Origin of the sequence: Acinetobacter sp. YH01004 (assembly GCF_013420455.1) — a bacterium.
Lineage (GTDB): Bacteria > Pseudomonadota > Gammaproteobacteria > Pseudomonadales > Moraxellaceae > Acinetobacter > Acinetobacter towneri.
Map to the genome: position 1 here is coordinate 115,344 of NZ_VOXZ01000005.1, position 57,186 is coordinate 172,529.

The following is a 57,186-nucleotide window of genomic DNA, read 5'->3' on the forward strand; positions in this document are numbered from 1 at the left end:
TAAAGGATGCGGAATATACGTTGAGCTTAAGCAACGATCAAAAAACTAGTTCTAAATATTTACGTCAAGTTGTTAGTCAAGTTGTAGCTTTTAGAAATACGTTAGGAGAAGCACAATGAGAATGAATCAGCAAGGATCAACTTTAATCATTGTGCTTGTCGTATTGTTATTAATTACAATTATTGGAACAATTGCCGTTAAATCAAGTATTTTAAATCTAAAAATTTCAACAAATGCACAGATTGATGCTTTGTTGTTAGAAAGTAACGATGCTGCATTATTTGCATTAGAGGATCAAACCAAAGTTTCTCGTCAATTGGCTCAAGATGGGATGTTTGGTTATTTCAACTCTGCAGACAGTAATGATGAATTGGTCTTCTGTTATCGTGCAAATGCGAAGAATTTTTTCAGTATGTCAAATGCGAGTGTTATTAGTGCAAATGGCAACTTTACAAAAAATGGTGTTCCTGGTTTTTGTAAGGCTAAAGAATATTCTACACGTAGAGCAGCTGTTCAAACACAATTGTATTTGCGTAAAAATACAAAACCTACAACACCATTAACAACTTTACCGATAGGAACGAGTGTTGGTCAGTCAGGCTTACCTGTTATTTCTAACCATATTGCAGTCACAGCTATTTCTATCTTGCCTAGTTTTTCAAGTGCATCTGATGTTGAGATTCAAAACTGTTTTAAACAAACAAGTATTAAAAAATCGGATACTACTGAAACAGTAATGGAATGCTTTAAACGGTTAAGCATTCCTTATAACCTACAGAACGCTGAATATATGGTTGGTGGACAGCCAAAGTTAACGTCGTAGACGAACATGAATGAAAGAGGTTTATTATGAAAAGTTTTGATAAAAAAATACTTTCGGCAATGGTGTCCATGTCTATGACGATGGCAATTTCCCATTCTGCGAATGTTTATGCAAGTGATATAGAGATTTACTCAAATTCGACTAAGGGCAAAACCACAGTATTTTTAATGTTGGATACATCAGGAAGTATGGGGGTAGGCTATGGATATAATACTAGAGATCGTGCCAATTCAGCGAGTAGTTTAGTTCAAGATTACGGGATTTGTGAATGGACAAATAGTTCTGGATGGTTAAATACTACAAACAACAATATCAAAATTGAAAATTTAACCTATCAAGTTCCTGGTAAATCGACAAAAATTTATAATGTGAATTTTTGTGAAACCACTGTTCCAGCAAATGATACTTCAGAAAAAGCTAAGCGCATTAGAACTGAATGTAAAGATTTAGGAGGTAACAAGTATAAATGTTACGACAGACTATCTCGGTTAAAGATGGCTTTAGTCAATGTATTAACTAGTACAAAGGTAGATGATGAAGTACAAATGGGTATAGGGCAATTTTCTACACCAACAGGTTCGAAGGTTGTAAAAAATACGAATTCGGGAAAAATTGAATATAAACATGATGGTTTTTCAGGTTTTGTCTTAAATCCAGTGGTGGAATTAACGCCTGATAATCGAGATTCACTACTTCTAAAAATTGTTGCACTAGAAGCTTACAATGGAACCCCATCCGCTGCTGCGTATGCTGAAGCTGGTGCATATATGCTTGGTGCAAACACAAGTGGAGAAAATAATAGTGGTTATGATTATTCCCACATTAACTCAAAGAATGGTAATAATGGCTATTTAGCCCCACTAACTGTTGATCAACGTAATAGCAAATGTAATGGCCAGGGAATATACTTTCTAACTGACGGATTTGCAAATAACTCATCTACAGCTACACAAAACTTAATGGCTAAAAGTGTAGGAACTTTATCAGGTTCAGGGTTGATTGGAAGTTCTCCTACTTCTAGAACTTATACTGCAGGTTGGCCAGAAATAGGAAAATATGCAAAAAAATTATATTCTGAAAAGAAAATAAAAACTGCTGTAGTTGGGTTCGGGAGTCTTTTTCCACAAACACATACAGTTAAACTTAAAGATGAACTGAATGAAACTAAAACATACTATGATTGTAGTAAATTACCAAATCCTGATGCTTGGGGGATAAGTAATGATGAAAAGCAAGAGCGTCAGGATTTAAGAAACACATGTAATTGGGGGGCAAAAACCCACAAAGACTTGCCAAGTACGGTTGGTGGTTTTGGTAATGGTGGTTTTTATTCTGCCCAATCAGAACAAGATGTGATCGATAGTATTATACAATTTGTAGATGATAACACTCCTAAATTTGACTCTATTGCTACAGGTTCACCTACTATTCCTGTCGATGCACTTAACCCAATCGAATTACAAGATTATGGTTACTATGCCTCTTTCTTACCTAAACCGCAAGATTCGACAAAATTATGGACAGGTAATTTAAATAAATATGATGTATTTAATGGCCAATTAGGTAAAAAAATTTTAAGTGATAGTGATGGAGACAGTATTAAACCATTGATAAAATCAGATGGTAAATTAGATTCATCTGTACCAGGGTTATGGAATGGTGGGGTTGAAGGAAAATTGCCTTTAGGCACCGGAATAAATAATACATCAAGAAGAACAATTTTTACTAATCGACAAATAGACTCATTCAATCAAGCTATTTCTAGTCAAACTTTGACACAAGTAAATTTAGAAACTTTATTTGATGCTGATGATACAAAAGCAAAATTTAAAAAGGATGAGCAAAAAAACTATTGGTTAAACGCCCTTGGATATAAAGTTGATGTTGGTTCGACCATGACATTAGCGAGTTTGCCAACTGAACAGCGTAGAAAGTTGGGGTCGGTGATGCACTCTAAGCCAATTCTATTAACTCAATCAGGGGAAATTGATCCTACTCAAACTAGTATTACTACTTCCAATCGTGAAGACTATCTGTTGTTTGGCACAACGCAAGGTGCATTACATGTTGTAGATGATAATGGTGTAGAAAAGTTTACCTTCATTCCGCATGAAATGATGAACAAACAGAAAGAAGCTTTTTTAGATGATTCTGCAAGTAAAAAAGACAACACCAATGACATTTTTTATGGGATAGATGGACAATGGACGGCATTTACCCAGTATGTAACAGATGCAAATGGTAAATTTACCGTCAAAAAAACTAAGAGAAAATTGGATGATAAAGAGATTGAATACTCTGGTTTGCAGTGGGTGTATGGTGGTCTAAGAATGGGTGGGCGCAGTTATTATGCGTTAGACTTGTCGGATATAGATAAGCCGACCCTTAAATTTCATATTGATCCAGATAGTGCACTAAATGCGGACAAGACTGATGACGAAAATAATGCTTTAGCTTATATGGGTGAAAGTTGGTCAAAGCCGACGGTAGGATATATCAATTGGGAAGGTAAAAAGACCTTAGTCATGGTTGTGGGTGGTGGTTATCATCGTGGTTATGAAAATCCTGAATACAATGCTGATGATATAGGGGTGAAAAAAGGTGCTGGAGTTTATATATTTAAAGCAAGTAATGGTGATTTATTATGGTGGGGCGGTGTAAATGCAAAAGCAGACAAAGGGAGTGAAACGCACACAACTAACACTGATATGAAATATAGTATCGTTAGCCAAGTCAATGCGATTGACCGTGATAGTGATGGTTTACTTGATAATCTATATGTTGGTGATTTAGGTGGGCAAATATTCCGTATAGATATTAATAATAAAGCTCTAAATAAAAATAATACTGTACATAGAATTGTAAAGCTCTATGGATTTAATGAAACAGGTAAAATTAAGCCAAGATTTTATGAAATGCCTAGTTTCTCTGTAGAAAAGGGTGTCGATGGTTTATATGGTGTTATTGCAGCAGTCTCTGGTGATAGAAGCTCACCATTAGCTGGAACAACAGGAAAAAATGCAAATACAAAAAATACAGCAGAAGATGGTGTATTTGTTATTTTCGACAATGATATTGGTCGTTCTGATTTACTTAAAAATATTACCAATTTTAGAACTCCTATGAATGGTCAACTTATCAATTTAGATTTATCTGTTGGTGTTAAACAAAAAAATGATGCAGGTAATGCCTATAACTTAGGTTGGAAATATGCCTTTGGTGGAAATAATGGGCGATACAAAGGTATGAATGAATTATATGCAATGGATAGTTATTTATTTACCAATGTGTATGATCGTGATGGCGTTGGTGTTAGTAGTGGCTCAGCTTGTGGTGGTGGCGTAAAAGGTGATACATATTTGTACCAATTCTGCTTGCCATCAGGAAAGTGTGACTTTTATAAGTCGGGAGTTTCTGCACCTAATAAAATTAAATTAGGTGCTGGGATATTAGGTGCTGGACTAGGTAAAGGTTATTTAAATAATGATGATGAGGTTGGTATAGTTGTTCCAAGACCTGATGAAACAGATTGTTCAAAAACACCAAATGCACCTGAGTGTCAGTTATTCAAAACCAATGTTAATTTGAAGCAGCTGCGTTGGTACGAGGTAAGATAATATGAAGCTATCTATCTCGGGACAAGGATTTACTCTAATAGAGCTCATGATTGTTGTGGTGATTATTGCGATTACTGCAGCGATCGCTTATCCATCGTATAGAGTTTATATGGAGCGAAAAGATCTGGCTTTGGCTCAAAAAGAAGCTTTGCTGATTGCTTCTGAACTTGAGAAATTTAAGTCCAAGAACTTTAGTTATAAAAACTTTTCTGCTGAATATTTATATCCAAATGACTATGATTCAGATACAGGTATGCTGCTTATTCCAGTTGGAAGCACGGCTGGTCAAGAGAAGTATGTAATAACACTTAGTGACCTAGACTCTAATAAGCCATTACAAGATACGAGTGCTGTTGGATTGAATTGGGTGATGAAGGTTGAAAGAGCTGATTTATCACCTTCGCAAAAGAAACAACCAAGTAATTATGATTTATTACTCTCAAGCAACGGTTTGAAATGTAAATCTAAGACTAATAATGCTTTCAAAGATTATGATAAGACTCAGACCGACTGTAAGGCAATTGATAGTCAAAGTGAGGCTTGGTGATGCATCAAAATAAAGGATTTACCCTAATCGAGTTAATGATTGTTGTGGCAATAATTGCTGTTTTGGCGGCGATTGCTTACCCTTCTTATACTCAATATAAAATTCGTACTAACCGTGCTGATGTACAAAGTGAAATGATGAATATTGCACAGCGCTTACAAAGTTATTACGTGATCAATCATAATTACACGAGTGCAACCCTAGATAACGGCACAATCAGCAAAGATTATCCAATATCTAATCCTGTTTATAGCATTACATTGGTTTCGAATGATCAAACTTATACATTAACTGCAGAACCTAAATCAGGTACTGTTCAGGCAGGTAATGGAAATGTAATTTTGGATAGTCAGGGAAGGAAATGTTGGACTAAAACAACTACAGCTTGTGTTCCTTCAGCCACCTCAAACTGGGACGGTCGCTAAGATAAATTCAAACTGTTGATAACCTAAAATTTGATCTTTCATTCAGGGCAAATTTCGCGTAAAATACTGCCCTCTATGAAAGGGGTTTGAAATGTATCGATGGTCGGTGCAGGGATAATCCGTAAAAACTATAAGGTTGTATCATGGTAGTTATTCGTCTTACTCGTGGTGGTGCTAAAAAGCGTCCATTCTATCAAATCGTTGTAACTGACAGCCGCAATGCGCGTGACGGTCGTTTCATCGAACGTATCGGTTTCTTCAACCCAACAGCGCAAGGTAAAGCAGAAAAACTTCGTTTAGATGCTGACCGTTTTGCACACTGGGTTGCCCAAGGCGCTCAACCGTCTGAACGTGTTGCTTCTTTAGCTGCTCAAGCTAAAAAAGCTGCAGCTGCTGCATAATTTTTACAAATTAAGTCGTAGGTAGCCCATGACACCAACACCGAATGTGCCCGAAGATCGTATTCAGATTGGACAGCTACGTTCAGCTTATGGATTAAATGGGTGGCTCTGGGTCTATTCCAATACAGAACCTATGAGCAACATCTTTGACTACCTGCCTTGGTACATTGAAACCAAAGCAGGTTGGCAAATGGTCGATGTAAAACGTTGGAAACCACATGGCAAAGGCTTGGTGGTCAGCTTAAAAGGTGTGAGTGATCGTACCGCAGCAGACAACTTGGTTGGCGCAAATATCTGGATTTCAAAAGCGCAACTGCCTCAAGCAGGTGTGGACGAGTATTATTGGTCTGATTTAAAAGGTCTAACAGTGTTAGGTCTGGACGATGATGAACAAGAAGTGAACCTCGGTCAAATCCATGAACTGTTTGAAACAGGTGCCAATGACGTGATGGTGGTTCGCGCAACTGCCGATAGCGTCGATGGCGAAGAGCGTATGATTCCATGGCATAAAGATGTGGTACAACGCGTTGATCTCGAAGCGGGTCGCATCTACGTGAATTGGGGCGTAGATTATTAATCCTTTCAGGATTCGCAGAGCAGGAAAATAGAGGAGTCTGCGGTGTTTTTTGCAGTCATTACGCTTTTTCCTGAAATGTTTGAAGCGATTACAGCTTACGGTATTAGCGGACGTGCAGCAAAACGTGACTTGATGCAAATTCATTGTATTAATCCACGTGATTATGCACAGGGCAACTACAAACGGGTGGATGAACGTCCATTTGGTGGTGGTCCAGGTATGGTGATGATGGCAGAGCCTTTGGCGCAAGCAATCCAGCATGCCAAAAATCTTGCACAGCAAGCGGGTGCAGTTCATGTACCTGTGGTGTATATGTCACCACAAGGCAAAACCCTAAATGAGACTGCAGTACAGCAATTCGTTGAATATGATGGATTAATTGTATTGTGTGGTCGTTATGAGGGTGTCGATGAGCGTTTAATTCAGCATTATGTCGATCAGGAATGGTCAATTGGAGATTACGTTTTATCGGGCGGTGAACTACCAGCGATGGTGTTGTTAGACAGTATTATCCGGAGACTTCCGGGTGCAATGTCTGATGAACAATCTCATGTGCAAGACTCATTTGTGGATGGTCTTTTAGATTGCCCACAATATACCAAGCCAGACCATTTTGAAGGGTTGGATGTGCCTGAAGTATTAAAGTCGGGTCATCATGCCAATATTGAAAAATGGCGGTTTTTGCAGCGTTATCAACGGACTTTAGAGCGTCGACCTGAGTTGATTGAAAAAGTGGAGTTGAGCAAGCAGCAAAAAAAATGGCTAAAAGATTCGCAAGGACAGACCAAGTAATCGGTTTGTCTAAGCAAAATTGCTACAGACAGTGTGTTTGTAGTTTTTAAATAGGCTCTTTATGCATTGAAGCGGTCAGGCATAAAGGGAAAGTCAATCGGGTCTATGCGCTTTAGCCTCTATACCCAGTGGAAATCAGACCTCTTCTGACCCACACATATTGGAGATACCCCATGAGTGGTAAGCATCCTTTAGTACAAGCTGTTGAGAATGCACAGCTTAAGCAAGACATCCCAGCTTTTGCACCAGGCGATACAGTTATCGTTCAAGTAAAAGTAAAAGAAGGTGATCGTGAACGTCTTCAAGCATTTGAAGGTGTTGTAATTGCGAAGAAAAACCGTGGTTTGAACTCTGCGTTCACAGTACGTAAAATTTCTAGCGGTGTTGGTGTTGAGCGTGTTTTCCAAACTCACTCTCCAATCGTTGCGAAAATCGAAGTGAAACGTCGTGGTGACGTTCGTCGTGCTAAACTTTACTACCTACGCGAATTGTCTGGTAAAGCTGCACGTATTCGTGAGAAATTACCAGCACGTAAACAAGGTTAATTTTAACCTTGCGTTACAGCTAAAAAATGCGCCATTTAGGCGCATTTTTTTATGTCTGGTATTTGAGTTTATAAACCTTGCATTTTTAAGCGATTGGCATGTTGACGATATACATCAACAGGATCTGGTGCAAAAATATCTTTCATACCCAAGAGTTGATTGACTTCATCTAAGTGGTTCCAATAGTAGTTATCACGAATGGTTTTACCAAATTTGGCGCTGCAGCGTGATACCAAACCATCATTATCACGACCATTATCAATCAACAAACTGGTCGCCAACATGGCTGAGTCTGGATCAAGTAAATTAGTGACAGCCGTATTGCCCGTAAATGAATAGAACTGGATGCCTTTTTCTTGATAAGCGCCCTCACCACAACTTGTCGTTGGCATACCCATTGGGAATTTGCTGTTAAATTGTGCTGAACCTGTGGTGCTCAAACTGTTGGCACCTGCCAATGAGTCATGTGGATAGCTATTTGGATCTAAACCTTGTGCCCAAGTAATGGTTTTGGAAACCAAATTGACCATATCAATTAATGGCTGTTCAAGTGGTGTGCCTTGTACTTTTAAAATAAAGTCTGCCACAGGTGAGCCTTTATTCGGTGCACCGACAGCAGTCAGCGATGCGACTTTAGATGGCATCACGCCTGCAACATAACGAATGGTTGGTCCACCATGTGAGTGACCAATTAAGTTGACCTTGCTTGCGCCTGTAATCGCAAGAATTTCATCGACTTGTTGTGCCAATTGTTCGCCACGAACTTCTGATGAGTTAAATGGAGATACGCGGGTTGCCCAAGCGTTAGCACCGTTACGTGCTAAATTGGGTAAAATTTGGTACCAATAATCGACACCTAACTGATCTCCACCAATATTGATAAAGCCTGCCATACCGTGAGTAAACACAATCGGATATTTGGTTTTGGCATAACTGGAGATCACGAAGTTAGATTTGACCTGTTCTGCATTGGATGCGTGCGCGGTACTGAAGGTACTAGCCGCAATTAAGCCTGCAATGAATAATCCATATTTCATATAACATCCTCTATTTTATTGTGCTTTCCTAGCATGACAATATCTATTGTCAAATATCATTATTCAGGAAATTTGCTAGATTGCAAGTTCTGAATGATTCATGGTTATTGAACTTCTTGCACTTGAGTTTCAAGCACAGGAAGATGGTTTTGCCAAGATTGAAATGAGCTTTACTATTACAAACCTTGTAATTTCAATCGGTTGGCATGTTGTCGATATAGTGCAACTGGGTCAGGTGCAAACAAGCCCGTTAAGCCAAACATCATGTTGGCAAGGTCGGTATGATTTAGTCGGTAGTTGTCACGAATGACGTGTCCAATGTGGGTACTACAACGTGCGACCATGCCATCGTTGTCTAAATTGCCATAAGACAGTGGGCCGAGTTGCATTAAAACAGTGTCAATATCCAGTAAATTGGTGGCTTGTGCTACACCTGTCCATGAATAGTAATGAATCCCGCGATCTACTTTGGCACCGCTGCTGCAATTTGCGGCCAAGGCTGTGGTTGGAAAACGACGGTTAAAATCTGCAGACGCTGTTTCGGTTAAAGAAGCCATCGATGCATCAAAATCGACAGGCATGTCTGGCTGTTGCTGCGCCCAAGTAATGAGAGGCGCCACCATATAGTCGCCTAAAATATTAAACGCGGTGCGTGATAAACGATTATTTTGAATATCATCGGCAACTTTGGAGCCACGGAATGTACCTGCAACGCCCGTAATTGATGCCACATATTCAGGTTTGGTCGCAGCTACATAACGTACTGTTGGGCCACCATGTGAGTGACCAATTAAATTGACTTTGGATTTGCCAGTGATTGCCATGACTTCTTCGACTTGGGCAATCAGTTGCTCACCTCGAAATTCAGTACGATGTGCAGGGGAGAGTTGTGCGGCAAATACGGTTGCGCCATTACGTGCCATATCTGGCAAAATTTGATACCAATAATCCATATTAAAGGTTTCATTGCCAATGCGTGACCATCCGAGCCAGCCGTGTACCATAAGTAATGGATATTTGGTTTTGGCATAGTCAGATTTGGCCTGTTCCTGAATAGGCAACACGCTTGGAGCAGCTTGAGCGACACCCATTGAACCGAGCAAGCAGCCAGTGACAGCCAATGTAATTGCCCGTATGTTAGAGATGATGGTCATAAAACAATCCTGTGTTCTTTATTTTTATTACAAGTGAAGTGGTGGCTTCGCTTCCCTCCTGAAAGCTCAGATATGCAAATTGCCGTTGGTTACGGCACATTATTGTGAGTCATCCTCGACTATTTTTTGTACGCTCAGGTATTTTTTCATGCGTAATTTAGAAAAAACATATCATTTGGGGACAGTTATTGCGCATTGTCTCAGAGATTTGTAAATCTACATGCATATTGATATCTATTTAATATTTATAGACATTTGTATATTAAATCGTTGTGGTGAGTTTGTACTAAAACAGCTTTTCAGGCATAAAAATAGGGCATGTTGAATGCCCCAGTTTCCTATGTAGATATGTTAGTCAGCAAAAGGTAATTTTCCACCTTGATCATGTACCTGTTCAAAGGTTTCTAAACGCAATTGCTCTTGTGGATTTTGAAAATGCTGTCCGCGTAATTGTTTCACGGCTTGTTGCTTGGCTTGATCATTCATTCCACTTTGCATGATTTGATCACGCGTACTTAAATAATCCTCTACTCGTGATTTCCACTGACTGCGTTGCCCATCTAATTGTTCTAAACGTTGGGTTGCTTCAGGACCAACCAGATTTAAACGCATTTGGCGGATTTCAGCAGCAGAACCACCACGTGCTTTAATTGCCGCAGTCAAGCTGCGTAAATCTTGCAAGGTGTTTAGTTGTTCTAAATTTTCCTGCCAATCTTGAGGTAATTGTTTAAATAACTCCTGCAATTGTTGTGCTTTTTCAGCTTCAGATAATTTTTTATCCTGCATAATTGCCATGCGCTTTAAGGTATATTCGTGATAGGCATCTTCCGTACCAAATAAACCTTCAATTTCATAATCTGAAAAAAATTGCTTACGCAGGTTTTGCATATTGCTAAAAATGCTGCGGTAATATTGCGGATCTTCCTGACTCAAGTTCGGTGTTTGCAGTTGCCCCAACGCATTTCTGTAGTCTAAATAACGCTGCCATAAATCTAAAATTTGCGATAAAGCAGGCTCTTTATGGCTTTGCGTAATATAGGCTTTAAAATCTGTACTGATTGCTTCAAGGCTCTTTTCGCCATATTGGGTAATAAAATATTCAAAACAATTGCGGGTTTGTTCATTAACGATCAGGCGGTTGCTTGAATCTAGTCGGAGCTGACAATTGATTTCGGTATCTTGCTGGCTTGGACTTAAAAATGACGCAGCAGCGTTATTGTGCATGGCCTGCTGCATGCGTATCTGTTCAGCACTTTGTGTATCTGCAGTCTGTTCATGAGAAGTAGATTCAGATGTGCTTGACTGCGGCATCAGCCAATACACCAAAGCGGCGATGGCTAGAATCACAACAGCTAAAACAATCCATATTTTATTTTTCTGCATTCCGATGCACCTGTTTCATCCGTTTTATTTTTTTAATCGGGTTTCAATATGCCATAAAAGTTGGTAGCTGTTCTAGAAAAGTTGTCATTTATCTCGGCAGATTGTTACCATGACGCAGTTTTGCTTTGACTTACTTTTTGCTATGAAATCATCTGCGGCTAAAATTCAGCGTCGTGCCATTAGTGGTGTGTTTTTATTAAATAAACCTTTGGGGATTAGTTCCAATGCGGCTTTGCAAAAAGTACGCTGGTTGTATCGGGCGCAAAAAGCAGGGCATACGGGGGCATTAGACCCATTGGCTTCAGGTTTGTTGCCTATTTGTTTAGGTGAGGCCACCAAGTTTTCACATTATTTACTCGATTCTGTAAAACGCTACCAAACCACCATTCAATTGGGACACAGCACCACCACGGGAGATGTCGAGGGTGAAGTGTTGTTGCAGCAGGCTGTACCTGCATTGAGCCAAGAAAGCATTGAACAGGTATTGGCACAATTTCAGGGCGATATTATGCAAGTTCCGCCCATGTATTCTGCCTTAAAAAAAGAAGGTCGTCCGTTATATGAGTTAGCTCGTCAAGGCATAGAAATTGAACGTGAAGCGCGCCCAGTTACCATTTATGCGATTGAGTTACTGTCCTTTACCGAAAACAGTATCACGCTGGATGTTACCTGTTCCAAAGGCACGTATATCCGTGTGTTGGGTGAAGACATTGCCAAAGCCTTGGGTACTTATGGACATTTGACCTATTTGCATCGGATTAAAACGGGGCATTTTGACCTGATTCCGAGCTATAGCATTGAATATTTAGAAAGTTTAAGTGAAGCAGAACGCGAGGCTTTATTGCTGCCTGCTTATGCGCCTGTACAGCATTTTCCACAGGTTCAGGTGCCTGAAGGTCGGGCTGAATATTTTAGCCGAGGCATGGAAAGTAATATCGAGCATCCTGCTGTTGCACAAGTATTGGTGTTTGATGGTGAGCGTTGTTTAGGCTTGGCAGAAATTACCGACAAAAAACGCTTGGTGCCTAAACGAGTGTTAAATCTTTAAAATGCAGTGAGATAGCTTATTTAAACTTGTGCTATGAAGACGTAAAGTTTCTCATACAAATCTTTGCAGGATTTCAGCTTCATGCCCTATACAGTAATTAGAGCTAAAAACTGAAATTAAAAACCGACAATAAAACCGAGCGTTGCGTTAGCCAGTGACATTTGCTTGCCAGCCAGCATCGGTTTAAAACAAGAGGTCTGCATATGAATATTTTTGAAGCTTTGCGCCAAAGTCACGACATTCAACGAAATTTAGCCCACCAACTGACGCAAACTTCAGGTGATAGCCCTGAACGTAGAGCGATATTTGAACAACTTAAAAATGAATTATTTGCGCATGCAGTGGCAGAAGATCGCTATTTTTATATTCCCTTAATGATGACTGATGCGGGTTTAAATATCACTCGCCATGCTTTGGCAGAGCATCATCAAATGGATGAATTACTCGAACAATTAACCGAAACTGAAATGAGCAACACAGGTTGGTTGGCCATTGCAAAGCAACTGTCAGATAAAGTGCATCATCATTTAAAAGAAGAAGAACATGGCTTTTTTCAGCAGGCAGGCAAAATTTTGTCTGAACAGCAAAAACAAAGTCTAGCCAAGCAATATTTGGCAGAGTATGAAAAATACCAACAGATGTCTAAAAACAGTTTGGTTTAAACATTCTGCGGCTGTTTGGATTTTTTTACTGCTCTAAAAGTAACACCGACCGAAGCTAACATAATGCAGCATAAGGCGAGCCATTGCAGTGAAGTAATTTTCTCACCCAACAATACCAAGCCTGTCAGTGCAGCCAAAGCAGGCGACAAACTGGACAGTGTGCCATAACTCATTTTGCTGAGTTGTTTTAAGGCTTGTAAATCCAGCGCATAAGGAATGGCCGTGGCAAGCACTGCAATGGCAAGCGCCTTACCCCAATACTGGGTTTCAAACAGTGCGGGGGCATTGTTATACAGTCCGAAGGGAATCAAAGCCAAAGCCGAAATACTGATAGCGATGGTCAGTGCGTGCATGCCAATATTTTGTTGCACCACTTTTTGTCCAAAATAAATATAAAAAGCCCAGCACAATCCTGCACCTAGGGCACACGCTGCACCAAACAGACTAAAATGATCACCCTGCGCTTGTCCCCAAGGCACCATAAGAATAATGCCTAAAATTGCCAACAATACCCAGACATAATCTTTACGGTTTTGAATGGACAATAAAGCCAAGCCCAAAGGCCCGACAAACTCTAAACCCACCGCAATACCTTGTGGCAATTTACCTAAAGATAGATAAAACAGAATATTCATTAAGCCCAAGGCTGCGCTATAGCACAATAAATCACGCCATTTTAAATGTGCGAGCCGTGACAGAATTTGCCATGAGCGAAACATGATTGCCACAATTACACTGGCAAAGCACAGTCGCAAAATCGTCACAGTAAGCGGGTCAAGCACCTGAAACAATTGTTTGGCAAAAGAAGCACTGATTTGATAGGAGATCATGGATAAAACCATGAACAACACCGCAGTGAGTTGGGCGTTTGGCATGGGGCAGAAAAATACTCAACAGTGTGGAAATGGGAAGGTCAGGCAGATTATAGCAAGTTTAAAAATACAGGGCTGTGGCAACTCAAGGTTACTCATAGATCAGGCATAAAAAACCACAGTGCTAAGACTGTGGTTTTTGTAGCATCAGCGTGTGGTCTTAGAACAAGACACGTACGCGAATTGTGCCTTCAACTTCGTGTAAAGTATCTAGTGCTTCTTTAGATGCAGTCGCATCAACATCCATCACTAAATAACCGACATCACCTTTGGTCATAAGTGACTGACCAGAGATGTTGATGCCGTGTTCAGCAAACAAGTTGTTGATTTTAGACAATACACCTGGAATGTTTTGGTGAATATGCAATAAACGGTGCTTGCCTTCAGTCAATGGCAGTGCAATTTCAGGGAAGTTCACTGCAGACAAAGTCATACCTTTATCTGAATATGCAACAAATTTCTCTGCCACTTCTAAACCAATGTTCGCTTGCGCTTCCATGGTCGAACCACCCACGTGCGGTGTTAAAATCACGTTTGGTAGGTTACGTAGTGGGGAAACAAATTCTTCACCATTGGCTTTTGGTTCTTTCGGGAATACGTCAACTGCAGCACCTGCAATATGACCAGACTTGATGGCATCTGCCAAATCTTCAATCACCACACAAGTACCACGTGCCGCGTTAATGAAAATTGCGCCTTCTTTCATTTGTGCAAATTGTTCTTTTGCCATGAAATTGCGGGTAGAGGGTACATCTGGAACGTGTAAAGAAACCACGTCAGCATTTGCCAATAATTCGCCCATAGAGCCAACTTGACGTGCATTACCTAACGGTAACTTGGTCACAGCATCATAATAAATGACCTGCATACCCAAGCTTTCAGCCAATACTGAAAGTTGAGAACCGATTGAACCGTAACCCACGATACCTAAAGTTTTACCACGTGTTTCAAATGAACCTACAGCAGACTTGTTCCAGCCACCTGCATGTGTATCGGTTGATTTTTCAGGTACGCGACGTAGCAATAAAATTGCTTCAGCCAATACCAATTCTGCAACCGAACGGGTGTTTGAATAAGGGGCATTGAAAACTGGAATACCACGTTCCATTGCTGCAGTTAAGTTCACTTGGTTTGTACCAATACAGAAACAACCTACCGCAATTAGTTTGTTCGCAGCTTCAAAAACTTCTTCAGTTAGCTGTGTACGTGAACGAATTCCGATGAAATGCGCATCTTTAATCGCTTCTTTTAACGCATCGCCCTCAAGCGCTGTTTTACGATAATCGATGTTGGTATAACCCGCTGCATTTAACACGTCGATTGCGTTCTGGTGTACGCCTTCTAACAACAAGAAACGAATTTTATCTTTAGGTAGTGAAAGATGTTGGCTCATTACGGCTCCGCTACAAAGGCCAAATTTAGTGGCGGTATGATAACATAGGAGATGGGTCGATATACATTTCCTTTATGACCAAGAGTGCAGGTATTTTTTGTCAGATATAATCTCTTTCAGAAATATTGCCCAAAATTACCCTGTTCTTACCACGTTATATTATCGGAATTGCCAATATTCACAGGTTTTTCAAAAAAATCGCTTATAATAAGTGGCACACATGAAAGCCAACCCACGCTGTTGCTTTGATGCACATATTTAGTCTGCAGTATCTTCAAATTGATCAAGATATGCAGACAGTCGCTTTTCTTCCTGTTTAATTCTTGCTAGGTCTGCAAACGATGAATGCTCCAGTCGCTTTAACCCCTGAGTTATTGACCCAATTAACGGCAATAGTCGGTGAAAACCGTATTAAAACGGATGCCGATAGCCTCCAAAACTGGGGTCGTGACCATACAAAGCATTTTGATCCGAACCCATCGGTCATCGTTTTCCCATCAAGCACAGAGCAAGTACAAGCCATTGTAAAACTGGCGAATCAGTTTAATGTGGCCATTACTCCATCGGGCGGACGTACAGGTTTATCTGCGGGTGCGGTGGCAGCCAATGGTGAAATTGTCGTCAGCATGGACAAGATGAACCAAATCTTGGAATTTTTCCCTGCAGACCGTATGGTACGTGTGCAAGCGGGTGTGGTGACTGAGCAACTACAAAACTATGCCGAAGAACAAGGCATGTATTATCCAGTCGATTTTGCATCTTCAGGTTCTTCACAAATTGGCGGTAATATTGGTACCAATGCGGGCGGTATTAAAGTCATTAAATACGGCATGACCCGTAACTGGGTGTTGGGTCTGACTGTGGTAACAGGCAAAGGAGATATCCTGCGTCTGAACAAAGGCATGATCAAAAACGCAACAGGTTATGCGCTGCAACATTTATTTATTGGCGGTGAAGGCACACTTGGCTTAGTGACCGAAGCTGAAATTAAGCTAGAACGCCAACCGCAAGATTTGCAAGTGATGGTGTTGGGCGTACCTGATTTTAATTCGGTGATGCCTGTATTACATGCTTTCCAAGCTAAAATTGATCTGACTGCATTTGAATTCTTTGGTGAATTGGCGATGCAAAAAGTCTTGGATCATGGTCATGTGCAACGTCCATTTGAAACCCAATGTCCATTCTACGTGTTACTTGAATTTGAAGCGCCATTTGAGCCAATTATGGACAAGGCGATGGAAATTTTTGAACACTGTATGGAACAAGGCTGGGTGATGGATGGCGTATTGAGCCAAAGCCTAGACCAAGTTGAAAGTTTATGGCGTTTGCGTGAAGACATTTCTGAGTCGATTGCACCGTTTATTCCATATAAAAACGATATTTCAGTATTGATTACTCATGTTCCTGCATTTATTCAGGAAATTGATGCAATTGTGGCAGAAAACTATCCTGACTTTGAAATTTGCTGGTTCGGCCATATTGGTGATGGTAACTTGCACCTGAACATTCTTAAACCTGCCGATTTAAGCAAAGACGAATTCTTTGCCAAATGTCAGGTGGTAAATAAGTATGTATTTGATATTGTGAAGAAATATGATGGTTCTATTTCTGCAGAACACGGTGTAGGCATGACCAAAAAACCATATTTGGAATATTCACGTTCAGCTGAAGAAATTGAATATATGAAAGCGTTGAAAAAAGTGTTTGATCCTCAAGGCATTATGAACCCAGGCAAATTATTTGATTTGTAATTCCTTTCGCCTTTCATTTATTTAAGTGAATTGAAAAACGCATCCTCGTGATGCGTTTTTTTATGCCGCTGTTTTAATTTTACATTTCTGTTCTAGCGTTTCTGCTCGAACAAGGCATCATAGAAGCATAAATAATAATCAACATTTTGGAGGAGTTATGTTGCGTTTAATCACGGTTTCCGCATTGGGTGTTGCGTTATTGTCAGGCTGTGCGACTACACAGAATATTATTTCACAAGTTACGCCTGCAGAAACACCTTTGGCGCAGGTACTCAAACAACGTCCAGATTTGCGTAAAGAATTGGCTACCGTTGAAATTCGTCAATACTTTAACCGTGTCGAAGCACCAACTGCGGCAGAAGTAAAAATTACCGAAACAGGCTTAATGGATGATTCGGTACGTTCAATTCGTAGTATTTATCACTTTAAAAATATTAATGGACAATGGCAGCAGGGTGATGTGCAAACCGCTTACTTATGCGCACGTGGTAAAAATACCAAGACTTTCCAAAGCAAAAAATGTCCTTAAATTGCTGTAGGGCTTAGGTAAATCTTGCATGATGTTCTAAAAATGCAACAAAGCGTCTGTGGATAATACTCGTGTTATCCACAGCTTTTATTTAGGATGACTTCATTCGATTCAAAAACGTGTGAGCGCAGCATGTCCATCAAAACTCTAGCATTTCTACACCGCAATGATAGCCGTTTTGCCGTGGGTGATTTTTATCCTGTGCTTTCGGTATTTTCACATTATGAATTGGGCAATACTGTATCGCCTTAACCCGCTGAAGGAGGTGATGCCTAACTTGGTCTGATGTCACATCAAGTGCCGCAATTTATTTAACGGACTTAAAAAATGCGCCATAAATTTGCCATTCAACTCTGTTAAACTGCAGCTCAATTTTCTATTTTTATGGGCTAAACGCGGCTGACTTGCATCGTTTTGTCCTTTATAACTCATGCCACAGCAGCAAAAAAATACCATTCAACGTGCCACACTCATGTTTCCCTTGGCTTTGGTCTTGTTTGAGTTCGCGGTTTATATTGGCAATGACTTGGTTCAACCCGCGATGTTGGCCGTCACACAAGATTTTGGTGTCAGTAGTGCATGGGCAGCTTCGTCCATGTCATTTTATTTGCTGGGGGGTGCTTGTGTGGCGTGGTTATTGGGGCCACTCTCTGACCGTTTGGGACGCAAAAAAGTATTATTGGGCGGCGTGGCATTTTTTACCCTAACCTGTTTATTGATTTTATTGACTCAGAACATTGAAAGCTTCCTTGTTCTTCGTTTTTTTCAAGGTTTTGGTTTGTCAGTCATTAGTGCAGTCGGTTATGCGGCTATTCAGGAAAACTTTGCAGAACGTGATGCAATTAAAGTCATGGCGCTCATGGCGAACGTCTCTTTACTTGCTCCCTTGCTCGGCCCAGTCTTAGGTGCATTTATGATTGAGCATGTTTCTTGGCATTGGGGTTTTATCGGCATAGCACTGTTGGCATTTTTGAGTTGGTTTGGACTGAAAGCCAAAATGCCTGAAAATCAGCAGCGTATTCCCAAACCTCCATTTCGAGATGTATGGGATGATTTTAAACAAGTTTTTCAAAATACCAGATTCTTAGGTTTGACATTGGCGCTGCCCTTATTGAGCATGCCTTTAATGTTGTGGATTGCGTTATCTCCTGTGATGTTGGTGGAAGAGTTAGGCTTTAGTAGTCTGCAATACGGTTTGGCGCAGTTTCCTGTTTTGGGTGGTTTGATTTTAGGCAATCTGGTACTGATGAAAGTCATTGACCGTTTACCTTTAGGAAAAACAGTCTTGATTGGTTTACCTTTAATGTTGTTGGGTAGTGTGCTGATCGTATTGGGGGCAATTTGGCAAAGCTATTTTGTTTGGTGTTTGGTGATTGGTATGAGCTTGATTAGTTTTGGTGAGGGAATGAGCTTCTCAGTCTTATACCGTTTCGCCTTAATGTCATCGGAAGTGTCTAAAGGTACTGTTGCTGCTAGTGTTTCAATGATATTGATGCTGTGCTTTTTTATTGTGATTGAACTGGTGCGTGTTTTATATATGCGGTTTGATATTTGGGCGTATAGTTTGGCTTGTTTGGTGCTGATAACGCTCTGGTTTAGTTTGCCACGCATGATGCTTAAACAGGTGATGCAGGAGCGAGTTGCTGCAGGGCAGTTTTAAGGGGTTAAATTTTTCAGCTGCATCATAAAACAAGGTGATGTGGCATCACCTTGCAAACATTTGATTTATAAATTAAAGTTGAGAAAATGTGTAATATGATGAAAGCTGAAAAGGACTTGCAGATTAAGCTTGTACTGGTTGTTCCATCTTTTTCAATTTAGCATCAAAAACAAATGGGCCAAAAGGTAAAATTGAAGCAATTAAGCCCAAAATAAACATTTTAAGAGACCATTTTTGTTTTTCACAAACCACAAAAAGCACCACTAAAAATGCGATAAACAATACGCCGTGTCCCATACCTACATATTTCACTAAAATTGGGTTATCGAACATATATTTCATGGGCATAGCAATAAATAACAACAATAAGAATGAAATACCTTCTAGGAACCCAACCCAACGTAATGTTTTAATGTTCATGCCCAAATCTTTTTCATGTCGATAAAACAGCAGTGTAGCGCAAATAGTGACAATCGCAAAGACGAGCTGTTGGGAGCTCTGCACATTGATGAGCTAGATACGATGGCTGCAAAATTGAGCTAATTTTTTGCAAATTAGTAGCAAGTTATTCAAAAACGAGTAAGTGTGGTTATGAAAGACGACCGATATAAAGCAAGAAGACCTGCATTGAGCGTCGTTTGAGAATAATCCTCAAAAAGATAAATTTTACTTTTTGCGGATAAGTCGAAAGGCATGTGTATAACCCTTAACTTATCCACAATTGGTAATAAATGTTTTATTGAAAATGCATCATGCTAGCTTAAATAATCCCACAGGCAATTCGCTCACCGCCGCCGCCCAATGGTTTTGGATGGTCGGCATAGTTATCACCGCCTGCATGAATCATCAAGGCCAATCCTTCAACTTGTGCCAATGTTAAACGGGGTGCAATCACGGTCACTTTGGCTGTTCCGTCGTTTGCAACACTTAAAGCCGGTAAGTCCCCTAAATGTCCTGTCAGCGGTGTACCATGATTCGGGATATTTTGGGGATTAAAATGTCCGCCCGCTGCCAAAGCAGCAACCATTTTTCCATCTTTTTCTGCTGCTGCACATGAACCTTTTTCATGGATATGAAAACCTCGTTCCCCTGCAGGGAGTTGTTGGAGTTGGGTGTGAATGACTAAGCCTGCTGCACTGTCACGCAGTTCAACCGTACCTAATTCCTTGCCAATCCCTTGTGCTGAAACAGCATGCATTTTTAAGATTTTAGATTTTTGTTGTGTGGTCGCGGTGGTGCTGCAACCCATGAGTACTAGGCCACTAAAAGCAGCAAGACTGGCAAATTTGAGTATTGAGCGCATAAAAGACATCCTATTTGTTGTGCATAATATTTAGGGATGTCTTGATTGAAGCAAAGTTAGCTCCGTTACAATACAACGTTTGCGTAGTAGTATGTATGTACTGTGTTGAGCTGATTTATTCAGATCAACACAGCCATGTGAGCAATATGATCAGTAAAACAGCTTAATCAAGCTTTGAATTGGATGATGAATCGTCTTCAGGGAGATCATGCGCAAGCGTGGCTTTGGGCAACATTAAAGCTTCGGGCTGGTTGTTTTCATGCAACCATTCACGCCAAATGGCCAGTAACACGGCCAAAATCACAGGGCCAATAAATAGACCAATTAGACCAAAACTGGCAATTCCACCTAAAACTCCAAACATGATTAACAGGAATGGAATTTGAGTTGCACCTGAAATCACCAAAGGACGAATCACGTTATCGGCAGTGCTGACCACACATACGCCCCATGCCATCACGCCAATCGCTTCCATCGTATGCCCTTGGCTAAATAACCACAGCGAAACCGAACCATAAGCTAAAGGTGGGCCAAACGGAATTAAGGCAAATAAGAAAGTCACAATGGTTAGCACCATTGGGTTAGGTACCCCAGCGACAAAATAGCTCACGCCTGCGAGTAAAGCCTGCGCAATTGCAGTGAGTCCAACGCCATAAACCACAGCACGTGTGGTTTCAGAAATAGTATCTAAATAGTGATGAATACGTGGCCCAATCACCATTTCTAGCGCTTTGCTGACTTGATGCAAGATGGTGTGACCATCGCGGTAGAAAAAGAATAATGACAGCAGGGCAAAACCCAGTTTGATCAGGTTTTTGCTGACTTCATTAATCACCACTTTACCGTAATTCAAATGCCCTTGAATCCATAAGGAAATGGATTGCACAATGCTGTTCGGATCGTGATTAATTTCTTTAAGGGTGCGGGTGACTTCTTTACCAATAATAGGTAAATTGCGAATGAAATCAGGGACATTTAAGTGTCCGGAAAAGACCTGTTTTTGTAATTCGTAATATAAGTTGCGACCTTCATGTTGCAGGATAAAAATGGCAAAAGTGAGTGGAATGCCGACCACCAACGTGACCATCAGCATCATTAAGGCTGCGCTAAGCGTAGGACGATGACCGCATAAACGTAGCACCGACTGATATAGTGGCCAGCTCATATAGGCAATGATTGCTGCCCAAACAACAGGAACAATAAAATATTTGAGTATGTGAAAACCCAAAAAGATCAGGACAAAAAACAGTCCAAACAATAAAATTTTTTGTAATGTTGGCGCGTACTGTTGCACTGAATTCACTGAAACATTCCTAAGGTCATGTGCCATATTAACTGAAAAAAAAGCTCCCGAAAACGAGAGCTTGGTAAGTTCTGGTGAATAAGTTCTAAACGGTGGCGATTCTAGGCTTTAAAACCATTGAGCAGGGTCATCTACAATGGCATTCAGTACAGGCTGCCATTGATCTTGCATTTGCAGATAAGTTTTTTGGGTTTTATCAAAAATACTTAAACCTTGCATTGCCAATTGTCCATAGGCTGCACGTTCTGAAATCCATGCCACAGGCTGTTGCTCGATTTTCTGGAAAAAATCCTGAATATCTTTAGAGCTGGCAGAGTTGGGTTTGACCCGATTGGCCAACAGCAAAATTTGGACTTTGCCTTTACGAATCCGCTTAATGTCTTGTAAGTGTTTTAAGAAGCGACGGGTGGAGTCAATGTCAAAAAATGAAGGCTGTAGAGGTGTGATAATGGCATGTGCTTCGCTAATCAGCTGCTCGGCATGCTCACCCGATAACGCACCAGGTGCATCAATAATTAAATATTCAATGTTTTTGGGTGCATCGCCAATCGACTTTTCATGACGCCAATCTAAACTTTGAATTGGAACGGCTGTTTCTGGTCGTTGTTTTAACCATTGCAGCGCAGATTTTTGATTGTCGGCATCCGCCAAAGCAACTTTATAGCCTTTTTGTGCAAGCGCAGATGCTAAACTAATAGCCGTAATGGTTTTTCCACAGCCACCTTTTTGGTTGGCAATTAATATAGTTTTCATGACCCTCGAATCGATTTTAATCTGCTCATCCCTAGCATATCATTGTTTTGTGCTCGGAATATGACAGTTGACAAAAGTCGTATCGAGTTCTGCAAAAAAGGTTTAGGAAGGTTTTATGTCAATCTGGATGGCGATGCTGATTGGTGCCTGTATAGGCGTGGTGCTGACCACCTTAATTTTAAGCAATAGCCGCAATGGACGGATTAAAGCCGAGTATGAACAATATATTGCAGAAATTGAACTGTCACATCAGCAGGCATTATTGCAGGCACAAAAGCGCAGTGTAAATACCAGTCGTGCGGTACTGAAAGGCAAAATGGCAGAGCAATTAGCACCGATTATGCCTGAATTTCAGTATTTACCGAGCGATGCCAAATTTTTAGGTGATCCTGTTGATTATATCGTGTTTGATGGCTATACCGATTATCGGGATGGCAATGGGCATGCCGAAGATATTGCAATCGTCCTAATTGATATTAAAAGTGGTGGCGCACGTTTGACCAAAGGTCAGCAAGCAATTGCGCAGGCCATTCAGCAGGGCAGACTGCGTTTTGAAACCATTCGGATTGATTTTGAGGATTGTGATTAAAGAGGTTTATGTACTCGCGCCAATAACATGCGCTGTGCAAGACTTGGAATGCCTGCAATATCAATATATTGGACTTCACCCAATTCAAAACCAGTTTCGAGTAGGGCAATTTCAATGTCACGGTTTAAGTGACAGCCATCTGCAACTTTCTTTTGAATTGGTGTGAGCAGATGTTGCAAACGCTGAATATTTAAGTTTTGTCGATTTAAAACGTGTTCTACGAGGTGCAAAGTGCCGCCCGGTTGTAAGACACGATAAATCTCTCGCAAGCTTTGTTCTAGGTCTGGAATACTGCACAACGTCCAAGTGGATACCACATGCTGTAATTGATTATTTGCAAAAGGCAGTTGTTCTGCACTTGCGGTGATCTGCTCAACCACGAACGGTGCTGCATCAATTCGTTCCTGCGCCAATTGGAAAATTGCTGCATTGGATTCTAAGGCATACACGGTATCTACACTTTGATAAAAAGGTAAATTTAAACCCGTACCAAAGCCAATTTCCAAAACCTCGCCCGATACGCCCAATAAAAGCTCACGTCGTAAATCCATTAAGGATGGAGTTTGCATGACCTGATTCAGCAAGTGCGGGAAAATATGTTTTTGATAAAATTTATAGAGCATGTGCAGATCTAATTATTGATTTTTATGCCGATAAGCTTAGCTGAAATTACAGGGTTTTTGCCATGTCAGAATGAGCCAATGACTGCATTTTGTTACCAATTTCAACTATTGTATTCATGATCTGTGATTAAGATAAATATAGATAGATGAATTTAATAGGCAGATTTTAAGATGAACACGCATATTTCGCTAAAACTCACGGCATTGTTACTGACTCTGGCTTTGCCATGTTCCGTCTATGCTGCGGTCGAGCGTAATATTGCCAAAGGCTTGCCTCCTGTCGTGAAAGGTCAGTCGATTGAAGTGTTGCAACCCTTTAAAGGTGATTTTCGGATTTTGGGTTCAAAAATCTATCAAGATGATGCCCAAGCCAAATTTTCTCCGATTGATTATGCGGTGAGTTGGGGCTTGTTTGCTGAGCCTGAAATTGCCCGTCATATCACAGTCAATCAATATGACCGCTATTTAAACTGGAAAATAGACCGTTTACCTGTGCCTGCTGAACAAGCCATGCAAATGGTATCTAATATGCACATCATTCCTGCCAGCCCAAAAATTGCCAAAGACATTCAAAAAGTAAAACGAGGTGATTTGGTACGTTTAAAAGGTGAGTTGGTTGAAGTGAAAGATCACGACTTGGTTTGGACATCCTCTCTTACACCCACCGATACGGGGGATGGTGCTTGTGAAGTATTTCGCGTTAGTTCAATTCAGTGGATTGAAAAAGTCAAAAGCTGAGTGTGATGTTTAGTTTAGAGTTTGAATTGTAGATAGTTGCCGAAACCGCATCTTATACACGGTAAATAGCTTCAGTATTGCTCCACGTGAAACGTACACATCCCTAATAAAAAACCGCATGATTAGGTTTAACTTTCATGCGGTTTTTGCTTGGTTAAAGTTGTTTTTATTTGGCGCTAAGGGCTAGCGTTTCAAACTGAATACCATCCCAACCGTGCTGCATAAACTGGCGGATATTTTGATGATCAATTCCTTCAGGTGTTGCAAGTACTGAAGCATAATGTTCTGCAAATAGGCTGAGGGTTTGCGCCTGATCTAAGCCATTGAGTTTCGCAAATGAAAATATTTTGGCACTGCCCTGATTTTCATTGGCGGCGTTGAGCTGTTGCCCATTTTTGAAAGCAGTTGGCGTGTAGGTGTAACGTGCTTCAATAAATGAGAGCACATCGGTAAATATTGCAGTGCCTGCTTCAAGTTGCACCAATAATTCCTGAGCCATCCTGTCCTCCATTGCGCCTAAAAATAACATGCAGACTAGCGCAATTTTTATGGCAAAGTCTATGTGTTTTTTGAGTGTACATTCGCATTTAAAATCATGATTCTTGTATAGTGTGATCAGGTTTTAATTGTGCGGTGATGGTTCATTCATCTCACTTTTTTTCATTAGGATTCAAAACACAATGAATTGGCTTTTGGTAGCAATGGGCGGTGCAATTGGCGCAAGTTTACGTTATGCCGCAAGCCTGTATTTATTTAAATCGGCACAGCATTTTCCATGGGCAACGTGGTCGGTCAATCTGTTTGGCTGCTTTTTGGCAGGTGTATTTTTTGCATTGAGTCAGAAATATCCTGTGTTGCAGCAGGAAGCCCGCTTATTACTGATGGTAGGTATTTTAGGTGGCTTTACCACTTTTTCCAGTTTTAGTTTGGAAACTTGGCAACTCTTAAGACATGGACAGCAAGGTATGGCGTTTAGTTATGCGCTTTCCAGTGTGGTTTTGGGAGTGATGTTGCTGGGATTGGGTTTTTATGTGATTCAACAGTTTTTAAAACATTAGATTAGGGTCTGTACCAAATCAATCGTTGAGTAGAAAAATCCATTAGATAAAAATTATAAATAAAAAGAAGCCCAAGCTGGAGGAGAGTGCTTGGGCTTTGAAGATAGAGAATATCCCATCGTTTCGATGATCAATCTTGCTATGTTTAAAATATAAAACAGAAAACTTAACTGAATATGAAGTGATTGTGAGATTTTGCAATAAAACTCAAGCTTAGCGTTTGAAACGTGCAAAGCGTTTGTTGAAGCTTGCCACACGTCCTTCATTGCTGGTTTGACGTTGTTCGCCTGTGTAGAACGGATGCGATGCGCTTGAAATATCCAAAGTCACATAAGGATATACTTTGCCTTCATATTCTTTACTTTGGCTGCTTTGTAAGGTGCTGCCAATCACAAAATAGGCATTGGCGTTGGTGTCGTGAAATAAAACTTCACGATATTCTGGGTGGATATTCGGACGCATGAGATTTCTCCAAACTAAGTGTATATTTAAGTAAATGTTATAACATAACATTTGATTTGGCAAATAAAACCCACATGCATTCTTTCTAGTGAGTTTTACATAAAAATTATCCAATCTTTTTCTAAACCCGTTGTATAAGGGCTTTCATTGAGGGAATAGTGTCTGCACAGATTAAATAATTTTTTCTATTTGAAGTGAAAAGGCATCGTAAGAACAAGTTTGACCCGTGCCATTTTAAGGCATAAAATGGCATTTAGTGGTGTAAATGGAGCATATGATGACAACATTGGTAAAAAAACGGGTTCAATACACGGTTGATCAGGCAATTATGGAATCAGCAGAATACATTATGACAAAAGTTGGTCTGACGCCTGCTACTGTAATGAGCATGGTTTATGCTGAAATTGCACGAACTGGCAAAATACCTGTCACGACTCAGGTGAGTGACGAGGATTTGAATACAGCAAGATTAATCGCGATGAGCCATAATGTTCCTAGTGTAAAAGTGTCTAGCGCTGCTGATGTTGCTGCTTTTTTAGAAGATGATGGCGGCTACTAATGACCCAACAACTCTATTGGGCTTATGTTGGCTTTACAGATATTGCCGAGGGTAAGACCAGACCTGTGTTGTATATTCGCCAAACGGACACCGACTATGTTGTATTTCGTTTAAGTAGTCAGTACGAAAATAAGTCTGCTTTTATTAAAAGCAAATATGTGGAAATTAAAAACTGGCAACAGGCTGGTTTAAAAAAGCCATCGTGGATTGATACAGTACAAACATATCAGCTGCCTATCCAAAAAACACAACTCACTTATATTGGACAACTGTCTGCCGATGATCTGGAATGCTTAATCAAACACCTTGAAATTCAATAATTTGAATTTCATCGTTTCAACTTGAATGAATCGGTTTAGATAACAAAAAATCCTCCTACATTTGGGAGGATTTTTTGTCTGGATTATAATTTTAGTTACGGAGCATAAAACAGATTGGGCTTTATTTTCAGCATCCTTTGCTGAGTCCAAAGTTGAGTCTAAGCTCGCGGTGGAACCAACTCCTCAAAAATATCATTTAAATTATCATGTACTTTTAAATGAATTAAATTCCAATAATGCCCTGAAACAGTTCGATTCACCATTAAGGTATCGGGAGAAGGCTTAAACACATCCCAATATTTCAATGAACTTTTGACCAACTCAACGCCATCATGATGGGCAGAATTTTCAGCAAAATCATAATGTGTGGTTAGCGGACGCATCAGCACTTCTAACCATTGCAAATATAAATCTTCAGGGAATTTACCCAATGCAGAAATTGCCTGCAGTGCATCTAGATGCTGTTCAATTTCGGCAATATCTTGCGCACGCGCAGCATGAATCAGTTGTCGAAAATGATGCACTACATCATTCGATAGAGTTTTGACGCCGCCGTAATCATAAATCACCACAGAACCATCTTGGCGGAACGCAAAGTTGCCCGGATGCGGGTCGCAATGAAAGCGTTTTAAATAAAAGATTTCTTGACCCATGGCACGCAATAAACGTCGTCCCAAAGTGTTGCGGGTACGCTGTGACCATGTGCTTGCCGTTTCTATATTTTCACCTTGTTCCAAACTTAAGGTGAGAATATGCCGCGAAGAATAGTCTTTAAACACTTGTGGGATAATAATTTTATCATCCAAAGCCGCGTGAAAGGTACGCGCTACTTCTAGGTTTTGTGCCTCAATCTGGTAGTTCAGCTCATTGTCTAAACTTTCCTGAATTTCCTGAAATAGACGGTCTTGTAATTTACGGTCTATTTTAAGTACACCCATTAAACGCAGTGCCAAACGGACTTGTTTCAGGTCACTTTCGCAGGCTTCATCGACCCCAGGATATTGCACTTTGACCACCACTTGCTCGCCATTGGGTAAAATGGCTTTATGCACTTGCCCAATAGATGCGGCTGCAAACGGAGTTTCATCAAAGTGTTTAAAAATTTTGTCGAGCGGTTTACCAAGTTCTTTTTCAACTTGTGCCTTAATTTCAGCAAAAGGCATGGCAGGTGCTTGGCGCTGTAATTTACTGATGGCTTTGGCAACTTCAGGCGGAAAAATATCTTTATATTGCGAGGCAATTTGCCCGACTTTCATCACCGCACCTTTCATTTCGCCTAAGGTATCAGCAATTTGGATACCAATATCCTGAAACAATTGGCTGCGTGCCGCATTTTTTTGTTCTTCATCTGCGGTGAGGTTTTTAATCGAGTTCGATACCGTTTTGGTTGCAATACTTGCTGTCATGCTCGCAAGTTTCATAAAGCGACGACCAGGTGTACGCGCCGTTTTTGCCATGCGATGTTCCTCAAGATCATCTTTACTATCTTTTGATCATAAGTGTTCGTGAGCAAAATGCCTACTTTTAATTGTTAAAGTATTTTTTGATCACAAGACCCACGTGCCAAAACGTATTTTGGCATGTAGGTGAGTAGGCTGAGGTTTATGCTGTAAATTGGCGTTCCAGTCGTTGATTGTTGAAATATAAACGGGTCAGAAGTAACACACAGGCAATGCTTAAACCGACAATCAGCCCGACCCAAACCCCTGCAGCGCCCATACTGCTGTAACGAGTTAAATACACGCCAATGGGGAAAGCCACAACCCAATAAGCAAGCATGGTAATCCACATTGGGCCCTGAGTGTCTTGCATGCCACGCAAACAACCTGCTGCGCTAATTTGCCATGCATCCATGAGTTGATAGGCAATCGCAAATAATAATAGAGACATCGTCACTTGCGCCACTTGCGGGTCGCGGGTGTAAATTGAAATGATTTCAGGACGGAAAAACCACATCAGCGTCATTGTAGAAAAGGCAAATACAGTTGCAGTTGCAAAGCCTAAGCCTTGTACTTTACGCATGGCGTGAATATTTTGTTCGCCATAATATGTGCCAATACGAATGGTCAGGGCAATTGCCAAAGACATGGGAATCATAAATAACTGAGATGTGACTGACATGGCAATTTGATGGGCTGCCAGTTTGGTTTCTCCCAAAGGACTGATTACAATGGCGGCAGTACTAAAAATACTCACTTCAAAGAAAATGGCTAAACCAATTGGTAGTCCTAATAGCAAAATGCGTTTAATCCAGACCGCATCAATCGCTTCCCATTGGCTAAATACCTGTGTGCTTTGATAGGCGCGACTTTTAAAAATATAAAATGCCAAAGTTATAAACATTAACCATTGCAAAATAGCAGTGGCAAAACCACAACCCGCACTGCCCAGTTCAGGCAGAGGCCCCCAACCATACATAAACATAAAGTTCAGTGGAACCAATAAAGCCAATGCCAACAGACTAATTACGGTCACAGGGCGTGGATAGCCCAGTGCTTCTGAATAACCGCGCAAAGCGGCATACATGGTCACGGCAGGCATCCCAAAACCGATGGCATGTAAAAATAAGCCTGCTTTGGGCTGTAAATTTTCAGGCACACCAAATAATGGCAATAGTGCAGGCATGAGCTGTAAAATCAGCCCTGCAATCACACCTAAAATAAACGCAATCCATAAAGACTGACGGGCGATGGTTGCAATTTTTTCTGGGGTACGCGCGCCTTTAGCCTCGGCGACTAAGGGTGTGGTAGCAATCATAATGCCACTGAACAGCAGCATAATGGGCATCCACAAACCGACCCCAACGGCAATAGCAGCTAAGTCGGTGGCAGACATGTGACCTGCCATAATGGTATCAATCAGACCTAAACCTGCTTGCGCAAATTGTGTGACCAAAATTGGAATCATCAGTTGAAAAAGCTGTTTTAATTCAAAACGGGTCGTGGTCACAGAATGTATATTTGACACAAAAAATCTCAATGCATGAGGTGCTTAGCGTTTGGGTATTAGCGTTGTAAAGTGAGAAGCACACCAATAAAAATCACCACGCTACCTAAAAGACGTTGCCAATTGATACTGACTTTATCAGTGCCCAAGAACCCAAAATGATCAATCAGCATTGATGTGACCATTTGTCCAAAAATAATCACCCCAGATAAAGTGAGTAAACTTAGTTTTGGAGCACTATAAATACTCATGCTGATGGCATAAACCCCTAGACATCCGCCAATCCATAAATACCATGGGATGTTGAGCAAGGTGCTGAGGTTGGGTTTTTCGACTTGCTGAAAAAATACCAGTATGGCTAAAACTATTGTACCAACCAAAAAAGAGAAAAGGGCAGCTTGTAACGGAGAATATAAATATTCACGCAATTGGCTGTTGATTGCAGTTTGAAAGGCCATTGCAATCCCGATGCCCATCGCCAGTGGCAAAATTAAGAGTAATTGGCTGGATATCTTCATCATTTTCACATTTTTTCTTATTAAACAGATTCTAGTCTAAAGCAAATTCTAGGGAATACATCAGTGTCCTGCTGTAGTCATGTTAAAATCTGTATCACTGTTTTGATTTTGCATTGAGTCTGTCTTTGAATCCACTTCAACCCATTGATATTCCTTTATCTTTATATATTCACATGCCGTGGTGCGTGCGTAAGTGTCCGTATTGTGATTTTAATTCACATGCTGTGCCTGACGGTAAGTTGAGTTTAGATTTAGAACAGGAATATCTACAGGCTTTGCTGGAAGATTTTAAAACCCAGACTCAGTTTGCGCAGGGGCGGAAAATTCACAGTGTTTTTATTGGCGGTGGCACACCTTCGCTAATTTCAGCACAGGGGTATCAATGGTTATTTACACAGCTGAAAGCCGTGCTAGCTTTTGAAGATGACTGCGAAATTACGTTGGAAGCTAATCCGGGAACAGTGGAGCATGATCCCTTTGCAGATTATTTGGCTGCAGGCATTAACCGTTTGTCGATTGGCGTGCAGAGTTTTAATACTGAGCATTTAAAAAAATTAGGGCGTATTCATTCTAATGATGATGCGATTGCCGCAATTGGCTTGGCGCGTGAAGCGGGCTTTCAGCGAATTAATGTCGATTTAATGCATGGCTTGCCTGAACAGACTTTGCAGCAAGCACTGCAGGATTTAAAACTGGCAGTGGAACATGGTGCAACGCATATTTCATGGTATCAATTGACTATTGAGCCTAATACTGTTTTTTTCCGCACTCAGCCAATTTTACCTGTAGATGATGTCTTGGAAGAAATTCAAGCGCAGGGTGAAGCCTATTTAACTGCGCAAGGTTTTGTGAATTATGAAGTGTCTGCATGGCGTAAAGAGTTGCCGTCTGCACATAATTTAAATTATTGGCAGTTTGGCGATTATTTGGCGATAGGTGCGGGGGCGCATGGCAAAGTGACTTTGCATGATGGTGTGTATCGCTTCCAAAAAACCCGTTTGCCGAAAGATTACTTAGCCAAAGTACCTGCGGAAAACTTGCAGTTTAAAGCAATTGCAGCCGATGAGTTGCCATTTGAATTTATGATGAATGCACTGCGCCTGAATGATGGGGTTGAGGCAAACTTGTATACTGCCCGCACAGGTTTAAACTTGGATGATTTGCAGGATATTTTAAATACATTGCGTCAGCGGCAATTGTTGCAGGATGATCCGAAGCGATTGGCATGTACTGCGCAAGGGCATGTGTTTTTAAATTCGGTGTTGGAAGCGTTTTTGTGATTTGAGTTCAGCTCAGGCATCTGTCCTAACGCTTATCGAATATTGTGCTAGAGCGACAGCTTGTGTCTTGCACTGCATGCTATTTAAGGTAAATTTTGTTATTGTAATGGCTTTGTTATTGTATCGCCTTGAAGGTTTGAGATGAACTCTACTAGTCCAAAAGTTTTAAAGGCTCATGGTGAATTAGTGGTAAACAAAGAGGAAAACCTTTCCCTCTTTGAATCAATCCCTTTTTATCCAGAATACCCAAGTAAATTTAAATTTATTGACCTATTCGCAGGAATTGGTGGATTTCGGCTAGCGTTACAAAATCTTGGTGGCGAGTGCGTATTTTCATCAGAAATAGACCTATATGCCCAAAAAACATATTCCGTCAATTTTGGTGAAACGCCTTATGGTGATATCACTTTAGAGTCTACTAAAAATGCGATACCTGATCATTTCGATATTTTATGTGGAGGCTTCCCTTGTCAGGCTTTTTCAATTGCAGGTAAAAGATCTGGATTTGAAGATACACGCGGTACGCTATTTTTTGACGTTGCGGATATTATAAAACGGAAACAACCTAAAGCTTTCTTTTTAGAAAATGTTAAAGGCTTAATTAGTCATGATAAGGGAAATACACTTAAAACTATTTTAAAAACATTAAGAGATGATTTAGGTTACTACGTTGCTGAGCCTCAAATTATAAATGCTAAAGATTTTGGTGTTCCCCAAAATAGAGAGCGAATTTTTATTGTAGGCTTCCATAAAGATACTGGAATTCAAAATTTCTCTTATCCACAACCATTAAATAAAAAAACCTGTTTTGCCGATATAAAGGAAACTCAGGTTGTACCTACTAAATATTACTTATCTACACAGTATTTAGATACCTTGGAAAAGCATAAAGCTCGACATGAAAATAAAGGAAATGGTTTTGGTTACGCTATTATTCCAGATCACGCAATTGCCAATGCCATAGTTGTAGGTGGAATGGGGAGAGAGCGTAATTTAGTTATAGATCATAGAATTACAGACTTTACTCCAACTACTAGAATTAAAGGAGAGGTAAATCGGAAAGGTATTCGGAAAATGACGCCAAGAGAATGGGCACGGTTGCAGGGGTTTCCAGATCATTTCAAAATCGTGGTTTCAGATGCCTCAGCCTATAAACAATTTGGAAATTCTGTTGCTATTCCAGCGATACAGGCAACTGCAAAAGAAATATTAAAAGCATTGAAGATTGGTGAGTATGATTACAGCAAATAAGGGGGAATGGAGTGAACTCTATGCCATTTTTAAATTACTATGTGATGGGGAGTTAAGTGCGGGTGATGAAAACTTAAATAAAATAAATAATTTAATTTATCCTGTAATTAGAATTTTACGTCAAGAACATCATCATTTATTCACTTATGTACCGCATAAATCAGAGGGTATAGTAGAGATTTTGCGGGGTGAAGATGTTTTTCAGATACCATTACAGGAACTCAGAGATATTACTCAGTTTTTGCTGGCAGAATTACAGAAAAAGCAAACGGCATCATTTACTATTCCAGATGTGGAAAACTTTATATCCAGATACCAATCAAATAAGATTAAAGCAAAATCTAGTGCGAAAAGTGATATTAGAATCGTAATTTATGATGCAAAAATTGGAACAATGCCTGAATTGGGATTTAGCATAAAGTCAAAATTAGGTAAACCATCCACATTGTTAAATGCAGGAAAGACAACAAATTTTATTTTTGAAATAAAAAATATTTGCCTAACCGAAAAAGAGATTGAAGATTTTAATCAGCTTGCATTGCCACAACCAATTATTAAATCTCGTATAGCACATTTAAAAATGTTGGGAGCCGATATTAAATTTTCCCATTTAAATAATGCTGTATTTGAGAATAATTTAATTTTGTTGGATAGTTTACTACCAAAAATTATGGCAGAAGCTATATTTAAATATTACACATCAACTCTTAATTCAGTTAAAGATATTTTTAATGAAATTTCTTATGAAAATCCAATGAAATATTCTTTTGAACATCAGCATCCTTTTTATCAGTTTAAAATTAAAAAATTATTGTGTGAAATAGCAATTGGAATGATGCCTGGTACAGTTTGGACAGGTAACGAAATTGATTCTACAGGTGGATATTTAGTAATTAAAGAAGATGGCGAGATCATTTGCTATCATCTGTATCATCGCCATGAATTTGAAGAGTATTTATACAATAATACAAAGTTTGAGATGGCAAGTAAAACCAAGCATGATTTTGGTCAATTATTTCTAAAGGACAATAAATTGTATCTGTCTTTAAATCTACAAATTCGCTTTAAATGATTAAAAATATATCTTTTATCTTAATATAGTTTGAACTTTTGATTCAATTTTCATAATAAAACTCAAATAGGATAATTTTAAATGGATTTAAAAACGTTTGAGTTACTTGCCCGCTATAATCTTTGGGCAACTCAAAAACTAAATCAGACTTTGCTATTGGTTTCAGATGATGATTTTTTCTTGGATCAGGGCTTATATTTTAAAAGTATTTTTGGCACTCTGAATCACTTGTTGGTCGGTGAGCATCATTTGTGGTTTCCACGTTTTGCTTTGCACCACTCACCAATTTTGCCATTAGATAGTATTGTGGAAACCAACAGAACACAGCTTGTTGAGCAACTTGAAAAGAAGGCTGAAAACTGGATTTATTTTTTAAATCAGGTGGATGAGAATGTTTTTCATCAAGAGCTGCACTATAAAACATCAACTGGCGTGGAGATGCACTTACCCTATGCTGCAACCCTAATGCATGTGTTCAATCATGCAACTCATCATCGTGGGCAAATTACCGCGGCTTTAACCGCAATGGGATATGTCTGTCCTGAGCTTGATTTAATTTATATGTTGCTAGAAGACAAGGCTAAGAAGCGAATTGAATGAAACGACTAGAAATTTTATGTCTAGTGATTTTAATTTTTCTGATTTTATATCTGATTCAGTGGGTATTTCATGGTTTTCCAACAGCACATTAAAAGTAATTTTAATTGATGTGTAGATTCGAGTACTGACTTTCTGAAGTAAACACCAAAAGAGCGCATTACGCGCTCTTTTGATTTACATCTGCTGAGAATATTTTAGTAGTCAAAACTAAAATGTTCTGGTGCTAATGCAGTCATGGTTTTAGATGGATTGACCATTGCTTCTGCATGACCTTGGGTACGTGGCAATAAACGCTCAAAGTAGAAATCTGCAACTTTGATTTTGGCTTTATAGAACTCAGGTGTTTCCTGACCATTGCCTTCAGCCAATTTGGTCGAAGCCACAGCCGCTTGTTGCGCCCAGAAATAAGCCATCATCACATAACCAGAGAACATCAAGAAGTCTACTGAAGCACTGGATACGATGTCACGGTCTTTACGTGCTGCCAACATAATGCGCACGGTTAATGCGTTCCATTGAGCACATAGCTTGGTTAAGTCCCATGCAAAACGACGCATGTATTTGTTACGTGCATGCTGACCACAGAATTTCAAAATTTCAGCGGTGTAGTCACGAATCACTTTACCTTTAGAGCTTAACAACACTTTACGACCAATCAAGTCGAGCGCCTGAACGCCAGTTGTACCTTCATATAAGGTAGAAATACGTGAATCACGTACAATTTGCTCCATGCCCCATTCTTTAATATAGCCGTGACCGCCGTACACTTGCATGCCGTGGTTGGCAGCTTCATAACCCATTTCAGTTAAGAAGCCTTTTAAGATTGGGGTATAGAAACCTAAATGGTCATCATGCGCTTCAAAAGCTGCAGTATCACCACGCATTAAAGCGTCGTTCATTTTATCTGCCAATTGTGCAGCATGATAAATCATGGCACGACCACCTTCTGCTACGGCTTTTTGCGTTAAGAGCATACGACGTACATCGGCGTGGTGAATGATTGCATCAGCTACTTTTTCAGGGTCTTTTTTACCTGACAGCGCACGCATTGACATACGTTCTTTGGCATACGGCAATGCACCTTGGAATGCCAATTCTGCATGGCAAATCCCCTGAATTGCTGTACCAATACGTGCAGTATTCATAAAGGTAAACATGGCATGTAAGCCTTTGTTTGGTTCACCAATCAAATAACCCACGGCATTGTCAAAGTTCAGGACTGCAGTTGCAGACGCGCGAATCCCCATTTTGTGTTCAATAGAGCCACAAGTGACAGGATTACGCTCACCCACCGTACCTTCTGCTGTTGGCAAGAATTTCGGTACGATAAATAATGAAATACCTTTTGTGCCTGCAGGCGCATCTGGGAGGCGTGCTAACACAATATGAATGATGTTTTCAGTCAGGTCATGTTCGCCTGCAGAAATAAAGATTTTGGTACCTGAAATCGCATACGTACCATCGGCTTGTGGTTCTGCTTTGGTTTTTACCTGACCTAAGTCGGTACCACATTGTGGTTCAGTCAAACACATGGTGCCTGACCAAGTACCTGCAACCAAGTGCGGTAAATAGGTATCTTTTTGCGCGTCTGTACCAAATTGCATAATGGTGTTGATACAACCCACGCTTAAACCTGGATACATTTGGAATGACCAGTTTGCTGTACCCATCATTTCAGATTTGATGAGGTTTAGCGACATTGGCAGGTTTTGACCGCCGTATTGTTCAGGGTAAGACAGACCTTGCCAGCCACCTTGCACAAATTGGTCATAGGCTTCTTTAAAGCCTTTCGGTGTGGTCACATTGCCATTTTCAAAATGACAGCCTTCTTCATCGCCTGATTGATTGAGTGGAGAAAGTACATTTTCACAGAAATCTGCTGCACCTTCCAAAATCATATCGACTGTATCTGCGTCCGCAAGTTCACCGTTAGAAAGATTTTTGTAATGGGTCGGGTAATCAAGCACTTCGTTCATTAAGAAACGAATATCGTGTAATGGGGCTTTATATGCTGGCATAGTCTTAATCCTAATTTAGAAATAGTTTTGGATTATCTGTATCGATATGTTGATTATTCACACTCATGATCAAAAAACATTGATAAGAATAGCGAATAAAAATGTCAGAAATGCGAATACTGAAAATTATTCACCTTACAAAAACGAATGAAGTGTTATGTTACAATGTAACATAATCTATATGTTTGAACAGACCAATCTATAATGAATATAAGGTGTTTAGCAATGAAGATACAATTAAAATATTTATCTTTATGTCTTTTTAGTTTAGCTGCTACAGGTTGTTCGCAGCATGTCATTAAGACCAATTCCAATCAGACGGCAAGTATAGAACAAAAGGCAATTACAGGGTTAAATGCCATCTTTGAAACGCCAAGTTATGACTTTCAGGGCAAATTACGGGTACAGAGCAATTTAGTTGAAGCAATACCAAAAGTAGCGGATGCTGCTCCTGCTACACTCGATCCTGTACTTAAAAAGCAATTAGATCAGTATTTAAAACAGCAAAAAGTCCGTTTAAGTACACAAGAAAAACAAAACTTATATACGGCAATGGCTAAGGAACAAAACTCTGCTTCCTATGCTGCAGGGGCAATCGAAAAATCGAGTCCTTTTAATTTTCTGTTGAATGTATTGAATGATACTGAGTTTAGCTACGATGGCTCGGTGCATTATCGGCAAAAAATTGCTGCTTTGAATGTGGCAGCACGCTATGAAAAACCGACACTTTTGGTGCAAATGAAAGTACCGATGGTGGTCGATTTTAATGAATATAAGTTCTATACCAACTATTTTTCTTTGTTGCCTTATTTGGTGAATAAAGACAGTCAAAATGACTTTGCCTATATCGACTTTTCTAAATACAAAGCCGATTTTGAGCGGATTAAAGTGGCACAATTTGCCGAATACTTAAAAGCCATGAATGCGGTGCCGTATGTATTGGCAGATTCTAAACATATTCAAAAGTTATCTTTAACTGCACAAGACCGTCAGCAAAAAATTAGTGAAAAAATTCGTTTGAACAGTAGTTTGGAAGATATGTTGCTGCAGCTTGCCATGTTTGATCAGGTCAATGCACCGTATTTGCAACAGACTGTATTGGGGCAGGCGACCACAACCGAAGATGCTGCTGAACAAGCTGAAATTACGCAAGATACATCGGCCAAAGAAAGTGTTGAAGACTACTTGAAACACAATGAAACTGCTGAAGATTATGGCATGAGCCAAGAGGCTTTTGTGGCGTATCAAGCCACCCTTGCTTTACGTGATTTGGTCAGTCAGAAATTTTATGCAACTGAAACGACAGTGAGTAATGTGGCAGATTATTCAGCAGATGCCAGTGAAGATGCCATGATCGCAGCTGAACAAGCCGTTGAAGCGGCTGCTGAGCAGGCAGAAGATTCAGCAAGCACCGCAAGTATGCTAAGCGAACAAGACTGTCAGCGTTTGATCGAAACAGCAAAAACAGCCAAAGTTGGAGATTTAACCTACTGTGCTTATGCCTATGAATTAGAAGCATTTAGCCCAAGTCGTGCTGAGCAGGCACAATCGGTTTTAGATGAGCACTTTGCTTCACCGCAAGAAAAGCTAGCTAAAGTTTTTGAACCATACCGTTCGGAACAATTGGTCGATGCCGCCGCTTTTGCAGCTTTGTGGCAAAAACATCAGGCTGAAATTCAGCAGATTATGAACGCTACACCTAAAGATAAAAAAACACCGATTCAAATTGATGTGGCTTTAGATGATCAGGGGCGTGCTGCAAAAATTGATTATGCGTTGCAATTTAAACGCGAAAATTACGGCACAATTCATGTGTATAACGATGTCAGCATTGCGAATTATGGGCAAGCCAGCAAAATTGACCGTAGTGCGCTGCGTCAAGCCAAATCCATTCAAGAGGTCAGCAAAGACTCAATTTTAGAAAAATGGGTGACAAATTTAGGGCGGACTTTGGAGCAGGAAACTGCAGAAAATAAAGATAAGACCACTGTAAAACCTGCCTTAAGTTATGATGAAGAATTGGCGCAGTTGGCGCAAAAAACCTATCAACAAACAGAATCTTTTAGTCAGACTTATCAGACTTTATTTTTAGTGCACATGGCAGCAGAGCAAAGTACGTGGGTAAAAAATCTTAGTCCACAAACCTTGCAGGAAATGGCAGAAGTGTATGCCTATTGGTTCAGTGATGAGCGCTACTATGACCCGAAAGGTGCCGCGCTAAAACGGATTGAAGCTTTACAAGCCAAGCATCATTTAGAAGAAGATGAGCAATTCAATAATGCAATTGGTCGTTGTATCAATAATTTGACTGAAGATGCAGTCGATGAAAATAAAGTCGCACTTGAATGGCGTAAGCTGAAACAGCAGTACAAGCAACCACAACAGATATTTGCTCAGCAATATTTAAAAGCCTATGAAGCAGCTTATGATTGGGATGTGCCTGACTTGGAGAATTTAAAGAAAACGGCACACATTTTGGGGCAGACGTATGTTGATCGTCAGCAGGGCAAATTGAGCCAAAATTCAATTCGCACTTTAACTGAAGATCAGGCTGAACAGATTGATTATGAGTTATATATGGATGTGTATGAAGATATGCAGAAATTTGTAAAATAAACCGTGGGTGAAAATGGGCAATCAGCGTTCAACAAGATTGCCCAGTTTAAATAAAAAAATAGCCCTTTGCTGCTCAAGGGCTATTTTTATTTGGTGATGATTTAGAGGAAATCTTTTAATTCAGGTTTCACGCCATTCCAAATATAAAAAGATTCAATCGCCTGTCCGACCAGCATGCCAAAACCTTCCGATGTCGGTACGCCACGCGCTTTGGCTTGTTCTAAAAAGCTCGAAGGTTTGCCATAAGCCATTTCATAAGCAAAATTAAACTGCAAACACTCAGGCAAGGTGAGGGCATCTCCCGTTAAGCTGGCAGACGTCGCATTAATGGCTAAATCAAATTGACCTATTAAATCGGTAAGTGCCATGGCTTGTAATTCTGCTTGCGGTACGGCAGCTTGTAGGTCAGCAACCAGTTGTTCAGCACGGGCAAGGGTGCGGTTGGCAATCACAATTTTTTTTGCGCCTGCTTGTACCAACGGATAAATTACCCCGCGGGTTGCACCACCAGCGCCAATAATCAAAATATCACTGTGCTCTAAATTCCAGCCCAAAGCACGAATGGCATCAACCAAACCCTGACCATCAGTATTGTCGCCATGCAAAACACCATCTTGCATCCACAAGGTATTGACTGCTTTGGCAATTTTGGCACGTTCGGTTAATACGCCACATTGGGCAAATGCTTGCTCTTTAAAAGGCACGGTTACATTCATGCCTACACCGCCCTGATTAAAAAAGTCTGCAACACTGTCTCTAAAACCATCAAGAGGGGCAAGGCGTTTGCTGTATTGCAGGTCAATGCCTATTTTTTCTGCAAAGGCATGATGCAGTTCAGGAGAACGTGATTGTTCAATTGGGTTGCCAATCACGGCAAATTGTTTGCGCATTTGCCAAAATCCATGTGCTGAAATGTGCATCAATATACGTCAAATTCAGCGCGGACTAAAGCCTATGGTGGTATAAAACGGTGGGAGTCTTTGGACTTAAGGATTACAAATCTCTAAAACGGTTTCTAATACCAAAATAGTGGCAATCACGAACATGGCAATGCCCGCTAAAATGCTGCTACTAATGGCTAAGCCATCTGAAAGATGACTTTCAAAAATAAAGGTCATGCAAATTGAGCCAAGTAACATGGCAAAGGTTGCCCAAAATAAAAAGATTTTGTGTTTGAACAGCGGGCTAAACATGCGGATCTCCTGACAGATGTGGCGCAGTGTGACATAAGGCTTTGACAGTTTGATGAATTCGCCTTTGACTCATGGTTTGATGTATGGATAGTTAAATCCTATTTGTGCATGGTCGAATAGGGTGCGCGGTCACATCATCTATTAAAATCCATCCGCACTATCATGACAGTTAATTCATGCTGTGCATATTTATTGATTTGAAAATAAGCAATAAAGTTTGTAAGTAAAAAAGCGATTCGTGGAAGAATCGCTTTTTTGAACCTTGAGTGTGATCTTTTTTACACTGCGATGTAGCAAGGTTTCACCAGTCGCGAGCTTTAACTCGTCTTGAGATTTAACCAATCGCGTGGTTTTAAATAATAGTCAGTGAGTTTTTTCTCTGCGGAATCTTCTGCCCATTCAGGACGGTACGACCATCCCGCCAAGTTCGGTAAGCTGACTAAAATGGACTCAATCCGTCCACCTGTCTGCAAGCCAAATAAAGTGCCACGGTCATAGACCAGATTGTATTCCACATAACGTCCACGACGGTAAAGCTGGAACTCACGTTGTGCTTCGGTATAGGCTTTGTCACGATTACGCTCAAAAATAGGCAGAATTGCAGCCAAATAACCGTTACCCACCGCCTGAATATAGTTGAAACAGGTGTCAAAGTCCCATTGATTCAGATCATCAAAAAATAAACCACCCACGCCACGCTGTTCATCACGGTGCTTTAAATAAAAATAGTCATCACACCATTGTTTATGTTCTGCATAGACTTGATCGCCAAAAGGCGCACATAAGTCATGTGCTGTTTGGTGCCATGCCAACACATCTTCATCATTTGGATAAAATGGTGTCAGGTCAAAACCACCACCAAACCACCAAATTGGCGGCTGTCCTTCAGGTTCAGCGACAAATAAACGCACATTGGCGTGCGAGGTGGGTACATGCGGGTTTTTCGGGTGAATTACCAATGATACACCCATCGCTTGCGCAGGTGCGCCTGCAATATTGGGATGACGCTCAGTTGCAGAAGCAGGCAGTTTGGAAATATTGATATGCGAAAACATCACCCCGCCTTTTTCAATGACTGTACCGTTTTGTAAGACACGGGAACGACCACCGCCACCTTCAGGACGTTGCCAGTCATCAATTTCAAATTGTGCGTTTCCGCCACCTGCTTGTTCTTGTTGTTCTAAAGCCGCACAAATTCGCGCCTGTAAATCGAGAAGAAATTCACGTACCCGCTGAATATCCGCGTGAGTAGGATGCGACATGGCCACCTCAGCATAAAAATAAAATGGCTTACATCAAAACATAAAAGCCTCTAAAAATTAAGCGCTTTGTCTGAATTGTCTTAGCAAACTATTCTATGAATGAGGTAAATAGAGCATTTATTCAGAGTATTCCGAGCAAAAGACTAGGTTGATTTCCACTTGCAAGCTCAGCACAATAGTTTGCAGGCCAAAGCAAGTTTTGCAGGGCGCTAATTCACTGGATGAGGCAGATGGAATGACACAGCAGGCAAATTCTCTAATTCAAAAATACAATGTGCCTGGACCACGCTATACCAGTTATCCAACCGTGCCATATTGGGATGATGCCACCTTCTCAGCCGAGGCATGGCAGCAAACCTTGAAGCGTTCTTTTGATGAATCCAATGCCAGTGAAGGCATCAGTTTGTATATTCATCTGCCATTTTGCGAAAGTTTATGTACGTTTTGTGGCTGTCATAAGCGAGTTACCAAGCGCCATGAGGTTGAACAGCCTTATATTCAGGCGGTATTAAAAGAATGGGACTTGTATTGTCAGTTGCTGAAAGCTACACCAATCATTAAAGAAATTCATTTGGGCGGCGGTACACCAACTTTCTTTTCAGTGGAACACCTGACGCAGTTGATTCAGGGCATTTTGGCAAAAGCCAAAGTGGCAGAACAGCACGAATTTAGTTTTGAAGGTCATCCCAATAACACCACCCGCGAACATTTACAGGCCTTATATGACTTGGGTTTTCGTCGGGTCAGTTATGGCGTGCAGGATTATAATGAAAAAGTGCAGCGCGCCATTCATCGGATGCAGCCTTTTGAGCATGTGCAACGTGTGACCGAGTGGGCGCGTGAAATTGGCTATGATTCTATTTCACATGATTTGGTTTTTGGTTTGCCCTTTCAAAATCTGGAAGATGTACTGAATACCATTGAGCAGACCCAACGTTTAATGCCAGACCGTTTGGCATTTTACAGTTATGCGCATGTGCCATGGATTAAAGGCAATGGGCAGCGTGGTTTTAAAGATGAAGATGTACCTAAAGATGAATTAAAACGTCAGTGCTATGAAGAAGGCAAACAGCGTCTTTTGGCCTATGGTTATCATGAAATTGGGATGGATCACTTTGCCTTAGAACGTGATGGTATGTATCAGTCGTTTAAAAATGGTACCTTGCACCGTAATTTTATGGGCTATACCGCATCTAAAACGCAGCTTATGATTGGCTTGGGTGTTTCATCTATTAGCGACAGTTGGTATAGCTTTGCGCAAAATGAAAAAAGCATTGAAGATTATTATGCCCGTTTAGCCTGCAATGAAATTCCTGTGTTTAAAGGGCATGTGCTGGATCGGGAAGATTTGGTAATACGTCAGCATATTTTAAATTTAATGTGCAGCTTTGAAACGTCGTGGGCCAGTCCAGAATTGGCATTTCCTGAAATTGAGCAAGTGCTGCAACAGTTACAGGAAATGCAGGAAGATGAATTACTGCTCATTCAAGATCAGCACATTCAGATTTTGGAAAAAGGTAAACCTTTTGTGCGCAATATTTGTATGGCCTTTGATTTGCGTTTAAAACGCCGTATGCCGAATAATCGTATTTTTTCGATGACGATTTAAACAAATTGCGTAGAAATTATTTAATTCAAAAATTAAAAGGTGACTCAAAAGTCACCTTTATCATACATGTGCGCCATGCGTTCATGTTTGGTTTGCAAATATTCTTCATTGAATGGATTTAGCCCCACAGTTAAAGGCACACGGTCTACCACCGTAATCCCTTGTTCCTGTAATGCTTGAATTTTCAAAGGGTTGTTGGTGATTAAGCGCACAGCTTTAACCTGCAAATGATCTAGCATAATGCTGCACATATCATAGCGACGTGCATCGGCAGGTAAATTCAGCATTAAATTGGCATCCACCGTGTCATGTCCTTGATCTTGCAGGGCATAAGCACGAATTTTATTGGTCAAGCCAATCCCGCGACCTTCTTGGCGTAAATATAAAATCACACCTTGTCCTGCGTCATTAATCAGACGTTGAGTGGCTTGAAGCTGTGGGCCACAGTCGCATTTTAAAGACGCGAAAGCATCGCCAGTTAAACATTCTGAGTGAATCCGTACCAGAACGGGCTGGGTTGGCGCAGTGTCCAAACCTTTGGATAATGCCACGTGTTCTTCGCCAGTTTCAGGATCTTGAAATACCGTAATGTTGAATTCACCAAATGCGGTCGGTAATCGTGAGGTTGCGACAAACTTAATCGGCACTGTTTAACTCGTGAAATAGTCGATAAATTGTTTAAAGTATAGCGTAATGCTCAGACATTAGTAGAATAGCGAACACGAATTTATACAGAAGATTTTCTTTTTTGTATAAAGCGCACGATAATGGTTGATAAATAGTTAGATTATTCAGGATAATCTACCCACCCAACGTGTGCCCAACTGAAATCACTGCTCAAAACTACATCGCTAGAAATGTGGCTGATTGAAGGTAATACCATTCGGTTATATGATCGAGTAATTCCCATTGACCTCGCTTAGGATTTGCCAGGCTTTAGAAGGCTTTGCCACATATGCTGTATACAGAAATTCCAACTCAACGCCCTGTAACACCATTGCTCGATGAGATTGACCATCCGCAGCAATTACGTTTACTCGCGCAAAGCCAGCTTCCACAGGTGGCAGATGAGTTACGTCAATTCATTTTGTATGCCGCAGGTCAAAGTGGAGGACACTTTGGCGCAAACTTAGGCGTGATCGAACTGACCGTTGCGCTGCATTATTGCTTTAATACCCCACACGATCGCTTAATTTGGGATGTCGGTCATCAGGCTTATCCGCATAAAGCCCTAACAGGACGCCGCGAGCAACTCACCACCATTCGCGCCAAAGATGGTTTGGCTGCATTCCCTGCGCGTGAAGAATCTATTTTTGATACCTTTGGCGTTGGTCACTCCTCAACAGCAATTTCTGCAGGATTGGGGATGGCGTTGGCACGACGTTATCAACAAAACCCGTGTGAAGTTGTTGCCATTATTGGCGATGGTGCCATGACGGCAGGTATGGCTTTTGAAGCCATGAATGATGCAGTGGCCCACCAAGCCGATATGATGGTGGTGCTGAATGACAACGATATGTCAATTTCATGCAGCACAGGCGGCTTTGCCAAACATCTTGCTGCTATTTGGGAGCGTGGTGAATCGGTTTATGTCAGTGAAACAGGTGAAGCTTACGTGCAGCCACATCCAAAGTGGACGTATAACTCGCGTTTGCACTGTGCTGCTACTGAAGCTGCTGACAACTTATTTAAAGCGATTGGGTTTGATTATTTCGGCCCTTTCGATGGACATGATGTTGAACAACTCACACATGTGTTCAATGCACTGAAAAAACGTAAAGGTCCACGTTTAATTCACGTTTACACCAAAAAAGGCAAAGGTTTTGCGCCTGCCGAAGCCGATCAAATTAAATATCACGCCATTGGTAAAATTCATGCCAAAGCTGCGCTTGTCACCGCACCTAAATATTCTGATGTATTTGGGCAGTGGTTATGTGATCAGGCAGAACAAGATTCGCGTTTATTGGCAATTACGCCAGCCATGTGCGAAGGTTCGGGCATGGTGCAATTTGCCAAACAATTTCCTGAACGCTATTTTGACGTCGCGATTGCCGAACAGCATGCCGTGACTTTGGCTGCGGGCATGGCCTGCGAAGGTTTAAAGCCTGTGGTGGCGATTTACTCTACCTTCTTGCAGCGCGGTTATGACCAACTGATTCATGATGTCGCTTTGCAAAACTTAGATGTCACTTTTGGCATCGATCGTGCAGGTTTGGTGGGTGAAGATGGTCCAACCCATGCAGGTGCTTACGACTACGCCTATATGCGTACCGTACCGAATATCGTGATTATGGCGCCAAAAGACGAAAATGAATGTCGTCAAATGCTGCACACCGCTTATTTATATAACGGTCCTGCAGCAGTGCGTTATCCACGCGGGCATGGTTTGGGTGTCGAAATTCAGCAGCAAATGACAGCAATTCCATTGGGACAAGCTGAAATTGTGGCGCAGTTTAATCCACAATATGATGACTATATTTCAGTGCTGGCTTTTGGTAGCCGTGTGCAAGCGGCAGTTGAGGCGGCAGAAGCATTTGCTCAGCAGCATGATGTCGCAGTACGTGTGGTGAATATGCGTTTTGTGAAGCCATTGGATGAAAAACTGTTAGCTGAGATTGCAGACAGCACTGCATTATTCGTCACTGTAGAAGAGCATGCGATTATGGGTGGTGCAGGCAGTGCCGTGAGTGAATACTTGGCGAAGGCCCAGATTGTCAAACCGATTATTCATTTAGGTTTAGAAGATAGCTTTATGCAACAAGCGACACATGGTCAAATGCTGCAACAGGCAGGTTTAGATGCACAAGGCATTGAAAAATCAATGCAAAATGCTTGGCAAAAACTGCATCAATCTATATTGAATTAATTTTTAGCAACACTTCTTCCCCAAAAGCCTCAATATTTGCTAAAATATTGGGGCTTTCATGCATTATTCTTTATCAATCTCTTCAAATTTGTAGTGGGTGTTCAATGGAACCTATGGTGGTGATGGCTGCGCGTGCGGCTCAAACAGTTGGTCAAGAGCTTTTAAAAGCGCATCAGAATCGTCATAAACTCGATCTACAAGTCGAAGAAAAAGGCATTGATGGTCCTGTAACGCGCGTAGATCGTTACCTCGAGCAATTGACCATTGATACATTACGCAAAAGTTATAAAAATCACAGCTTCCTGGGCGAAGAATTTGGCATGCAGGAAGGCAAAGGTCACGATGCCGACTGGTGTTGGGTGATTGATCCTTTAGATGGCACGCTAAACTTTGTTCACGGTTTCCCTCATTTCTGTATTTCGATTGCAGTGCAACACAAAGGTGTGACACAGCACGGTGTTATTTACGACCCTGTAAAAGATGAATTATTCTCTGCGAGCCGTGGCCGTGGTGCGATGATGAATCAACGTCGTATTCGTGTAAATGTAAAAGACAGTTTAGACAACACCTTCTTGGCAGTGGGTCATGCTTATCGTGCTAAGCGCGATGGCGAAATTGTTTCTTATGCCAAAAACCATTTTGAAAGTTTATTGAATGTGACAGAAGCAGGCGCTCAATACCGCCGTGCAGGTTCTGCTGCATTAGACTTGGCTTATGTGGCTGCAGGTCGTTTAGATGGTTATTTTGAACTTGGCTTAAAACCGTGGGATATTGCTGCGGGTGAGTTAATTGTGAAAGAAGCGGGCGGTACTGTGGTCGATGCACGTGGTGGCAGCGACTCTATGGAAAATGGGCAAGTTTTGGCATGTTCAATGAAAATGTTAAAACCACTTATGAAAGCGGTTGTGCCTGCTTGGGGCGAAGCAGCGAAATAATCAGCTGATCATATTTATACTTAAATAAGACACTTAGCAAAGCTCTCATCCTGAGGGCTTTTCTTTTACCTAACGGTCTAAAACTGCTGGTTTTAAATCTGTTGTTATCGTCCATATACTAGCCATAAAAGCAGAATCTATCACTGTTTACACAAAAAACTGCAAAAGTCGATTAAATAAGGTGACTTTTAAAATAATCCTGCTATAATCCGCGCACGCACTTAATTTCTGTTCATTACCTGAACATTTCTCTTCTAATCATTGTGTATGCGCGTGCGGTCCAAAGAGAGGACGATATCTCGCGCCCCAATCGCTAAAGCGATTCCTTCAGGTTAAGCCGTAATCATGCGTGCGTTATATCACATCGTCGTTACTCGGATCGCCGCTGAATCTTAAATTGTCAGCGATAATTGCTGTACCGCTTTTTGCCGATGTCCATCTGACTTTATTTAATGGAGCACCCATTTTCAGGGTGAAAATCTCTATGAGCAAAACTTTTGCTGATTTTTCTTTACATGAATCTTTACAACAAGCTTTAGAAGGCTTGAACTTTACTACGCCGACTCCTGTTCAAGAACAATCGATCCCAGCGGCACTTGAAGGTAAAGACTTATTGGTATCTAGCCAAACAGGTTCTGGTAAAACTGCTGCATTTTTACTCCCAACTTTAAACGCGCTTGCTAATCAAGATACTTTCGTACCATTTAAAGAGCGTATGAAAGCTATTACTCAGCCGTCAATTTTAGTGCTTTGCCCAACACGTGAATTGGCTCAACAAGTTAGCCAAGACGCGATTGCATTTGTACGTCACATGAAAGGTGTACGTATTGCAGCAATCATGGGTGGTATGCCTTTTGGTAAGCAAATCCAACAATTAAAAGGTGCGCAAGTGGTTGTAGCGACTCCAGGTCGTTTACTTGACTTGGTGAACCGTCGTCAAATCAAACTTGATAAAGTTGATGCCTTAATTGTAGACGAAGCTGACCGTATGCTCGATTTAGGCTTCTCTGAAGACCTAGAAGCGATTAGCGATTTAGCTGCTAACCGTAAGCAAACCTTGATGTTCTCTGCAACTTTTGCAAGCCGTATTATCACACTTGCAGAACGCATGATGAATGAGCCTGTACGTATTGCGATTGAAACAGGTCACTCAACGAACATGGACATCACCCAGACTTTACACTGGACTGATGGTTTCGAGCACAAGAAAAAATTATTGTCACACTGGTTATCTGATGAAGGTGTAGATCAAGCGGTTGTATTCGCATCTACTCAAGAAGATACCGATATGTTGGCTGAAGAATTGGCTGAAGCGGGTCACTCGGTTGTTGCGCTACATGGTGCAATGCCACAAACCGTTCGTAACCGTCGTTTACGCAGCATTCGTGAAGGCCGTGCAAAAATCTTGGTTGCAACAGACGTTGCAGCACGTGGTTTAGACGTACCAACTATTTCTCACGTGATTAACTTCGGTTTACCAATGAAAAATGAAGACTATGTACACCGTATTGGTCGTACAGGTCGTGCGGGCCGTACTGGTAACGCGATTACTTTGGCAACTTACCGTGAGCGTGGCAAAATCCGTGCGTTGGAAGATTTCTTAGATGCTCGTTTAAGCGTTTCAGAAATTGAAGGCTTAGAGCCATCTCCACCTCCAGCACGTTCTGGTCGTGACGGTGGTCGTGGTCGTCGTGATGGCGGTCGCGGTGGTCGTGGCGGTTTTGGTGGCGGTCGTCGTTTTGAAGGCGAAAGCAACTTTAAACGTCGTGAAGGCGGTGATGAACGTCCACGTCGCAGCTTTGATGACAAACCACGTGGTGAACGTCCTGCATTTGGTGAAGATCGTCCGCGTCGTGAGTTCAACTCAGACCGTCCACGCCGTGAAGGTGGTTTCGGTGACCGTCCACAACGTTCATTTGAAGATCGTCCGCGTCGCGAGTTCAACTCAGACCGTCCGCGCCGTGAAGGTGGTTTCGGTGATCGTCCACAGCGTTCATTTGATGACCGTCCACGTCGTGAATTTAATTCAGACCGTCCGCGTCGCGAAGGTGGCTTCAACGATAAGCCGCGTTTTGATGCGAATGATGACAACCGTGGCAACCGCGTAGACTACAAACCACGTCGTGAAGGTAGCTTCGGTGATCGTCCAAAACGTGATTTTGGTGATCGTCGTGAGGGTGGTTTTGGTGACCGTCAACCACGTTCGTTTGATGATCGTCCTAAGCGTTCTTTTGGTGGTGAAGATCGTCCACGTCGCGAGTTCAATTCAGATCGTCCACGCCGTGAAGGTGGTTTTGATCGCCCACGTCGTAAATTTAACGACTAAGATCGCGATAGCAATTTGTATAAAGAAAAACCAGTGCTCAGCACTGGTTTTTTTATGTTAAATATTTTTGTTTTAGATAAATAAAATGTATAATAAGTCACGTTTTTAACTCTATTTGCTAATTATGAACATCAATAGCTTACGATTGCTCATGCAGACGAGAGAGGGAATGATGCCGTATATTGGTTTAGCACTCATCTTATGCAATTTAATGTATTATATTATTTCTTCTTACTTTTAAATTGTTGCTGTCCTAAAAGTGATTTAAATAACAATAATAAGACTGCTTGAACAATACGTGCACAGTTTTTAAAAATTTGCTAGATAACATTTTGCGCTTCAATCCTTTATAGTATGCGTGCTGAAAAAATGCAGGAAGACCCTCAGCTATGAATAATCCAATGCCTCAACATGAGCCGTCATTGATTGAAGTCAATGAACTGAGCTTTAAACGAGGGAAACGTGTCATTTTCGAAAATGTCAGTTTAAAGATTCGCCGTGGTCAAATTACTGCCATTATGGGACCTTCAGGTACTGGTAAAACCACGTTATTACGTTTGATTGGTGGTCAGTTGACTCCCGATCATGGTGATATTTTTCTGGATGGAAAAAATCTTGCGCAAATGTCGCGTCAGGAGTTGTTTGCTGCGCGCGCACGTATGGGCATGTTATTCCAAAGCGGTGCGTTATTTACCGATATGAGCGTATATGAAAACGTCGCGTTTCCATTGCGTGCACATACCCAGTTGCCTGAACATTTAATTGCAGAATTGGTGGCTTTAAAACTTGAAGCAGTCGGTTTGCGTGGTACAGAACAACTTATGCCTGCAGAACTCTCAGGCGGGATGAACCGTCGTGTGGCATTGGCACGTGCGATTGCGTTAGACCCTGAATTGATCATGTACGATGAGCCGTTTGCAGGGCAAGACCCGATTGTAAAAGGTGTGTTGACCCGTTTAATCCGTTCCTTGCGAGAAGCGTTGGATTTAACCACCATCATCGTCTCGCATGATGTTGGCGAAACTTTATCAATTGCCGACTACATTTATATTATCGCGGAAGGCGTGATTCAGGGCGAAGGTACACCTGCAGAATTAAAACAGCATGAATCGGCATTTGTGCGTCAGTTCTTAACAGGCGCTGCCGAAGGGCCAGTCGATTATCAATTTAGCCATCGGGCTTATTTAAGTGATGAGGTGCGTTCATGAATGCTATTGCCGCATTAGGTCAACGCGTCATTGAGCGTGTTCGTGGCATTGGTGTCGCCACCCAAATGTTGTTGCAAATTCTATTTTCAATGCCAACCATACTTGGGGTGAAGCTGTTCCTGTACCAAATGTACCGTGTTGGCGTGATGTCATTATTGATTATTGCGGTGTCGGGTTTATTTATTGGTTTGGTATTGGGCTTACAAGGCTACTCCATTTTGGTCAATATTGGTTCGGAAGCCATGTTGGGCACGATGGTGTCTTTGACTTTGTTGCGTGAGCTTGCACCTGTAGTGGCTGCACTGTTATTTGCAGGGCGTGCAGGCTCTGCCTTAACTGCAGAAATTGGTTTGATGAAAGCCACAGAACAATTGGCCAGTATGGAAATGATTGGGGTAGACCCACTCAAGCGTATTGTGTCACCACGTTTATGGGCTGGGATTGTTAGTCTGCCAATGCTCTCCATTATTTTCGCTGCGATTGGCATTATGGGCGGCAAAATGGTCGGGGTTGATTTTCTAGGTGTCGATGAAGGTTCTTTCTGGAGCGGTATGCAAAGCAGCGTGCAGTTCTATAAAGATATTTTTAACGGCACAATTATTAAAAGTTTTGTTTTTGCATTAATTTGTACTTGGATTGCAGTATATCAAGGCTATGCCTGTGTCCCAACATCGGAAGGCATTGCGACGTCGACCACACGAACCGTGGTGTATTCTTCATTATGTGTTTTAGGTTTTGATTTTGTGTTGACTGCGGTCATGTTCGGAGGTGTTTAATGAAATCACGTACAAGTGAGCTGGCCGTAGGTGTATTTGTCATTTTGACAGGCATTGCATTGTTTTTCTTGGCCATGAAAGTCAGTGGATTGGTGGGTACCAATTTGCGCGACAGTTACAATATGACAGCAACATTTGACAACGTGAATGGTTTAAAACCACGCGCCAAAGTTACTATGAGCGGTGTCACCATTGGTCGTGTCAATGATATTACTTTAGACCCTGTATCGCGTTTGGCTACAGTTGAATTTGAACTAGATGGCAAGTTGACCAGTTTTAATCCTGAACAACTAAAAACAGTGCAAAATTATGCGCTTGAAGAATTGCGCTACAGTGCAGAATACCAAGAAGCAAATCCTCAGCAACAAAAAGAAATGGAACAACAACTGTTGGGTAACATGAAATCCATCACCAGTATTGATGAAGATGCTTACATAATGGTAGCAACCAATGGTTTATTGGGTGAGAAATATCTCAAAGTGGTTCCAGGTGGTGGTTTGAACTTTGTGAAGCGTGGCGAAAGTATTGCCAACACGCAAGGCACCATGGATTTAGAAGATTTAATCAGTAAGTTTATTACTGGCGGTGCAGCGAAAACATCCAACGCAGCGTCAGACGCAGATAAAGACACAGCGACAGCTGAAACAACAGATGCAGAAGTGTCATTTGTTGAGTAATGAAGGAGATTGTCCGTGAAAACACTTTTAAAGCAAACTCTGGCGGTAAGTGTACTTTCAACCATGTTGGCAGGAACTGCATTTGCTGCACCTGCAGAAGCGCCACCAGCTTTTGTGAAAAAAGTTGCCGATAGCTTGATTGCACGTTTAAAAGCAGATCATGCTAAATTGCAGAACAATCCAGCATTGGTCAAAACGATTGTGCGTCAAAACCTTGATCCGTATGTAGATGCACAGGCATTTACCCGTATTGTGATGGGTACTTATGCAACCAACCAATACAGTTCAGCAGCACAGCGCGCGCAGTTTGAGAAAAACTTCCGTGAAACTTTAATTGAGAACTATGGCACAGCGTTTGCGAAATTTAGCAACCAAAGCTATACCATGCGTCCTTATAAGGCGACCAACAGCAAGAACCCAGTGGTGACTATTGATTTCTTGCATAATGGTGAAAAAATTCCTGTGTCATTCCAGTTAGCAGACAAAGGCAGCCAATGGAAAATCCGTAACATTAACGTCTCGGGTATTGATTTAGGTTTGCAATTCCGTAACCAGTTTGCAGCGAACGTGAAGCGTAATGGCGGCAATATTGATAAAGCCATTGCAACCTTTAAGCCAGATGCAGAAGCTGCGGTTGAAAAGAAAAAATAGGTTAGGTGTGGCGTGATTGAATTATCAAATCAGGAATTATGTGTTTCTGGAAAAATAGATTTCAGTAATGCAGAGCAATATTACCAAAAAGGTCTGCAGTTGATTCGTAAGCAGCAGTTGCCTTTGGTGGTTAATTTGGCGCAGCTAGAACACGGGAGTACTTTAGCTTTGGCCGTTTTGGTGCAATGGTTGCGTCAGACGCCTGAAGCCAAGGGCTTACAGTTTAAAGCGGTTCCTGAAAAAATGATGAAGATCATTCAAGCCTGTCATTTGCAAGATGATTTGCAGCTAATCGTCTAAAACTGAAAAAACCATCAAAAAAGCACCTTCTTGTAAGGTGCTTTTTTATTGCGTTTAGTTTCCCGCTTTATTCGTAAGCATCCGGTGAAGCTTATTTGAGTCAGGCAGGCTTCCACTTATGCGGTAGTAATTCTTCAACCTGGATTATTTTCTGTGTCGGCAGTCTTTTCAACACATCACTTAAATAGGCATAAGGGTCCAGTCCATTCAGTTTTGCTGACTGGATTAAGGTGCTGCAATTGAGGCTAGACTGATTATTGCGGTGGTTAAAGATATTAATGAAAAGACAGTTGCAAGATGGTCATTGATCAGCAATGTACCAACCGAGATTACCGCAGTGGAATTGACGACTTGGTATTACTGGCGTTGGTCAATCGAATGTTATTTCAAACTTCTCAAGCAAGCAGGCCATGATATTGAGTCATGGCTTCAGACTACGCCAGAAGCGATTTTAAGGCGTTTGCTGATCAGTTGCATGGCTTGTGTGTTGACGTGGAGAGTGCAGCGTTGTACAGATGAGCAAAATCAGAAAGTCCGTGCATTTTTGACTAGGCTTTCAGGTAGACAGCAGAAAAGAGGCAAGATAGAGAGTGCGCCTGCCATATTGGCAGGACTCTCGATTTTACTAAATACTCTTCAACTGCTCTCAGAATATTCAATAGATGAACTGAATGAAATCGCAACCATTGCACTAGGTACCTAAAGATGTGTAGATACCTATGCCTAAAAAGAGAGGGAATAAAAGGCATCAAATCCATTTTTTCCATCTAAAGTAAATTAATGGGCCAATAAAGAAGCCAATTAAAATAATACTGACCACTATAAAACTGGTGGTGCCTTTGGCAAAAGGTAACACGTCGGTGTTCATGCCATAAACACTGGCAACTAGCATCGGTGGCGCTAACATACTCGGTAAAATCGAGAATCGACGAATCGTGTCGTTCTGTTCGGTGTTAATGAAGCCTGAAGTGGTATCGAGCAAGAAGCGCACTTTTTGGAATAAGAAGGCATCGTGTTCGACCAGTGAGCGTACATCTTCACTGAGTTCTCGAATGTCGGCATCGTAAATATGACTACCCAACGCACGCGGACGTGCCAAAAAGGTCAGGACACGACGTAAATCAATCAAACACAATTGCGCTTTTCCAAGCATGTCTTCTAATTGTGCCAGTCGGGTAATCATGTCATCGAGGTCTAAAATTTGCTCACGATGACGGTTATTCAGAACTTCTGTGGAATACTTTTCCAAGTCCTTGTGGATATCTTCTAAGATATCCGCAAGTTCGTCCAGTTTGGCTTCAAGCAAGCCTAAAAGCACCCAAGTCGGGTCTTTATAATCAATTTCGTAGTCGTTACGTCGTGCCCGTGCCCGAAATGCCCGAAATGCCACTAATTTTTCACCGCGTAGGGTAAACAGGTGTTCTTTATGTAAGATAAAGGCAACGGTTTGCACTGTGGCTAAAATACTGGAATTGTCTTCAGTTTCACCATCGACTTGATAGTTTTTATTTTTAGTTAAAAAATAGGTACTAATGTGTAAAATACCGTCATCATCACGGTAGAATCGCGCTGAAGATGAAATATCTTCCAAAGATTTTAAGGTTGGTAAATTTTGTGAGTATGCGTCTAGTACCCATTGCTGTTCTTCTTGTGAAGGGGCAATCAGGTCAATCCAGACCAGATCTGGATGCAAATCAAAACCACCGTTAATGGTGGCATCTTCCAGACTACCGCGCTCTGTGGCATAAAAGGCTTCAAGCATTCGTCTTTTCTCCTTGCGCAGTATGGGTTTTGTGGATGGGTGTATTTTAGACAAGGATCTTACTAAATACACTGCTCAGAATGCTATTTTATTTAAAAATCTCCCTGAAGTTTAATTTTATGGCATGACAGCCAGATAACATGGTGAAAAAATGATGTCGTCAATTGCTATTTTCTGTGGTTCTGCCCCAGGAAAAGATTCAGTTTTTGTTGAAAATGCACGAAAAGTGGGTGAAACATTGGCTGCACAAGGCAAAACTTTAATTTATGGCGGTGGACGCTCAGGCTTAATGGGTGTGGTGGCAGATAGTACTTTGGCCGCAGGTGGGCGTGCAATTGGTGTCATGCCTGAAAGTTTGGCAGAGCATGAATTGGCGCATCCGCATTTGACCGAATTACACATCGTAGAAAACATGCATGCCCGCAAAATAAAAATGTCAGAATTGGCCGAGGGCTTTATTGCTTTGCCGGGTGGTTCTGGAACTTTAGAAGAAATTTTTGAGCAATGGACGTGGGCACAATTAGGAATTCACTCAAAACCCTGTGCCTTTTTTAATGTAGCTGGCTTTTATGATGATTTGCTGAAGTTTTTAAGACAGACCTCTGAAAAAGGTTTTACTCAGCCACGTTTTTGTGAGGCATTGATTGTATCGAATTGTATTGACAATATTTTGCAGCAATTTGAACAATACCGTGTTCCTGAAATGAAATGGGAAGTGCCTGAGCTAGAGTGGGTGCAGCAGGAACTGGCGAAATAAAATGGCTGAGATCAACAACATCATTACCGTTGCAGCTGCAATTATTTTAAATGTCAAACAGCAGTTATTGGTGGTGCGTAAACAGCATACCGCGTGTTTTATGCAGGTCGGTGGCAAATTAGAACCCAATGAAGCGCCTGAAACGACCATGTTGCGAGAAATTGCCGAAGAAATTGGCTGTCAGGCGCAAATTCAACAATTTATTGGACGCTATGAAACAGCAACGGCCAATGAGCCCGACTGCCGTTTGGTCAGTTATGTGTATTGGGTTCAGCTTGATCAGGCACCAAAAATTGCTGCTGAAATTGCCGAAATGAAGTGGGTAGATTTGGATGATCAAGATACTTTGTTGGCACCGCTGACCCGTGAAGTGGTGATGCCGTGGTTAAAACAATATTTACAACAAAATTAAGAGCAGTTGATCATTCTTCTATATTTTAAGTTCAACTTTTTAATGCGTTGAGCATATTCAACCGAATAGTTTTTTTATTCAGCACTGGCCAGACAAACCGCCTCGACTTTTTGACAGCCGAGCTTGAGCAACTGCTGTTTGAGTGCATGAATTGAACTGCCCGTCGTGACCACATCATCCACAATTAAAACCCGACGAAAACGGATTTTAGGCGCATTCTGAATTTGAAATTGCTGTTGGATGTCTTCCAATCGTTCTAAGCGACTTAAGCCTTTTTGCGCGTGCTGTTGTAAGCGGGTCACAGGTTGCCAAATCGGGACATTTAAATGCCGCGCTAGTCCTTTTGCTAACAATAAAGATTGATTGTAGCCGCGTTCAGTCAAGCGGGCAGTGGAAATTGGCATCGGTACAATGGCTTGGATTTTAGGATAAGACAGTTGTTTTAGCGCGCCTACTAAAAGCAGTTGGTAATGTAACTGCTGTTCATATTTAAATTGTTGAATGATGCGATTAATTGGATAGTGATAATCAAAAGTGACTTGAATCTGCATTTCTTGTCGTTGTACCGCTTGGCTACGCCACGGCAATTGTTGCCAACAGGTTTGACAGACCGAATGTTGCCATTGCGTGTCGCTATGGCAGAGCTGACACGGTTGCAGTTGGCACAGCCATTGTATGCCGCATTGTAGTAGATTGATCGGCTGAGTCATCTTAGGACTGCAATCCGTTTAAACATAGGCATAACGTGGTGCCTCAGGCAGCCAGCGTTTTAGCAAAGCTTCGGCATGTGTAGGATAATCGTTTAAAATTTGCTGTGCCACATGATGCGCCTGTGCCAACAAATGATCATCCCGTTCTAATTTAGCCACCCGAAAGCCCATATCTCCCGTTTGTTTGGTTCCCAAGAGTTCACCTGGGCCGCGCAGTTCTAAATCTTTTTCTGCAATCACAAAACCATCGTTGGTTTCCCGCATAATCCGCAAGCGTTCTTGTCCATTTTGCGAAAGTGGATTTTTATACAACAGGGCACAAAAACTGGCTTTGGCACCCCGTCCGACTCGTCCACGTAGCTGATGTAGCTGTGAAAGTCCTAAACGCTCGGCATTTTCGATCACCATAATTGAAGCATTCGGTACATCGACCCCGACCTCAATTACTGTGGTGGCAATCAGCAACTGTAATTGATTGTCTTTAAATTGCTGCATGACGGCTTGTTTTTCATCGGCT

At 41.2% G+C, this 57,186-nt stretch carries 58 protein-coding genes and 3 pseudogenes (2 of these 61 running past the window's edge); 37 read left to right on the forward strand and 24 right to left on the reverse strand.

Annotation, left to right across the window (positions count from 1 at the left end):
* The 9 genes from FTT71_RS05470 to rplS all read left to right on the forward strand — a co-directional run.
* Positions 1-119: the final stretch of a PilW family protein gene (locus FTT71_RS05470; RefSeq protein WP_180160775.1), read on the forward strand. 964 nt of this gene lie to the left of the window's left edge; the window shows 119 of its 1,083 coding nt (coding positions 965-1,083); its start codon lies off the left edge, out of view; its stop codon occupies positions 117-119.
* The gene (locus FTT71_RS05475) at positions 116-823 is read left to right on the forward strand and encodes a pilus assembly protein PilX (RefSeq protein ID WP_373685894.1); all 708 of its coding nucleotides are present in this window, start codon (positions 116-118) and stop codon (positions 821-823) included. The genes FTT71_RS05470 and FTT71_RS05475 overlap by 4 nt, the downstream gene beginning before the upstream one ends.
* A gap of 26 nt (positions 824-849) precedes the next feature.
* On the forward strand, positions 850-4,440 hold the full coding sequence (locus FTT71_RS05480; protein WP_180160776.1) for a PilC/PilY family type IV pilus protein: 3,591 nt from the start codon (positions 850-852) through the stop codon (positions 4,438-4,440).
* Position 4,441: 1 nt separating this feature from the next.
* On the forward strand, positions 4,442-4,987 hold the full coding sequence (locus FTT71_RS05485) for a prepilin-type N-terminal cleavage/methylation domain-containing protein (protein ID WP_104504149.1): 546 nt from the start codon (positions 4,442-4,444) through the stop codon (positions 4,985-4,987).
* Positions 4,987-5,412, forward strand: a complete 426-nt coding sequence (locus tag FTT71_RS05490) for a type IV pilin protein (RefSeq protein ID WP_180160777.1) — start codon at positions 4,987-4,989, stop codon at positions 5,410-5,412. Before FTT71_RS05485 ends, FTT71_RS05490 begins: the two co-directional genes overlap by 1 nt.
* Before the next feature lie 143 nt (positions 5,413-5,555).
* Entirely contained in the window at positions 5,556-5,813 is a 258-nt protein-coding gene (gene rpsP, locus FTT71_RS05495; RefSeq protein WP_004974526.1) for a 30S ribosomal protein S16, read from the forward strand.
* Between the two features lie 28 nt (positions 5,814-5,841).
* Complete coding sequence (gene rimM / locus FTT71_RS05500; protein WP_180160778.1) at positions 5,842-6,390, forward strand: ribosome maturation factor RimM; 549 nt, start codon at positions 5,842-5,844, stop codon at positions 6,388-6,390.
* Between the two features lie 42 nt (positions 6,391-6,432).
* The gene (gene trmD / locus FTT71_RS05505; protein ID WP_180037787.1) at positions 6,433-7,182 is read left to right on the forward strand and encodes a tRNA (guanosine(37)-N1)-methyltransferase TrmD; all 750 of its coding nucleotides are present in this window, start codon (positions 6,433-6,435) and stop codon (positions 7,180-7,182) included.
* Between the two features lie 173 nt (positions 7,183-7,355).
* Positions 7,356-7,727 (forward strand): 50S ribosomal protein L19, encoded by a 372-nt coding sequence (rplS, locus tag FTT71_RS05510; RefSeq protein ID WP_004974529.1) that lies wholly within the window; start codon positions 7,356-7,358, stop codon positions 7,725-7,727.
* A gap of 68 nt (positions 7,728-7,795) precedes the next feature.
* On the opposite strand, the gene FTT71_RS05515 is transcribed toward rplS, so the two are convergent.
* The 3 genes from FTT71_RS05515 to FTT71_RS05525 all read right to left on the reverse strand — a co-directional run bounded on the left by FTT71_RS05515 (position 7,796) and on the right by FTT71_RS05525 (position 11,301).
* Complete coding sequence (locus tag FTT71_RS05515) at positions 7,796-8,764, reverse strand: triacylglycerol lipase (RefSeq protein WP_154320276.1); 969 nt, start codon at positions 8,762-8,764, stop codon at positions 7,796-7,798.
* Between the two features lie 176 nt (positions 8,765-8,940).
* Positions 8,941-9,855, reverse strand: coding sequence for a triacylglycerol lipase (locus FTT71_RS05520; RefSeq protein ID WP_257229825.1), 915 nt, complete (start codon positions 9,853-9,855; stop codon positions 8,941-8,943).
* 414 nt (positions 9,856-10,269) lie between these two features.
* Positions 10,270-11,301: a lipase secretion chaperone gene (locus tag FTT71_RS05525; protein ID WP_180160780.1), complete on the reverse strand. Its 1,032-nt coding sequence runs from the start codon at positions 11,299-11,301 to the stop codon at positions 10,270-10,272.
* Positions 11,302-11,443: 142 nt separating this feature from the next.
* Between FTT71_RS05525 and truB the strand changes: the two genes are divergently transcribed.
* Both truB and FTT71_RS05535 read left to right on the forward strand, forming a co-directional pair.
* Positions 11,444-12,349, forward strand: coding sequence for a tRNA pseudouridine(55) synthase TruB (gene truB, locus FTT71_RS05530; RefSeq protein ID WP_180060176.1), 906 nt, complete (start codon positions 11,444-11,446; stop codon positions 12,347-12,349).
* Positions 12,350-12,552: 203 nt separating this feature from the next.
* Entirely contained in the window at positions 12,553-13,011 is a 459-nt protein-coding gene (locus FTT71_RS05535) for a hemerythrin domain-containing protein (RefSeq protein ID WP_004974536.1), read from the forward strand.
* On the opposite strand, the gene FTT71_RS05540 is transcribed toward FTT71_RS05535, so the two are convergent.
* Both FTT71_RS05540 and serA read right to left on the reverse strand, forming a co-directional pair.
* A complete protein-coding gene (locus tag FTT71_RS05540) occupies positions 13,008-13,886 on the reverse strand; it encodes a DMT family transporter (RefSeq protein ID WP_004974539.1) in 879 nt (292 codons plus the stop codon). The two genes, FTT71_RS05535 and FTT71_RS05540, sit on opposite strands and share 4 nt — an antisense overlap.
* Before the next feature lie 157 nt (positions 13,887-14,043).
* Positions 14,044-15,276 (reverse strand): phosphoglycerate dehydrogenase, encoded by a 1,233-nt coding sequence (gene serA / locus FTT71_RS05545; RefSeq protein ID WP_104852617.1) that lies wholly within the window; start codon positions 15,274-15,276, stop codon positions 14,044-14,046.
* Between the two features lie 341 nt (positions 15,277-15,617).
* Here serA and FTT71_RS05550 point away from each other — a divergent pair, with 341 nt between their 5' ends.
* The 4 genes and pseudogenes from FTT71_RS05550 (at position 15,618) to FTT71_RS05565 (ending at position 19,216) form a co-directional block, all read left to right on the forward strand.
* Positions 15,618-17,027, forward strand: a complete 1,410-nt coding sequence (locus FTT71_RS05550; RefSeq protein WP_180005733.1) for an FAD-binding oxidoreductase — start codon at positions 15,618-15,620, stop codon at positions 17,025-17,027.
* Positions 17,028-17,184: 157 nt separating this feature from the next.
* Entirely contained in the window at positions 17,185-17,556 is a 372-nt protein-coding gene (locus FTT71_RS05555) for a hypothetical protein (RefSeq protein WP_004974545.1), read from the forward strand.
* Positions 17,557-17,694: 138 nt separating this feature from the next.
* A pseudogene (locus tag FTT71_RS05560) lies at positions 17,695-17,805 on the forward strand (pirin family protein); the annotation flags it as partial.
* Between the two features lie 181 nt (positions 17,806-17,986).
* A complete protein-coding gene (locus tag FTT71_RS05565; protein WP_096901250.1) occupies positions 17,987-19,216 on the forward strand; it encodes an MFS transporter in 1,230 nt (409 codons plus the stop codon).
* A 123-nt stretch (positions 19,217-19,339) separates the two neighbouring features.
* Here the strand turns inward: FTT71_RS05565 and FTT71_RS05570 are convergent, their stop codons facing one another.
* The 4 genes from FTT71_RS05570 to FTT71_RS05585 all read right to left on the reverse strand — a co-directional run bounded on the left by FTT71_RS05570 (position 19,340) and on the right by FTT71_RS05585 (position 22,575).
* On the reverse strand, positions 19,340-19,636 hold the full coding sequence (locus FTT71_RS05570; protein ID WP_004974548.1) for a DUF3817 domain-containing protein: 297 nt from the start codon (positions 19,634-19,636) through the stop codon (positions 19,340-19,342).
* Between the two features lie 340 nt (positions 19,637-19,976).
* Positions 19,977-20,465 (reverse strand): superoxide dismutase [Cu-Zn] SodC, encoded by a 489-nt coding sequence (gene sodC, locus FTT71_RS05575; RefSeq protein WP_253104903.1) that lies wholly within the window; start codon positions 20,463-20,465, stop codon positions 19,977-19,979.
* Positions 20,466-20,682: 217 nt separating this feature from the next.
* Positions 20,683-21,822 carry an AI-2E family transporter gene (locus tag FTT71_RS05580; protein ID WP_131260611.1) on the reverse strand — a complete coding sequence of 380 codons (1,140 nt, stop codon included), beginning with the start codon at positions 21,820-21,822 and terminating at the stop codon, positions 20,683-20,685.
* A gap of 108 nt (positions 21,823-21,930) precedes the next feature.
* Complete coding sequence (locus FTT71_RS05585) at positions 21,931-22,575, reverse strand: ParA family protein (protein ID WP_180160781.1); 645 nt, start codon at positions 22,573-22,575, stop codon at positions 21,931-21,933.
* Between the two features lie 115 nt (positions 22,576-22,690).
* Here FTT71_RS05585 and FTT71_RS05590 point away from each other — a divergent pair, with 115 nt between their 5' ends.
* The gene (locus tag FTT71_RS05590; RefSeq protein WP_004974557.1) at positions 22,691-23,164 is read left to right on the forward strand and encodes a Holliday junction resolvase-like protein; all 474 of its coding nucleotides are present in this window, start codon (positions 22,691-22,693) and stop codon (positions 23,162-23,164) included.
* Here FTT71_RS05590 and FTT71_RS05595 read toward each other — a convergent pair.
* Entirely contained in the window at positions 23,161-23,787 is a 627-nt protein-coding gene (locus FTT71_RS05595) for a class I SAM-dependent methyltransferase (protein WP_180160782.1), read from the reverse strand. The two genes, FTT71_RS05590 and FTT71_RS05595, sit on opposite strands and share 4 nt — an antisense overlap.
* A 171-nt stretch (positions 23,788-23,958) precedes the next feature.
* Between FTT71_RS05595 and FTT71_RS05600 the strand changes: the two genes are divergently transcribed.
* The gene (locus FTT71_RS05600) at positions 23,959-24,525 is read left to right on the forward strand and encodes a hypothetical protein (RefSeq protein ID WP_180160783.1); all 567 of its coding nucleotides are present in this window, start codon (positions 23,959-23,961) and stop codon (positions 24,523-24,525) included.
* Between the two features lie 166 nt (positions 24,526-24,691).
* Here the strand turns inward: FTT71_RS05600 and FTT71_RS05605 are convergent, their stop codons facing one another.
* Complete coding sequence (locus FTT71_RS05605; protein WP_180160784.1) at positions 24,692-25,024, reverse strand: HopJ type III effector protein; 333 nt, start codon at positions 25,022-25,024, stop codon at positions 24,692-24,694.
* Positions 25,025-25,205: 181 nt separating this feature from the next.
* Here FTT71_RS05605 and crcB point away from each other — a divergent pair, with 181 nt between their 5' ends.
* A complete protein-coding gene (crcB, locus tag FTT71_RS05610) occupies positions 25,206-25,583 on the forward strand; it encodes a fluoride efflux transporter CrcB (RefSeq protein WP_131260607.1) in 378 nt (125 codons plus the stop codon).
* Positions 25,584-25,796: 213 nt separating this feature from the next.
* On the opposite strand, the gene FTT71_RS05615 is transcribed toward crcB, so the two are convergent.
* Positions 25,797-26,045 (reverse strand): type B 50S ribosomal protein L31, encoded by a 249-nt coding sequence (locus FTT71_RS05615; RefSeq protein ID WP_004974599.1) that lies wholly within the window; start codon positions 26,043-26,045, stop codon positions 25,797-25,799.
* 277 nt (positions 26,046-26,322) lie between these two features.
* Here FTT71_RS05615 and FTT71_RS05620 point away from each other — a divergent pair, with 277 nt between their 5' ends.
* Together FTT71_RS05620 and FTT71_RS05625 are read left to right on the forward strand one after the other, a co-directional pair.
* Entirely contained in the window at positions 26,323-26,604 is a 282-nt protein-coding gene (locus FTT71_RS05620) for a type II toxin-antitoxin system RelB/DinJ family antitoxin (RefSeq protein ID WP_180160785.1), read from the forward strand.
* Positions 26,604-26,924: a type II toxin-antitoxin system PemK/MazF family toxin gene (locus FTT71_RS05625; protein ID WP_131260605.1), complete on the forward strand. Its 321-nt coding sequence runs from the start codon at positions 26,604-26,606 to the stop codon at positions 26,922-26,924. Before FTT71_RS05620 ends, FTT71_RS05625 begins: the two co-directional genes overlap by 1 nt.
* 158 nt (positions 26,925-27,082) lie before the next feature.
* On the opposite strand, the gene FTT71_RS05630 is transcribed toward FTT71_RS05625, so the two are convergent.
* The 3 genes from FTT71_RS05630 to FTT71_RS05640 form a co-directional block, all read right to left on the reverse strand.
* Positions 27,083-28,381, reverse strand: a complete 1,299-nt coding sequence (locus FTT71_RS05630) for an AarF/ABC1/UbiB kinase family protein (RefSeq protein ID WP_004974602.1) — start codon at positions 28,379-28,381, stop codon at positions 27,083-27,085.
* A 145-nt stretch (positions 28,382-28,526) separates the two neighbouring features.
* Positions 28,527-29,891, reverse strand: a complete 1,365-nt coding sequence (locus tag FTT71_RS05635; RefSeq protein WP_004974603.1) for an MATE family efflux transporter — start codon at positions 29,889-29,891, stop codon at positions 28,527-28,529.
* A 38-nt stretch (positions 29,892-29,929) separates the two neighbouring features.
* On the reverse strand, positions 29,930-30,391 hold the full coding sequence (locus FTT71_RS05640) for a DMT family transporter (protein WP_004974605.1): 462 nt from the start codon (positions 30,389-30,391) through the stop codon (positions 29,930-29,932).
* Between the two features lie 122 nt (positions 30,392-30,513).
* Here FTT71_RS05640 and hemW point away from each other — a divergent pair, with 122 nt between their 5' ends.
* From hemW to FTT71_RS05660, 4 genes are all read left to right on the forward strand, one after another.
* Positions 30,514-31,668 (forward strand): radical SAM family heme chaperone HemW, encoded by a 1,155-nt coding sequence (gene hemW, locus FTT71_RS05645; protein WP_131260602.1) that lies wholly within the window; start codon positions 30,514-30,516, stop codon positions 31,666-31,668.
* A gap of 141 nt (positions 31,669-31,809) precedes the next feature.
* Entirely contained in the window at positions 31,810-32,919 is a 1,110-nt protein-coding gene (locus FTT71_RS05650; RefSeq protein ID WP_004974609.1) for a DNA cytosine methyltransferase, read from the forward strand.
* On the forward strand, positions 32,903-33,991 hold the full coding sequence (locus FTT71_RS05655; protein WP_180160786.1) for an HpaII family restriction endonuclease: 1,089 nt from the start codon (positions 32,903-32,905) through the stop codon (positions 33,989-33,991). Before FTT71_RS05650 ends, FTT71_RS05655 begins: the two co-directional genes overlap by 17 nt.
* Before the next feature lie 81 nt (positions 33,992-34,072).
* On the forward strand, positions 34,073-34,591 hold the full coding sequence (locus tag FTT71_RS05660) for a DinB family protein (RefSeq protein ID WP_004974616.1): 519 nt from the start codon (positions 34,073-34,075) through the stop codon (positions 34,589-34,591).
* Positions 34,592-34,785: 194 nt separating this feature from the next.
* On the opposite strand, the gene FTT71_RS05665 is transcribed toward FTT71_RS05660, so the two are convergent.
* On the reverse strand, positions 34,786-36,609 hold the full coding sequence (locus FTT71_RS05665) for an acyl-CoA dehydrogenase C-terminal domain-containing protein (RefSeq protein WP_004974621.1): 1,824 nt from the start codon (positions 36,607-36,609) through the stop codon (positions 34,786-34,788).
* A gap of 225 nt (positions 36,610-36,834) precedes the next feature.
* On the opposite strand from FTT71_RS05665, the gene FTT71_RS05670 reads away from it, so the two are divergent.
* On the forward strand, positions 36,835-39,225 hold the full coding sequence (locus FTT71_RS05670) for a hypothetical protein (protein WP_180160787.1): 2,391 nt from the start codon (positions 36,835-36,837) through the stop codon (positions 39,223-39,225).
* Between the two features lie 101 nt (positions 39,226-39,326).
* On the opposite strand, the gene aroE is transcribed toward FTT71_RS05670, so the two are convergent.
* From aroE to hemF, 3 genes are all read right to left on the reverse strand, one after another.
* Positions 39,327-40,115 carry a shikimate dehydrogenase gene (gene aroE / locus FTT71_RS05675; RefSeq protein WP_180160788.1) on the reverse strand — a complete coding sequence of 263 codons (789 nt, stop codon included), beginning with the start codon at positions 40,113-40,115 and terminating at the stop codon, positions 39,327-39,329.
* A 96-nt stretch (positions 40,116-40,211) separates the two neighbouring features.
* Positions 40,212-40,418: a hypothetical protein gene (locus FTT71_RS05680; RefSeq protein ID WP_004974627.1), complete on the reverse strand. Its 207-nt coding sequence runs from the start codon at positions 40,416-40,418 to the stop codon at positions 40,212-40,214.
* Positions 40,419-40,735: 317 nt separating this feature from the next.
* Positions 40,736-41,680 carry an oxygen-dependent coproporphyrinogen oxidase gene (hemF, locus tag FTT71_RS05685; RefSeq protein WP_180160789.1) on the reverse strand — a complete coding sequence of 315 codons (945 nt, stop codon included), beginning with the start codon at positions 41,678-41,680 and terminating at the stop codon, positions 40,736-40,738.
* Positions 41,681-41,915: 235 nt separating this feature from the next.
* Here hemF and hemN point away from each other — a divergent pair, with 235 nt between their 5' ends.
* Complete coding sequence (gene hemN / locus FTT71_RS05690) at positions 41,916-43,289, forward strand: oxygen-independent coproporphyrinogen III oxidase (RefSeq protein ID WP_180160790.1); 1,374 nt, start codon at positions 41,916-41,918, stop codon at positions 43,287-43,289.
* A 44-nt stretch (positions 43,290-43,333) separates the two neighbouring features.
* Here hemN and ribA read toward each other — a convergent pair whose 3' ends face one another.
* Positions 43,334-43,936, reverse strand: coding sequence for a GTP cyclohydrolase II (gene ribA / locus FTT71_RS05695; RefSeq protein ID WP_004974633.1), 603 nt, complete (start codon positions 43,934-43,936; stop codon positions 43,334-43,336).
* A 308-nt stretch (positions 43,937-44,244) separates the two neighbouring features.
* On the opposite strand from ribA, the gene dxs reads away from it, so the two are divergent.
* The 8 genes from dxs (at position 44,245) to FTT71_RS05735 (ending at position 53,028) form a co-directional block, all read left to right on the forward strand.
* Positions 44,245-46,155, forward strand: coding sequence for a 1-deoxy-D-xylulose-5-phosphate synthase (gene dxs / locus FTT71_RS05700; protein WP_180160791.1), 1,911 nt, complete (start codon positions 44,245-44,247; stop codon positions 46,153-46,155).
* Positions 46,156-46,259: 104 nt separating this feature from the next.
* Entirely contained in the window at positions 46,260-47,090 is an 831-nt protein-coding gene (locus tag FTT71_RS05705) for an inositol monophosphatase family protein (RefSeq protein ID WP_019836885.1), read from the forward strand.
* Positions 47,091-47,574: 484 nt separating this feature from the next.
* Positions 47,575-49,416 carry a DEAD/DEAH box helicase gene (locus FTT71_RS05710; protein ID WP_096901229.1) on the forward strand — a complete coding sequence of 614 codons (1,842 nt, stop codon included), beginning with the start codon at positions 47,575-47,577 and terminating at the stop codon, positions 49,414-49,416.
* A 389-nt stretch (positions 49,417-49,805) separates the two neighbouring features.
* On the forward strand, positions 49,806-50,624 hold the full coding sequence (locus FTT71_RS05715; protein WP_004974642.1) for an ABC transporter ATP-binding protein: 819 nt from the start codon (positions 49,806-49,808) through the stop codon (positions 50,622-50,624).
* Positions 50,621-51,400, forward strand: a complete 780-nt coding sequence (mlaE, locus tag FTT71_RS05720) for a lipid asymmetry maintenance ABC transporter permease subunit MlaE (protein ID WP_179989864.1) — start codon at positions 50,621-50,623, stop codon at positions 51,398-51,400. The genes FTT71_RS05715 and mlaE overlap by 4 nt, the downstream gene beginning before the upstream one ends.
* Positions 51,400-52,077 carry an outer membrane lipid asymmetry maintenance protein MlaD gene (locus FTT71_RS05725; protein WP_096901228.1) on the forward strand — a complete coding sequence of 226 codons (678 nt, stop codon included), beginning with the start codon at positions 51,400-51,402 and terminating at the stop codon, positions 52,075-52,077. Before mlaE ends, FTT71_RS05725 begins: the two co-directional genes overlap by 1 nt.
* A 15-nt stretch (positions 52,078-52,092) precedes the next feature.
* Positions 52,093-52,728 (forward strand): phospholipid-binding protein MlaC, encoded by a 636-nt coding sequence (locus tag FTT71_RS05730; protein WP_004974651.1) that lies wholly within the window; start codon positions 52,093-52,095, stop codon positions 52,726-52,728.
* A 12-nt stretch (positions 52,729-52,740) separates the two neighbouring features.
* Positions 52,741-53,028 carry a lipid asymmetry maintenance protein MlaB gene (locus tag FTT71_RS05735; RefSeq protein ID WP_178866832.1) on the forward strand — a complete coding sequence of 96 codons (288 nt, stop codon included), beginning with the start codon at positions 52,741-52,743 and terminating at the stop codon, positions 53,026-53,028.
* A 100-nt stretch (positions 53,029-53,128) separates the two neighbouring features.
* On the opposite strand, the pseudogene FTT71_RS05740 reads toward FTT71_RS05735, so the two are convergent.
* Positions 53,129-53,269: pseudogene (locus FTT71_RS05740) on the reverse strand (transposase domain-containing protein); the annotation flags it as partial.
* Between FTT71_RS05740 and FTT71_RS05745 the strand changes: the two are divergent.
* Positions 53,258-53,731: pseudogene (locus FTT71_RS05745) on the forward strand (transposase); the annotation flags it as partial. The pseudogenes FTT71_RS05740 and FTT71_RS05745 sit on opposite strands and share 12 nt — an antisense overlap.
* Before the next feature lie 45 nt (positions 53,732-53,776).
* On the opposite strand, the gene FTT71_RS05750 reads toward FTT71_RS05745, so the two are convergent.
* Positions 53,777-54,790, reverse strand: a complete 1,014-nt coding sequence (locus FTT71_RS05750) for a CorA family divalent cation transporter (RefSeq protein ID WP_096901036.1) — start codon at positions 54,788-54,790, stop codon at positions 53,777-53,779.
* 154 nt (positions 54,791-54,944) lie between these two features.
* Here FTT71_RS05750 and FTT71_RS05755 point away from each other — a divergent pair, with 154 nt between their 5' ends.
* Both FTT71_RS05755 and FTT71_RS05760 read left to right on the forward strand, forming a co-directional pair.
* Entirely contained in the window at positions 54,945-55,547 is a 603-nt protein-coding gene (locus FTT71_RS05755) for a TIGR00730 family Rossman fold protein (RefSeq protein ID WP_026438479.1), read from the forward strand.
* Between the two features lies 1 nt (position 55,548).
* Positions 55,549-55,959, forward strand: a complete 411-nt coding sequence (locus FTT71_RS05760) for an NUDIX domain-containing protein (RefSeq protein WP_004974664.1) — start codon at positions 55,549-55,551, stop codon at positions 55,957-55,959.
* Positions 55,960-56,033: 74 nt separating this feature from the next.
* On the opposite strand, the gene FTT71_RS05765 is transcribed toward FTT71_RS05760, so the two are convergent.
* Complete coding sequence (locus tag FTT71_RS05765) at positions 56,034-56,669, reverse strand: ComF family protein (protein WP_154320297.1); 636 nt, start codon at positions 56,667-56,669, stop codon at positions 56,034-56,036.
* 18 nt (positions 56,670-56,687) lie between these two features.
* Positions 56,688-57,186, reverse strand: partial view of an ATP-dependent DNA helicase RecG gene (recG, locus tag FTT71_RS05770; protein WP_180160792.1) — the 3' portion only. Its footprint extends 1,547 nt past the window's final position; only the last 499 of its 2,046 coding nucleotides appear in the window; the start codon falls outside the window, past its right edge; the stop codon is at positions 56,688-56,690.

Excerpts from the sequence above, each read along its gene's own strand:
- rimM (WP_180160778.1), top strand. The coding sequence starts at position 5,842 with ATGACACCAACACCGAATGTGCCCGAAGATCGTATTCAGATTGGACAG.
- FTT71_RS05570 (WP_004974548.1), bottom strand. The coding sequence starts at position 19,636 with ATGAACATTAAAACATTACGTTGGGTTGGGTTCCTAGAAGGTATTTCA.
- FTT71_RS05655 (WP_180160786.1), top strand. The coding sequence starts at position 32,903 with ATGATTACAGCAAATAAGGGGGAATGGAGTGAACTCTATGCCATTTTT.
- FTT71_RS05520 (WP_257229825.1), bottom strand. The coding sequence starts at position 9,855 with ATGGGTGTCGCTCAAGCTGCTCCAAGCGTGTTGCCTATTCAGGAACAG.
- FTT71_RS05750 (WP_096901036.1), bottom strand. The coding sequence starts at position 54,790 with ATGCTTGAAGCCTTTTATGCCACAGAGCGCGGTAGTCTGGAAGATGCC.
- FTT71_RS05715 (WP_004974642.1), top strand. The coding sequence starts at position 49,806 with ATGAATAATCCAATGCCTCAACATGAGCCGTCATTGATTGAAGTCAAT.
- FTT71_RS05605 (WP_180160784.1), bottom strand. The coding sequence starts at position 25,024 with ATGGCTCAGGAATTATTGGTGCAACTTGAAGCAGGCACTGCAATATTT.
- FTT71_RS05670 (WP_180160787.1), top strand. The coding sequence starts at position 36,835 with ATGAAGATACAATTAAAATATTTATCTTTATGTCTTTTTAGTTTAGCT.
- FTT71_RS05760 (WP_004974664.1), top strand. The coding sequence starts at position 55,549 with ATGGCTGAGATCAACAACATCATTACCGTTGCAGCTGCAATTATTTTA.
- dxs (WP_180160791.1), top strand. The coding sequence starts at position 44,245 with ATGCTGTATACAGAAATTCCAACTCAACGCCCTGTAACACCATTGCTC.
- FTT71_RS05480 (WP_180160776.1), top strand. The coding sequence starts at position 850 with ATGAAAAGTTTTGATAAAAAAATACTTTCGGCAATGGTGTCCATGTCT.
- FTT71_RS05600 (WP_180160783.1), top strand. The coding sequence starts at position 23,959 with ATGAACACGCATATTTCGCTAAAACTCACGGCATTGTTACTGACTCTG.
- FTT71_RS05765 (WP_154320297.1), bottom strand. The coding sequence starts at position 56,669 with ATGACTCAGCCGATCAATCTACTACAATGCGGCATACAATGGCTGTGC.
- FTT71_RS05625 (WP_131260605.1), top strand. The coding sequence starts at position 26,604 with ATGACCCAACAACTCTATTGGGCTTATGTTGGCTTTACAGATATTGCC.
- FTT71_RS05595 (WP_180160782.1), bottom strand. The coding sequence starts at position 23,787 with ATGCTCTATAAATTTTATCAAAAACATATTTTCCCGCACTTGCTGAAT.
- FTT71_RS05485 (WP_104504149.1), top strand. The coding sequence starts at position 4,442 with ATGAAGCTATCTATCTCGGGACAAGGATTTACTCTAATAGAGCTCATG.
- FTT71_RS05680 (WP_004974627.1), bottom strand. The coding sequence starts at position 40,418 with ATGTTTAGCCCGCTGTTCAAACACAAAATCTTTTTATTTTGGGCAACC.
- FTT71_RS05565 (WP_096901250.1), top strand. The coding sequence starts at position 17,987 with ATGCCACAGCAGCAAAAAAATACCATTCAACGTGCCACACTCATGTTT.
- mlaE (WP_179989864.1), top strand. The coding sequence starts at position 50,621 with ATGAATGCTATTGCCGCATTAGGTCAACGCGTCATTGAGCGTGTTCGT.
- FTT71_RS05615 (WP_004974599.1), bottom strand. The coding sequence starts at position 26,045 with ATGCGTCCGAATATCCACCCAGAATATCGTGAAGTTTTATTTCACGAC.
- sodC (WP_253104903.1), bottom strand. The coding sequence starts at position 20,465 with ATGGGTTGCAGCACCACCGCGACCACACAACAAAAATCTAAAATCTTA.
- FTT71_RS05490 (WP_180160777.1), top strand. The coding sequence starts at position 4,987 with ATGCATCAAAATAAAGGATTTACCCTAATCGAGTTAATGATTGTTGTG.
- FTT71_RS05585 (WP_180160781.1), bottom strand. The coding sequence starts at position 22,575 with ATGAAAACTATATTAATTGCCAACCAAAAAGGTGGCTGTGGAAAAACC.
- rpsP (WP_004974526.1), top strand. The coding sequence starts at position 5,556 with ATGGTAGTTATTCGTCTTACTCGTGGTGGTGCTAAAAAGCGTCCATTC.
- truB (WP_180060176.1), top strand. The coding sequence starts at position 11,444 with ATGAAATCATCTGCGGCTAAAATTCAGCGTCGTGCCATTAGTGGTGTG.
- FTT71_RS05710 (WP_096901229.1), top strand. The coding sequence starts at position 47,575 with ATGAGCAAAACTTTTGCTGATTTTTCTTTACATGAATCTTTACAACAA.
- FTT71_RS05630 (WP_004974602.1), bottom strand. The coding sequence starts at position 28,381 with ATGGCAAAAACGGCGCGTACACCTGGTCGTCGCTTTATGAAACTTGCG.
- hemF (WP_180160789.1), bottom strand. The coding sequence starts at position 41,680 with ATGTCGCATCCTACTCACGCGGATATTCAGCGGGTACGTGAATTTCTT.
- rplS (WP_004974529.1), top strand. The coding sequence starts at position 7,356 with ATGAGTGGTAAGCATCCTTTAGTACAAGCTGTTGAGAATGCACAGCTT.
- FTT71_RS05535 (WP_004974536.1), top strand. The coding sequence starts at position 12,553 with ATGAATATTTTTGAAGCTTTGCGCCAAAGTCACGACATTCAACGAAAT.
- crcB (WP_131260607.1), top strand. The coding sequence starts at position 25,206 with ATGAATTGGCTTTTGGTAGCAATGGGCGGTGCAATTGGCGCAAGTTTA.
- FTT71_RS05550 (WP_180005733.1), top strand. The coding sequence starts at position 15,618 with ATGAATGCTCCAGTCGCTTTAACCCCTGAGTTATTGACCCAATTAACG.
- FTT71_RS05650 (WP_004974609.1), top strand. The coding sequence starts at position 31,810 with ATGAACTCTACTAGTCCAAAAGTTTTAAAGGCTCATGGTGAATTAGTG.
- FTT71_RS05475 (WP_373685894.1), top strand. The coding sequence starts at position 116 with ATGAGAATGAATCAGCAAGGATCAACTTTAATCATTGTGCTTGTCGTA.
- aroE (WP_180160788.1), bottom strand. The coding sequence starts at position 40,115 with ATGCGCAAACAATTTGCCGTGATTGGCAACCCAATTGAACAATCACGT.
- FTT71_RS05640 (WP_004974605.1), bottom strand. The coding sequence starts at position 30,391 with ATGATGAAGATATCCAGCCAATTACTCTTAATTTTGCCACTGGCGATG.
- FTT71_RS05590 (WP_004974557.1), top strand. The coding sequence starts at position 22,691 with ATGTCAATCTGGATGGCGATGCTGATTGGTGCCTGTATAGGCGTGGTG.
- FTT71_RS05665 (WP_004974621.1), bottom strand. The coding sequence starts at position 36,609 with ATGCCAGCATATAAAGCCCCATTACACGATATTCGTTTCTTAATGAAC.
- hemN (WP_180160790.1), top strand. The coding sequence starts at position 41,916 with ATGACACAGCAGGCAAATTCTCTAATTCAAAAATACAATGTGCCTGGA.
- FTT71_RS05540 (WP_004974539.1), bottom strand. The coding sequence starts at position 13,886 with ATGCCAAACGCCCAACTCACTGCGGTGTTGTTCATGGTTTTATCCATG.
- FTT71_RS05525 (WP_180160780.1), bottom strand. The coding sequence starts at position 11,301 with ATGCAGAAAAATAAAATATGGATTGTTTTAGCTGTTGTGATTCTAGCC.
- FTT71_RS05620 (WP_180160785.1), top strand. The coding sequence starts at position 26,323 with ATGACAACATTGGTAAAAAAACGGGTTCAATACACGGTTGATCAGGCA.
- FTT71_RS05755 (WP_026438479.1), top strand. The coding sequence starts at position 54,945 with ATGTCGTCAATTGCTATTTTCTGTGGTTCTGCCCCAGGAAAAGATTCA.
- FTT71_RS05725 (WP_096901228.1), top strand. The coding sequence starts at position 51,400 with ATGAAATCACGTACAAGTGAGCTGGCCGTAGGTGTATTTGTCATTTTG.
- FTT71_RS05660 (WP_004974616.1), top strand. The coding sequence starts at position 34,073 with ATGGATTTAAAAACGTTTGAGTTACTTGCCCGCTATAATCTTTGGGCA.
- FTT71_RS05705 (WP_019836885.1), top strand. The coding sequence starts at position 46,260 with ATGGAACCTATGGTGGTGATGGCTGCGCGTGCGGCTCAAACAGTTGGT.
- serA (WP_104852617.1), bottom strand. The coding sequence starts at position 15,276 with ATGAGCCAACATCTTTCACTACCTAAAGATAAAATTCGTTTCTTGTTG.
- FTT71_RS05555 (WP_004974545.1), top strand. The coding sequence starts at position 17,185 with ATGTTGCGTTTAATCACGGTTTCCGCATTGGGTGTTGCGTTATTGTCA.
- FTT71_RS05515 (WP_154320276.1), bottom strand. The coding sequence starts at position 8,764 with ATGAAATATGGATTATTCATTGCAGGCTTAATTGCGGCTAGTACCTTC.